Origin of the sequence: Ignatzschineria indica (assembly GCF_003121925.1) — a bacterium.
Lineage (GTDB): Bacteria > Pseudomonadota > Gammaproteobacteria > Cardiobacteriales > Wohlfahrtiimonadaceae > Ignatzschineria > Ignatzschineria indica.
Genome location: NZ_QEWR01000002.1, coordinates 173,015 through 230,685, shown reverse-complemented (window position 1 = coordinate 230,685; position 57,671 = coordinate 173,015). Strand labels below are relative to the sequence as shown.

51 protein-coding genes, 1 tRNA gene and 1 pseudogene (1 of these 53 cut by a window edge) are annotated in these 57,671 nt (G+C 40.7%); 16 read left to right on the top strand and 37 right to left on the bottom strand.

Annotated elements, in window-relative coordinates:
• Positions 1 to 75: the 3' portion of a class I SAM-dependent DNA methyltransferase gene (locus DC082_RS01260; protein ID WP_109235408.1), read on the top strand. Its footprint begins 576 nt before the window's first position; 75 of the gene's 651 nt are visible here — the last part of the coding sequence; the start codon falls outside the window, past its left edge; its stop codon occupies positions 73 to 75.
• Positions 76 to 151: 76 nt separating this feature from the next.
• Here the strand turns inward: DC082_RS01260 and DC082_RS01255 are convergent, their stop codons facing one another.
• The 11 genes and pseudogenes from DC082_RS01255 to DC082_RS01210 all read right to left on the bottom strand — a co-directional run bounded on the left by DC082_RS01255 (position 152) and on the right by DC082_RS01210 (position 9,946).
• Positions 152 to 499 (bottom strand): arsenate reductase, encoded by a 348-nt coding sequence (locus tag DC082_RS01255; protein ID WP_109235407.1) that lies wholly within the window; start codon positions 497 to 499, stop codon positions 152 to 154.
• A 110-nt stretch (positions 500 to 609) separates the two neighbouring features.
• Positions 610 to 686 (bottom strand) — tRNA-Met (locus DC082_RS01250).
• Between the two features lie 89 nt (positions 687 to 775).
• The gene (gene hisIE / locus DC082_RS11075; RefSeq protein WP_268245775.1) at positions 776 to 1,378 is read right to left on the bottom strand and encodes a bifunctional phosphoribosyl-AMP cyclohydrolase/phosphoribosyl-ATP diphosphatase HisIE; all 603 of its coding nucleotides are present in this window, start codon (positions 1,376 to 1,378) and stop codon (positions 776 to 778) included.
• 63 nt (positions 1,379 to 1,441) lie between these two features.
• Positions 1,442 to 2,206 (bottom strand): annotated as a pseudogene (gene hisF, locus DC082_RS11070) (imidazole glycerol phosphate synthase subunit HisF); the annotation flags it as partial.
• Positions 2,191 to 2,922 (bottom strand): 1-(5-phosphoribosyl)-5-[(5-phosphoribosylamino)methylideneamino]imidazole-4-carboxamide isomerase, encoded by a 732-nt coding sequence (gene hisA, locus DC082_RS01240; protein WP_109235405.1) that lies wholly within the window; start codon positions 2,920 to 2,922, stop codon positions 2,191 to 2,193. The pseudogene hisF and the gene hisA, both read right to left, overlap by 16 nt.
• A 198-nt stretch (positions 2,923 to 3,120) precedes the next feature.
• Entirely contained in the window at positions 3,121 to 4,215 is a 1,095-nt protein-coding gene (gene hisB, locus DC082_RS01235; RefSeq protein WP_189363308.1) for a bifunctional histidinol-phosphatase/imidazoleglycerol-phosphate dehydratase HisB, read from the bottom strand.
• Between the two features lie 115 nt (positions 4,216 to 4,330).
• Entirely contained in the window at positions 4,331 to 5,503 is a 1,173-nt protein-coding gene (hisC, locus tag DC082_RS01230; protein WP_157957380.1) for a histidinol-phosphate transaminase, read from the bottom strand.
• 63 nt (positions 5,504 to 5,566) lie between these two features.
• Entirely contained in the window at positions 5,567 to 6,859 is a 1,293-nt protein-coding gene (gene hisD / locus DC082_RS01225; protein ID WP_109235402.1) for a histidinol dehydrogenase, read from the bottom strand.
• A gap of 76 nt (positions 6,860 to 6,935) precedes the next feature.
• A complete protein-coding gene (gene hisG, locus DC082_RS01220; RefSeq protein ID WP_109235401.1) occupies positions 6,936 to 7,832 on the bottom strand; it encodes an ATP phosphoribosyltransferase in 897 nt (298 codons plus the stop codon).
• Positions 7,833 to 8,030: 198 nt separating this feature from the next.
• Positions 8,031 to 8,873, bottom strand: coding sequence for a MetQ/NlpA family ABC transporter substrate-binding protein (locus tag DC082_RS01215; protein ID WP_109235400.1), 843 nt, complete (start codon positions 8,871 to 8,873; stop codon positions 8,031 to 8,033).
• A 368-nt stretch (positions 8,874 to 9,241) separates the two neighbouring features.
• Positions 9,242 to 9,946: a TIGR04211 family SH3 domain-containing protein gene (locus tag DC082_RS01210; protein ID WP_109235399.1), complete on the bottom strand. Its 705-nt coding sequence runs from the start codon at positions 9,944 to 9,946 to the stop codon at positions 9,242 to 9,244.
• A gap of 264 nt (positions 9,947 to 10,210) precedes the next feature.
• Between DC082_RS01210 and DC082_RS01205 the strand changes: the two genes are divergently transcribed.
• On the top strand, positions 10,211 to 10,933 hold the full coding sequence (locus tag DC082_RS01205; protein ID WP_157957379.1) for an SDR family NAD(P)-dependent oxidoreductase: 723 nt from the start codon (positions 10,211 to 10,213) through the stop codon (positions 10,931 to 10,933).
• A gap of 158 nt (positions 10,934 to 11,091) precedes the next feature.
• Here the strand turns inward: DC082_RS01205 and htpG are convergent, their stop codons facing one another.
• The 4 genes from htpG to DC082_RS01185 form a co-directional block, all read right to left on the bottom strand.
• The gene (gene htpG / locus DC082_RS01200; protein ID WP_109235397.1) at positions 11,092 to 12,987 is read right to left on the bottom strand and encodes a molecular chaperone HtpG; all 1,896 of its coding nucleotides are present in this window, start codon (positions 12,985 to 12,987) and stop codon (positions 11,092 to 11,094) included.
• A gap of 649 nt (positions 12,988 to 13,636) precedes the next feature.
• Complete coding sequence (locus DC082_RS01195; RefSeq protein ID WP_094567979.1) at positions 13,637 to 13,915, bottom strand: hypothetical protein; 279 nt, start codon at positions 13,913 to 13,915, stop codon at positions 13,637 to 13,639.
• Between the two features lie 275 nt (positions 13,916 to 14,190).
• Positions 14,191 to 15,114, bottom strand: coding sequence for a pirin family protein (locus DC082_RS01190; protein WP_109235396.1), 924 nt, complete (start codon positions 15,112 to 15,114; stop codon positions 14,191 to 14,193).
• Positions 15,115 to 15,130: 16 nt separating this feature from the next.
• Positions 15,131 to 16,147 carry a lipoate--protein ligase gene (locus tag DC082_RS01185; RefSeq protein WP_109235395.1) on the bottom strand — a complete coding sequence of 339 codons (1,017 nt, stop codon included), beginning with the start codon at positions 16,145 to 16,147 and terminating at the stop codon, positions 15,131 to 15,133.
• Between the two features lie 423 nt (positions 16,148 to 16,570).
• On the opposite strand from DC082_RS01185, the gene DC082_RS01180 reads away from it, so the two are divergent.
• The 11 genes from DC082_RS01180 (at position 16,571) to DC082_RS01130 (ending at position 26,198) form a co-directional block, all read left to right on the top strand.
• Positions 16,571 to 17,119, top strand: a complete 549-nt coding sequence (locus tag DC082_RS01180) for a carboxymuconolactone decarboxylase family protein (protein WP_109235394.1) — start codon at positions 16,571 to 16,573, stop codon at positions 17,117 to 17,119.
• A 125-nt stretch (positions 17,120 to 17,244) separates the two neighbouring features.
• Complete coding sequence (locus DC082_RS01175) at positions 17,245 to 18,324, top strand: acyl-CoA dehydrogenase family protein (RefSeq protein ID WP_109235393.1); 1,080 nt, start codon at positions 17,245 to 17,247, stop codon at positions 18,322 to 18,324.
• Positions 18,325 to 18,406: 82 nt separating this feature from the next.
• The gene (locus tag DC082_RS01170; protein WP_109235392.1) at positions 18,407 to 18,571 is read left to right on the top strand and encodes a rubredoxin; all 165 of its coding nucleotides are present in this window, start codon (positions 18,407 to 18,409) and stop codon (positions 18,569 to 18,571) included.
• A gap of 94 nt (positions 18,572 to 18,665) precedes the next feature.
• On the top strand, positions 18,666 to 19,466 hold the full coding sequence (locus DC082_RS01165) for an ABC transporter ATP-binding protein (RefSeq protein ID WP_109235391.1): 801 nt from the start codon (positions 18,666 to 18,668) through the stop codon (positions 19,464 to 19,466).
• A 32-nt stretch (positions 19,467 to 19,498) separates the two neighbouring features.
• Positions 19,499 to 20,674: an ABC transporter substrate-binding protein gene (locus DC082_RS01160; RefSeq protein WP_109235390.1), complete on the top strand. Its 1,176-nt coding sequence runs from the start codon at positions 19,499 to 19,501 to the stop codon at positions 20,672 to 20,674.
• A 142-nt stretch (positions 20,675 to 20,816) separates the two neighbouring features.
• Complete coding sequence (locus DC082_RS01155) at positions 20,817 to 21,572, top strand: ABC transporter permease (RefSeq protein ID WP_109235389.1); 756 nt, start codon at positions 20,817 to 20,819, stop codon at positions 21,570 to 21,572.
• Positions 21,573 to 21,864: 292 nt separating this feature from the next.
• Positions 21,865 to 22,524: an ABC transporter permease subunit gene (locus tag DC082_RS01150; protein WP_109235388.1), complete on the top strand. Its 660-nt coding sequence runs from the start codon at positions 21,865 to 21,867 to the stop codon at positions 22,522 to 22,524.
• Positions 22,505 to 23,173 carry an amino acid ABC transporter permease gene (locus DC082_RS01145; RefSeq protein WP_109235387.1) on the top strand — a complete coding sequence of 223 codons (669 nt, stop codon included), beginning with the start codon at positions 22,505 to 22,507 and terminating at the stop codon, positions 23,171 to 23,173. Before DC082_RS01150 ends, DC082_RS01145 begins: the two co-directional genes overlap by 20 nt.
• A gap of 223 nt (positions 23,174 to 23,396) precedes the next feature.
• Positions 23,397 to 24,131, top strand: a complete 735-nt coding sequence (locus DC082_RS01140) for an amino acid ABC transporter ATP-binding protein (RefSeq protein WP_109235386.1) — start codon at positions 23,397 to 23,399, stop codon at positions 24,129 to 24,131.
• Between the two features lie 240 nt (positions 24,132 to 24,371).
• Entirely contained in the window at positions 24,372 to 25,211 is an 840-nt protein-coding gene (locus DC082_RS01135; RefSeq protein ID WP_109235385.1) for a cysteine ABC transporter substrate-binding protein, read from the top strand.
• A 396-nt stretch (positions 25,212 to 25,607) separates the two neighbouring features.
• Positions 25,608 to 26,198 (top strand): hypothetical protein, encoded by a 591-nt coding sequence (locus DC082_RS01130; protein ID WP_109235384.1) that lies wholly within the window; start codon positions 25,608 to 25,610, stop codon positions 26,196 to 26,198.
• Positions 26,199 to 26,212: 14 nt separating this feature from the next.
• Here the strand turns inward: DC082_RS01130 and DC082_RS01125 are convergent, their stop codons facing one another.
• A complete protein-coding gene (locus DC082_RS01125) occupies positions 26,213 to 26,608 on the bottom strand; it encodes a hypothetical protein (protein WP_133243669.1) in 396 nt (131 codons plus the stop codon).
• 476 nt (positions 26,609 to 27,084) lie between these two features.
• Here DC082_RS01125 and DC082_RS01120 point away from each other — a divergent pair, with 476 nt between their 5' ends.
• Positions 27,085 to 28,257, top strand: coding sequence for an RtcB family protein (locus DC082_RS01120; RefSeq protein WP_229821614.1), 1,173 nt, complete (start codon positions 27,085 to 27,087; stop codon positions 28,255 to 28,257).
• Between the two features lie 128 nt (positions 28,258 to 28,385).
• Here the strand turns inward: DC082_RS01120 and DC082_RS01115 are convergent, their stop codons facing one another.
• From DC082_RS01115 to benA, 6 genes are all read right to left on the bottom strand, one after another.
• Positions 28,386 to 29,756 (bottom strand): MFS transporter, encoded by a 1,371-nt coding sequence (locus DC082_RS01115; RefSeq protein ID WP_109235381.1) that lies wholly within the window; start codon positions 29,754 to 29,756, stop codon positions 28,386 to 28,388.
• Positions 29,757 to 30,075: 319 nt separating this feature from the next.
• A complete protein-coding gene (locus DC082_RS01110; protein ID WP_109235380.1) occupies positions 30,076 to 31,254 on the bottom strand; it encodes a benzoate/H(+) symporter BenE family transporter in 1,179 nt (392 codons plus the stop codon).
• 18 nt (positions 31,255 to 31,272) lie between these two features.
• Complete coding sequence (benD, locus tag DC082_RS01105; protein WP_109236155.1) at positions 31,273 to 32,058, bottom strand: benzoate diol dehydrogenase BenD; 786 nt, start codon at positions 32,056 to 32,058, stop codon at positions 31,273 to 31,275.
• 45 nt (positions 32,059 to 32,103) lie between these two features.
• Positions 32,104 to 33,123: a benzoate 1,2-dioxygenase electron transfer component BenC gene (gene benC, locus DC082_RS01100; protein WP_109235379.1), complete on the bottom strand. Its 1,020-nt coding sequence runs from the start codon at positions 33,121 to 33,123 to the stop codon at positions 32,104 to 32,106.
• Positions 33,124 to 33,400: 277 nt separating this feature from the next.
• Positions 33,401 to 33,901 carry a benzoate 1,2-dioxygenase small subunit gene (benB, locus tag DC082_RS01095; RefSeq protein ID WP_109235378.1) on the bottom strand — a complete coding sequence of 167 codons (501 nt, stop codon included), beginning with the start codon at positions 33,899 to 33,901 and terminating at the stop codon, positions 33,401 to 33,403.
• The gene (benA, locus tag DC082_RS01090) at positions 33,901 to 35,280 is read right to left on the bottom strand and encodes a benzoate 1,2-dioxygenase large subunit (protein ID WP_109235377.1); all 1,380 of its coding nucleotides are present in this window, start codon (positions 35,278 to 35,280) and stop codon (positions 33,901 to 33,903) included. The genes benB and benA overlap by 1 nt, the downstream gene beginning before the upstream one ends.
• Before the next feature lie 458 nt (positions 35,281 to 35,738).
• On the opposite strand from benA, the gene DC082_RS01085 reads away from it, so the two are divergent.
• Positions 35,739 to 36,704, top strand: coding sequence for a LysR family transcriptional regulator (locus DC082_RS01085; RefSeq protein WP_109235376.1), 966 nt, complete (start codon positions 35,739 to 35,741; stop codon positions 36,702 to 36,704).
• 178 nt (positions 36,705 to 36,882) lie between these two features.
• Here DC082_RS01085 and DC082_RS01080 read toward each other — a convergent pair whose 3' ends face one another.
• From DC082_RS01080 to hutU, 4 genes are all read right to left on the bottom strand, one after another.
• A complete protein-coding gene (locus tag DC082_RS01080) occupies positions 36,883 to 38,220 on the bottom strand; it encodes a YjiH family protein (RefSeq protein ID WP_109235375.1) in 1,338 nt (445 codons plus the stop codon).
• Between the two features lie 253 nt (positions 38,221 to 38,473).
• The gene (hutI, locus tag DC082_RS01075) at positions 38,474 to 39,706 is read right to left on the bottom strand and encodes an imidazolonepropionase (RefSeq protein ID WP_109235374.1); all 1,233 of its coding nucleotides are present in this window, start codon (positions 39,704 to 39,706) and stop codon (positions 38,474 to 38,476) included.
• A gap of 68 nt (positions 39,707 to 39,774) precedes the next feature.
• Complete coding sequence (hutG, locus tag DC082_RS01070; RefSeq protein ID WP_109235373.1) at positions 39,775 to 40,725, bottom strand: formimidoylglutamase; 951 nt, start codon at positions 40,723 to 40,725, stop codon at positions 39,775 to 39,777.
• A gap of 335 nt (positions 40,726 to 41,060) precedes the next feature.
• The gene (hutU, locus tag DC082_RS01065; protein ID WP_109235372.1) at positions 41,061 to 42,734 is read right to left on the bottom strand and encodes a urocanate hydratase; all 1,674 of its coding nucleotides are present in this window, start codon (positions 42,732 to 42,734) and stop codon (positions 41,061 to 41,063) included.
• A gap of 448 nt (positions 42,735 to 43,182) precedes the next feature.
• Here hutU and DC082_RS01060 point away from each other — a divergent pair, with 448 nt between their 5' ends.
• On the top strand, positions 43,183 to 43,923 hold the full coding sequence (locus DC082_RS01060; protein WP_109235371.1) for a UTRA domain-containing protein: 741 nt from the start codon (positions 43,183 to 43,185) through the stop codon (positions 43,921 to 43,923).
• 154 nt (positions 43,924 to 44,077) lie between these two features.
• Here DC082_RS01060 and dctM read toward each other — a convergent pair whose 3' ends face one another.
• The 11 genes from dctM to DC082_RS01005 all read right to left on the bottom strand — a co-directional run bounded on the left by dctM (position 44,078) and on the right by DC082_RS01005 (position 57,558).
• Positions 44,078 to 45,361 carry a C4-dicarboxylate TRAP transporter large permease protein DctM gene (dctM, locus tag DC082_RS01055; RefSeq protein WP_109235370.1) on the bottom strand — a complete coding sequence of 428 codons (1,284 nt, stop codon included), beginning with the start codon at positions 45,359 to 45,361 and terminating at the stop codon, positions 44,078 to 44,080.
• A complete protein-coding gene (locus tag DC082_RS01050; RefSeq protein WP_109235369.1) occupies positions 45,358 to 46,050 on the bottom strand; it encodes a TRAP transporter small permease in 693 nt (230 codons plus the stop codon). Before DC082_RS01050 ends, dctM begins: the two co-directional genes overlap by 4 nt.
• Before the next feature lie 171 nt (positions 46,051 to 46,221).
• Positions 46,222 to 47,166 (bottom strand): TRAP transporter substrate-binding protein, encoded by a 945-nt coding sequence (locus DC082_RS01045; RefSeq protein WP_373296265.1) that lies wholly within the window; start codon positions 47,164 to 47,166, stop codon positions 46,222 to 46,224.
• Between the two features lie 720 nt (positions 47,167 to 47,886).
• Entirely contained in the window at positions 47,887 to 48,492 is a 606-nt protein-coding gene (locus DC082_RS01040) for a Fe-S-containing hydro-lyase (RefSeq protein ID WP_109235367.1), read from the bottom strand.
• An 11-nt stretch (positions 48,493 to 48,503) separates the two neighbouring features.
• Positions 48,504 to 49,346: a fumarate hydratase gene (locus DC082_RS01035; protein WP_109235366.1), complete on the bottom strand. Its 843-nt coding sequence runs from the start codon at positions 49,344 to 49,346 to the stop codon at positions 48,504 to 48,506.
• Positions 49,339 to 49,767 carry a DUF4387 domain-containing protein gene (locus DC082_RS01030; RefSeq protein WP_275665677.1) on the bottom strand — a complete coding sequence of 143 codons (429 nt, stop codon included), beginning with the start codon at positions 49,765 to 49,767 and terminating at the stop codon, positions 49,339 to 49,341. Before DC082_RS01030 ends, DC082_RS01035 begins: the two co-directional genes overlap by 8 nt.
• Before the next feature lie 133 nt (positions 49,768 to 49,900).
• Positions 49,901 to 51,304 (bottom strand): acyclic terpene utilization AtuA family protein, encoded by a 1,404-nt coding sequence (locus DC082_RS01025; protein WP_109235365.1) that lies wholly within the window; start codon positions 51,302 to 51,304, stop codon positions 49,901 to 49,903.
• A gap of 177 nt (positions 51,305 to 51,481) precedes the next feature.
• Positions 51,482 to 52,408 carry a LysR family transcriptional regulator gene (locus DC082_RS01020; protein WP_109235364.1) on the bottom strand — a complete coding sequence of 309 codons (927 nt, stop codon included), beginning with the start codon at positions 52,406 to 52,408 and terminating at the stop codon, positions 51,482 to 51,484.
• Positions 52,409 to 52,417: 9 nt separating this feature from the next.
• Positions 52,418 to 54,217, bottom strand: coding sequence for a succinate dehydrogenase flavoprotein subunit (gene sdhA, locus DC082_RS01015; RefSeq protein WP_109235363.1), 1,800 nt, complete (start codon positions 54,215 to 54,217; stop codon positions 52,418 to 52,420).
• Positions 54,218 to 54,709: 492 nt separating this feature from the next.
• Positions 54,710 to 55,756 (bottom strand): TRAP transporter substrate-binding protein, encoded by a 1,047-nt coding sequence (locus DC082_RS01010; protein ID WP_229821519.1) that lies wholly within the window; start codon positions 55,754 to 55,756, stop codon positions 54,710 to 54,712.
• Positions 55,757 to 56,103: 347 nt separating this feature from the next.
• Positions 56,104 to 57,558 (bottom strand): MmgE/PrpD family protein, encoded by a 1,455-nt coding sequence (locus DC082_RS01005; RefSeq protein WP_109235362.1) that lies wholly within the window; start codon positions 57,556 to 57,558, stop codon positions 56,104 to 56,106.
• Between the last annotated feature and the right edge of the window lie 113 nt (positions 57,559 to 57,671).

Here is a 57,671-nt window from a genome sequence, read left to right as displayed (position 1 = left end):
TTTGGCCTGATTCAATATAAGATTGAGGACCAAAGCTGTGGCGGACGAACAATCTGGTTAGCTAAGAGACGCTAACCCGATTATTTTAACTCATCCATTTTTATCCATTTAGGATTTAACTTCTGACTATCTCTTTTTGACTGTCTCTTTTTTATTTTAAAAAAGTTTCACTATAGAGCGTATCGGAAAAACCAACAAATGCCTGATCAGCCGTTACCACGACAGGACGTTTAATCAATGTAGGATGTGCTTGTAAAATCGCTACAGCCTCTGATCGCTCCATCACTGACTTCTTCTCACTCTCTGAAAGTGCGCGCCAAGAAGTACTCCGTTTATTGACTAGTTGATCGAGCCCAATCTTATCGATCAACTTTAATAAGGTCTCTTGCGGCAATGGGGGATTACGATAATCCTGAAATTGATAATCGATTTTATGATTATCTAACCATCTAAAAGCTTTCTTCATCGTATCGCAATTTTTAATACCATAAACAATCATTAAGGTCTCCTTATATCATCAATACCCTAAAAACCTAAGAATCTAAAATAGAATTAGAAATAATAGAATAACAAAAAGCCTACTAACAATTGTTAGTAGGCTTCTCAATTTGGTTGCGGGGGCCGGATTTGAACCAACGACCTTCGGGTTATGAGCCCGACGAGCTACCAGACTGCTCCACCCCGCGCTAATTGATTTAGTAATTATAGAGCCTTTTCCAAAAAAGGCAAGCATTATGTTAAATATATGTTAACTATTTTCCATTATTCTCTATGCTTACCGATTACGCTCTTCCAATTTTGCTAAAACATCGCCCCAGGAGAGCTCCTGATCTTGCAATAGGACCGTTGCATGATAGAGCAGATCAGCCATCTCAGAGATCACCTCATCAGCATCGTGAACGGTTGCCGCTAATGCCACCTCAACGCCCTCTTCCCCCACTTTTTGAGCAATACGCTTAGTCCCTTTTGCATAGAGTGATGCCGTATAGGATTCCGCCGGATCTCCCCCTTTTCTAGAGGCTAATAGCGCTTCTAAACGGGAGAAAAAGACCCAAGGGACATTTTTTGAGCTAGATTCAAAACAGCTAATCTCCCCTAAGTGACATGTAGGGCCTTTCGGTTTAGCTAAGATTAACAAGGTATCTTGATCGCAATCGAGGGCATAATCAACAATCTGTAGATAATTTCCAGATGACTCCCCTTTGGTCCAGAGTCGCTCTTTAGTTCTAGAAAAGAAGGTCACGCGCCCTTGCGTTATACTCATCTCAAGCGCTTCGGCATCCATATATCCTAGCATCAAAACTTCAGCAGAATTATAATCTTGAACAATCACAGGAAGAAGATGCTCTACCTTCTCCCAATTGACCGCTCGTATCAATTTTTGAGATGCCTCTATAGAGAGTTTCCGTCTCTCCCTCTCTTTTAATGATTGGATGGGTAGAACCTCAATACCGGCAGCAACGAGATACTCCTTAAGTGCAGTGATATTTACTAACTGTTTATGAAAAGCGGAAGCCCCTAATGTTCCATCTACCCCTGCAACAAGATATGCATCGCGGAAATGCTCCATCTTACCGGCACCCCCTGAAGCAATTAGCTTTGCCCGTTGACAGACTGCTTTAACCGCTTTCAACTGCTCAAGATCATAACCATCACGAACACCATCTTGATTCATCATATTAAGGACAATCTCGCCAGCACCGCGACTCTCTACCTCTGCCACCCAATCTAATGTTCGCCACGCGGTCTTCTCTGTTGTTGCTTCATCCCCAGTTAAGGTATAGACAAAATAATCATCTAACGCTTTATCGTAGTAAGAGTCGATCCCCACTACAATTTTATCACTTCCAAACGCTGCTACTAATTCATTGATAAGATGAGGATTCGCTAATGCAGGAGAATTGATGGAGATCTTATCAGCACCATGCTCAAAGAGGGCTTCTGCATCCTCTAAAGAGCGAATCCCGCCGGCAACACAGAGCGGAATATCGATCAACGCCTTAATCTCTTTAACCCAAGACTTATCAACCACTGCCCCTTTACTCGATGCGGTAATATCATAAATAACCAATTCATCCGCACCCTCATCAGAGTATCGTTTCGCTAGAAGCGCTGCATCTCCCATCTCTTCATGATTTCGAAATTGGGTTCCTTTAACAACAACCCCCTCTTTAACATCTAAACATGCCACTATTTTTGCCAACATCTGATCGCCTCCTCAGCGGTAAATTTTCCTTCCAATAGTGCGCGTCCTACAATCACGCCAGCAACTTGGCTCTCTTTTAATGCCTCAATATCGGCAAGCGATCCAATACCCCCTGAAGATTGAAAGGCGATTTCGGGATAAGCCGTAGAGAGCTCTTGATAGAGAGGAACATTCGATCCTGATAACATACCATCACGCGAAATATCGGTGCAGAGAACATGCTTTAAACCATATGGCTTATAACGCGCAATAAGCTCTTCTAAGCTACTCTCGCTTGTTTCCAGCCAACCGCTTAATGCAACTTTTTTAATACCCCCTTCAATACGAATATCAAGCGCTAGAACGATATGATCTCCTCCAAACTTCTTAAACCAGCGAATGACTTCATCAGGATTGGTCACCGCAGTAGAACCTACTACAACGCGTGAGACACCGATATCGAGTAAATTTTGAATATCAACCTCTGTTCGAATACCACCACCGACTTGAATAGGCGCTTCAACCTCTTCAACAATCTTTGCAATTAGGGAGAGCTGTCTAGCCGCTGGATCTTTAGCACCATCTAAATCTACAAGATGGAGATATTGCGCTCCGGCATCTACATAATGTTGAAACTGCTCAATCGGTGAGTATGAGAAGGTGGTTTGGCGCTGATAGTCCCCCTGTTGGAGACGCACAACTTCGCCATTGATAAGATCTAAAGCGGGAATAATCATGGGCTACTCCTTGTAGCTATTGTTACTGTTGTAGTGACTGTTGTAGTTACTGTTACTATTATTGATATAGTGATAAGTGATAAGTGATAAGTGATATCGTTGATATAGTGATTGGTAGGGGTATATTCGTATAGATATATGGGTAGATCATATACGTGTAGATCTATCCTCGACCACTACACTAGAGATAGCGTCTGATTAGAGCAACCCTTTCGAGCTTGGAAGTAGATCCCCTTCAACCTTAATCGCCTGACGCAGAGTACGACCAAAGACCTTAAAGAGTGATTCGATCTTATGGTGAGTATTGACCCCTTCCGCTTTTAAGTGGAGAGTACAACCTAATGCATAAGCTAAAGAGCGGAAAAAGTGAGGCACCATCTCAGTACTAAAGGTACCGATCATATCGCGATTAAAAGTGGCTTCAAAGTCGATATGGGGGCGGCCTGACAAATCAAGCGTACAGAAAGCGCGACACTCATCCATTGGTAAGACAAATCCGAATCGAGCAATCCCCCGTTTATCACCTAAAGCGGCACGAAGTGCTTCACCTAATGCAATGCCGGTATCCTCTACAGTATGGTGATCATCAATCTCAAGATCCCCATCAACCGCGACATTCATTCTAAATCCTCCATGCGTTGCGATCTGATCGAGCATATGGTTAAAGAATGGAATTCCGGTCTCAATGGTACTGCTGCCTGTCTCATCTAAGAAGAGTTCGATCTCAATATCGGTCTCTTTTGTTTTGCGAGAGACCTTGGCACTACGAGGCTGATGCCCTTCTCTCACAATCCCTTTATCGATCAGGCGCTCAACAATTAAGGACCAGTCCATCTTCTCGCGATCATATAGAATTCCTTCAATTCCCATATTTTCTGCCAAACCAAGATCCGTCTCCCGATCGCCAATCACATAGCTATTTGCAGGATTGAAGAGCTTCTCTTCTAAGTAACGGGTCACCATACCTGTTTTCGGTTTCCGGCATTCACACTGATCTTCCGGAAAGTGTGGGCATAACAACACCTCATCAAATATAATTCCTTGTGAGGCAAAGGTCTCCATCATGCGCTCATGAACTAGGTCAAATTTATCCTGAGGGTTGCTCTCCGTCCCTAAACCATCTTGATTAGAGACAATCACAAAGCGATAGCCGGCATTTTGTAACTCTAAAAGCGCAGGAATTACCTTTGGTTCAAATAGTAGCTTCTCTAATGAATCTACCTGAAAATCGCTCTTGGGCTCATCAATTAAGGTGCCATCACGATCAATAAATAGAATATTTTGCATCCCAATCCTCTTCTTCCTAAAATATTTAATACTTAAAAATCACACTGATAAGTCGTACTTAAAATCATCATTAACTTGGTCATTCGAACTCATTGAGCTAGCTCGATGAGTTAGTTCAAAACTAGACCTCTAAACCTTTTGCGTAGCGCTTTATAGCAGCGATTAAGGCTTCATTCTCTTCGGGTAAACCGACAGAGATTCGTAACATATTTGCCAATGCCGGCGCGCTTTGGTAACGAACAAAAATCCCCTCATCAGAGAGATACTCAAAGAGGGCTTGAGAGTCCTCAACCTTTACCAATAGAAAGTTCGCATCTGATGGGTAGACCCGCTCAATGATTGAGATGCCGGCAAGCGCTTCTTCTAACTTCTGTCGGCTCTGTAAAATTTTAGTGCGGCTCTTTTTCATATGAGCGATCCCCTCTGGGGAGAGTGTCATCTCTGCGGCTGCAATTGCTGAAACAGGCAATGGATAAGGCGCAATCACTCGGCGAAGAATATCGATCAAGTAACGATCTGCCACAACAAATCCCATACGAATACCGGCAAGCGCAAATGCTTTCGAGAGCGTTCGCACTAAAGCTAAATGCGGATACTCCTCTACACGAGTGGCAAAAGAGGCTTGATCACTAAATTCAATATAAGCCTCATCTAATACAACAATAGTCTTATTGCGCGTTGCTTCTAAAATGGTCTCAATATCTTTGGTAGGAATCACATTACCGGTAGGATTATTGGGGCTACAGAGAAAGAGCATCTTAATGTTATCAGTGCCATCAAGATTTGAAAGAAGCGCCTCAAGATCGATCGAAAAATCTTCTCGCAATGGTACTGTCACTGTCTCTACATCATAAAGATCACAAGTGACCTGATACATCCCAAAGGTAGGTGGTAGATAGAGGAGTTTATCCTCTTTCGGCTCACAAAATGCTTTAATCAGAAGTTCAATGGCAGAGTCCCCTCCTAATGTTGCTAGGATCTCTTCTCGATCGATGCCGAGATATTCCGCATAGCGTGCAATCACCTGCTCCGGTTGTGAGTCGGGGTAACGATTCATCATGAGCTCCAGCGAGATCGGCATAGCATAGGGGTTTTCATTAGCATCAAGATAGATCTCACGACCACTATAATCTCTTACCGGCGCAATATAGGGCTGACACTTCTGGACAGATCGACGACTCAAACGCTGAACGATATCTGCAGTCTCTGCCTTATCATTCAAATTTTCCGGCATCGCCTTATCAAAATCACCCTCTTGTTGCCCTATCCCTACTTCAACCATCTTCTCATTCATAGATCCGCCTCCTCTTATCGGTTTTATCATCTTCTGATCAAATTAATTCATCTCTACCATCATCTACTCTCTTGCCAATGCTTGCAAGCGGACATCTACCGCTAATTTATGGGCATCCAGTTGCTCCTTTTCTGCAAGGAGTGCAACCGTCGGTCCTAAGCGAGAGAAGCCCTCTTTTGTTAAGCGTTGAACCGTCATTCGTTTACTAAAGTCTGCCAAACCTAAACTTGAGTAAGTTCTGGCATATCCATAAGTCGGTAACACATGATTGGTACCCGAAGCATAATCCCCCATCGATTCAGGAGAGTAAGCGCCTAAGAAGAGAGATCCCGCATGCATAATTTGCTCAACCCATTGCTCCGGCATTTCGGTCTGAATAATCAGATGTTCTGGCGCATAACGGTTACTCACCGCCACTGCTTCTGTTAAGTTTTCAACTAAGATAGAACGGCTATGCTCCAATGCTGCCCTCGCTGTCTCCGCTCGCCCTAATAGCTGAAGTTGAGCCGTGATCTCACCCTCTACCTCATCAATTAAGTTTGCTGAAGGCGTTACTAAAATGACCTGAGAGTCCGCGCCATGCTCTGCTTGAGAAAGAAGATCTGCTGCAACAAAAGTAGGATTAGCATATTGATCTGCAATGACCAATACTTCGGAAGGTCCTGCCGGCATATCGATCGCTGCGCCACCCGGCATTTGACTGATCTGTCGTTTCGCTTCTGTGACAAAACTATTCCCAGGACCAAAGATCTTATCCACTTTGATCACACTCTCACTTCCTAAACCGAGTGCAAAGATCGCCTGCGCACCGCCCATCTGATAGATCTTATCGATACCACAAAGTTGAGCCGCATAGAGAATCTCATCAGCAATCGGTGGCGGTGAAGCGAGAACAATCTCACGACATCCCGCAATTTGTGCTGGAATCGCCAACATCAATACGGTTGAAAAGAGCGGCGCTGTACCCCCAGGGATATAGAGTCCAACCGATTCTATCGCTCGCGTTAGAACCTCGCAAAAAACACCCTCTTCTGTCTCTACCGTCACTTTAGGGCTTTTTTGCGCTTCATGGAATTTTTTAATATTACGATAAGCGCGTCCAATTGCCTCTTTAAATTCAGAAGATAGGCGTGATTCTGCGGCGGCAAATGCCTCTTGCTCTACCTCCAATTGTGTGACCGAAACTTTATCAAACTCTTCTGTTAACGCAATGATTGCCTGATCACCTTCAGTTTTTACTCTTTCGCCAATCTTGGCAACAATCTCTTTAATCTCTTTCGCAGATCGCTCTGCAGGTCTCTCTAATGCTTTTTTTCGCTCTGCTTCTGTTAGAGAATTCCAGATAATTTTCTCCATTGATTTGCTCTCTTTTTCACTCAATCTGCCATTGATAATGCTCTACCACGCTAGAGCATCGACCCAATAATTTCGATTACTCCATCATCTTCTCAATAGGAAGCACTAAGATAGAGCTTGCCCCTTTTGCTTTCAGTGCTTCCATCGTCTCCCAAAAGAGAACTTCACTACTGACCACATGAACAGCAACGCGGGATTGATCTGTTGCTAATGGAAGAATTGTTGGATTTTCAGCTCCTGGAAGAAGCTCTGTAATCTCTTTTAGACGATCTTTAGGCGCATGGAGCATAATATACTTTGATTCATTTGCTTGAATAACACTCTGTATTCTCGGCATAATTTTAGCGATCAAGGCCTCTTTTTCTGGGCTCATCTCAACATTTGTCTCGATTAAACAAGCTTTAGAGCGGAATATGACCTCAACCTCTTTTAAGCCATTTGCCTCTAATGTCGCGCCTGAAGAGACTAGATCACATATTGCATCTGCTAATCCTGCTCTTGGTGCAACCTCCACAGATCCTGTTAAAAGAGAGCTCTTATAATCGATTCCCTTCTCTTGTAAATAGCGGTCTAAAAGATTAGGGAAAGAGGTCGCTACACGAAGCCCCTGAAAATCTTCAATCCCTTTATAATCACAACTCTTAGGAAGTGCTAAAGAGAGCCGGCATCCTCCAAAGGGGAGAACTTGCTTCACACGATAGAGCGAATCGATCGACTCTTGGCGCCCTAAAGCCACCTCTTCTAAAACATTTTGGCCTACAATTCCAAGATCAACAACACCATCAAAGACCAGTCCAGGAATATCATCATCACGCACTCGTAGAATATCGATCGGCATATTCTCCACATGGGCGATCAGCTTATCTTTGGTCATATTAATCTTAAGCCCACTCTTCTCAAGTAACTCTTGAGATTCCTCACTTAAACGTCCTGACTTCTGGATAGCGATTTTTAAGCGACTACTTTTCATCATTGTCGATGCCTCTTTTCTACGATTTTAATCCTGTTATAAAAATAAGAAGAGAGGCGTCTATTTTCTTAGTAACGCCCCTCCTCTGTATTAGCGTAGTAGTACAATAATACAATTTAATAGGGATTACAATTCTTTTTTCACTATATCTAAAAAAAAGCGGTCATATTGACCGCTCTCTTCTCTCTATTGTTGGGCTCTTTATTGTTGAGTCTTATCCTCACTCCACGCCGCGGGATATTTATATCCGGCAAAACGTTCTGCGGCATAAGCCTTAAATGCATCGGAGTTATAAGCTTCTTTAACATCTTTAAGCCAAGGCGCATCTACATCTTTGCTTTTTACAGCAGCCCAGTTGATAAAAGCAAATCCCGGGTCAGTAAAGAGTGCATCACTAAAAGGGATCTTTGAGCTTGCGGCATAATTTCCGGGGATAATGACATAATCGAGATCATCACGAACTCGAGGTAATTGCGGCGCTTCAATCATCACTAACTCAATATTGTGGGGATTCTCTGCAATATCTGCCGCAACGGCTTTAAGCGAATCGGTTCCCGGCTTAAGCGTAATCAAACCCGCATCTACTAAGAGTGCAAGTGAACGAGAGAAGTTGCTAGGATCGTTAGGCACCGCAAATTTAGAGCCTTCTCCTAACTGATCTAAACTCTTCTTCTTCCCGCTATAGATTCCTAATGGACCTGTTGGGATCTGAAAAACTTCAGTAATATCGAGCTTATGCAATGTCTTAAAAGAGTTTAGATAAGGTAGATGTTGGAAGGTATTGATCTCGATCGAACCATCTGCTAGTGCATGGTTAGGAAGGACATAATCGGTAAAGACCACCAGATCTACTTGATATCCCTTCGCTTCCAATTGAGGCTTAACAGAATCGGTGACCATATCAGCAAAATCACCCACCGTTGTGCCGATGCGAATTTTTTTACGATCACCACTATCGGCCTGATCATCGGAATTACAACCTGCTAAAACTAATGAGCCCCCAATTAGCGATATAAATGCTAATTTCTTTAAAACTGCTTTCATCGATTCTTTTCCTTCTCTCTGTAATGAATTTATAAATCTATCGTTTCTGTTAAACGTGTTGAATATATTGAATGTGTTGAATGTGTTAGGCTGAATCTATTTTAAATTTCTTCAAAAATAAAAAAGCCCGTAACCTAAAAGGTACGGGCTATTTGGCTAATTCTGGTATAGAGGCTTAGAGTCTACTTAGATCTAACTCATCTTCTATATCACGCTTTAGCTGTTTATTGCCCGCAAGCTGTGTCAAATCGGCATTCTTTATTAAAACGGGTATTAGCAATAGTGTCAATACCCTCGATTAAAAAAGTCTTAAAAGTCTTAAAAAGAGCTACATCTCTCAAAAGTAACTCAAGAAAGAATTAAACTCTCTAAAAATCCCAAGTTCTCTTACGGCGTGTTTTCGCAAAGAGTCGCGGTAAGATAGAGGTTCCTAAAATAATCCCTCCGAGAAGAATCAATGCTCCTGCTGTCCATTCACTACTTCGATTGACCGACTGAAGACGCGCATTTTCCTGCTTTAATGTTGTAATCTCCACTTTTTGAACATGATCACGGCGATTTAGCGCATCATTCTCTTGTGCTAATTCGATCTCTCTTGCATTGAGTGTACGTAACTCCACAATCTCCGATTGTAGTGCCTGATTTTCTGCTGTTAAGACCTCCAACTCATTTAAGAGTGCTTCTTTATCTTGATTAGCACGATTAAGGGCTTGAGCCTGCGCCTCTTTTAATCGCTCAATCTCCTCTTCTAATGCCCTGTTCTCTTGTAATAGTGGCTCATAGCGATTCTTAGCCTCTTCAATATAGTTACGCGCACTCGGCTCATTCATCAAAAAAGTATTATAGATCCAACCGGTCTTATTACCATCGTAACGAATCTGATAGTAGCCATTCCGCTCTGCTAATTTAACAACGGGTTCACCGGCATTAATCATCTTTGTAATTCGGTAATTATCGCCGGCACCGGCTCTAATAGGGGCTTGTAGTTTATCGCTAATATAGAGCTGTTCTGCCATTGCAAAAGATGCAAGCCAGAAGAGTGCTGTCGTTAGTAAGCGCTTCGATCTTTTCATAACTCATCCCACCTATTGTTGATTGTGACCCCAAGAGATCTTCTATAATTTTCGATTGATATTTCGATTGATATCTTTAGTTGATATCTTTAATTGATATTTTCAGTTGACATAAAAAATCTTATTATACATGAAAGCCGCTATGCAAAAATGGAGTGCTTTAAATAACTTCAGCCGATATAAGGTATAAAAATAGTCTGAAGTTCCCTACAATGATAGGAACAGAAAACTACTAACCCTCAACAAATGAGAAGGAGTCTATTGATGAAAATCTATATTGTTACCGGTGGATCACGAGGTATTGGCCATGCATTAGCCACACTTCTAGAGGCAGAAGGCTATAAAGTGCTACGTGTCTCTCGCAACAATCCTGAGCAGCTCCCTAATCATCTTGCTCTCGATCTTACCCAGCCCGAGGCAGCAGATCGTGTTATTGAGTGGTTAAAGCCCTATCTCTCCCTTGCTACAGAGATCACTCTTATTAATAATGCCGGCGTAGTGCAACCTATAGAACAAGTTGGAAAATTGGAAAGCAAGGAGATCACAAAAGCGATCGATATCAATATTAAAGCGCCCATTGAGTTGAGCAATCAATTTGTAGCGGCAACACAAGACCTTCCTATTATGAAGCGTATCGTTAATATTTCATCTGGTGCAGGACGACATGTCTACTCTGGTTGGTCAATCTATTGTGCTACAAAGGCAGCCATCGATCACTTTAGCCGAGCACTCCATTTAGAGCAGAAACAACAAGCGCACCCCATCTACGTTACAGCTCTTGCTCCCGGCGTTATCGATACCGACATGCAGGTGGAGATTCGAGCAAGTTCTCCTGAAGCCTTTCCCCATATTGACCGCTTCTTACAACTTAAAGCGCAGAATCAATTACTCTCCCCCCATCAGGCGGCAGAAGCAATTATTCGTTACTTTAACTCGCCACTCATGACCGGTGATGAACCGATTGCTGATATTCGGGATTTGAGATAAAAACAGATTGATCGTCAACCACAAAAAAGTCCTTTATAGCAGCAATAGATCACCGCTATAAAGGACTTTATCTATAACTATTCGCTAAAAACTATTGGCTAAAACCTAGTTAAGATTAACCAATCTTAATCAGTTTCAGGCTCAACTACTGCCGGCGCTTATGCATTCATAAGACGATTGAGTCGTGCGACAAATTCAGAAGGATTATCGAGCTGCGCACCCTCTAATAGTTGCGCCTCTTCATAGACTAACATTGCGATATCTTCCTCCATCTTCGCATCATTCGTCTCACTCAATTTCACTAAGAGAGGATGCTTTGGATTGATCTCTAACCATGGTTTAATTGAAGGAACCTCATGGCCTGCCTCTTTCAGCATCTTCTCAAAATGCCCACTCAGTGCATGCTCATTACGAACTAAAACGGAAGCAGAATCGGTTAAACGCTTCGAGATCTTAACGCTCTCAACACGATCACCTAAGACTTTTTTCACACGATCGATCAGTTTTACTTCATCTTCACTTGCCGCAGGCTTCTCTTCTGCTTCCTTCTCCTTATCAAGTTCAATATCACCTTTAGCCACATTCACCATCGGTGTGCCATCAAACTCATGGAGGAATCCTGTCATCCAATCATCAATAACATCCGTCATCAGGAGAACTTCAATTCCTTTCGACTTAAAGATCTCTAAGTGAGGGCTATTTTTCGCGGTATTGAGAGAGTCTGCAGTAATGTAGTAGATCTTCTCTTGCCCCTCCTGCATACGTTCTTTATAGGCGTTGAGCGAAACAGTCTCTTCATCTGTTGTCGTCGAGGCAAAGCGTAGAAGATTGGCAATTTTTTCACGATTAGAGAAATCTTCCCCTAATCCCTCTTTCAAGACACGACCAAATTGACCCCAGAATTTTTGATACTTCTCTTCATCTTGACTCAAGGTCTCTAACATCGAGAGGCTTCGACGAGTCAAGCCTTGGCGAATAGTATCAATCGTTCTTGAGTTTTGCAGGATTTCACGTGAGATATTGAGCGGAAGATCTTGGGTATCGACCACACCTTGAATAAAGCGGAGATAACGTGGAATCAACTTATCAGAGCCTTCCATAATAAAGACGCGCTGAACATAGAGATCAATACCATACTTTACCTCTTGATCCCATAAACCACGTGGCGCAACCGCAGGGACATAGAGAAGTGATGTGTAGGTAGTATTTCCCTCAACACGATTATGGCTCCAAGTAAGCGGATCGGTATAATCATGCGTTAACTCTTTATAGAAAGCGATATACTCCTCATCACTAATTTCAGAACGCTCTCTCTGCCAGAGTGATTCTGCGGAGTTGATCTGTTCGATCACAACTTCATGCTTAATCTCACTCTCTTCTTCTCCCTCTTTAGGTGGGATCGGTTTTTCAACCCCCATCATAATGGGGTAAGCGATATGATCTGAATATTTCTTCACAATATCACGGATTGACCACTCATTGAGGAGATCAAGATCATCTTCGCGCATATGCAGAATAACGGTTGTTCCCGCTTTATCGCGTGTTGTCTTTGTTAGGGTAAATTCTCCCTCCCCTTTTGACTGCCAATGAGTTGCTTCATTCTCATCTGTGCCGGCTTTACGCGTGATCAATTCAATCTCATGCGCTACGATAAATGCAGAATAGAAACCAACCCCAAATTGTCCAATCAATTGTGAAGCGTTTTTCTGATCAGCCTCTAAACGTTCTAAGAACGCTTTTGTCCCCGATTTAGCGATGGTACCGATATTTTCAATCACCTCTTCCCGGGTCATGCCAATACCATTATCGGTGATTGTTAAGGTTTTCGCCTCTTTATCGAAGGCCAGATCGATCTGTGGCGTTCCTTGCCCATCAATCAATTTGGTATCAGTAAGCCCTTCAAAACGACGCTTATCTAAAGCATCTGAAGCATTTGAGATCAATTCACGAAGGAAGATTTCACGATTAGAGTAGAGAGAGTGGATCATTAAATTTAAAAGCTGATTCACTTCAGTCTGAAACTGCATTGTTTCTGCATGTGTCTCTTTTGTCATAACTATTTTGACTCCATTAAACAATGATTTATTAACCAATGATTTATTGAATTAAGTAGGTATTAGTTAGGTACGTATTAAGTATCTCTTGTTAAGTATCTCTTGCATACCCACTTCTTACATACTATTTATTGAATAGTTAATAGATGGAGTCCGAATAGAATAATTCAAGATTAAAGCACCTTATGTCTGAAAAACAGTCACTCCTCAATGATACCAGCAGGAGAAATCAATAAGCGTGTCAATAGGAGAATTTAAAATAAAAAAAGCTCTTTCAAAAGTACTGAAAGAGCTATTAAAGGTGTGAATATGATAAATTATCAACTTATCATGAGGGTGATCTTAACAAGAGATCCTGATAAATACTAGCTCACTAAATAAGGTCAGAGTGTTGGAAAAAACAATTAGGTACAACCTTAAAAGATAACTCTTTCATTTTTATAGAGTATACCATGATGGATGATCTCACTTATCATCCATAAAAAAGAGCTATTGAGAAAATAATCCCAATAACTCTTCTATCTATACTTCTATCTCTTCTTATAAATCCATATCCCCAAGACACACTCCCTTTAGAGGGAATTTAAGTATCTACAGAAATATTTGAAATATTTATAGAAGATAATTACATAAATAATTACATAAATAATTACATTTTTTGAATCTTATCATTTGCCACTTTTGATAACTCTTTCGCTTTCTCTTTTAAAGCTTCAATCTTCTCATCTAATGTCTTTTTAGCATCATCAGCATTATCTGAGAGAGAGTCACGCTTTGCTTTCAAAGCAACAATCTGATCATCAATAGCACGTTTTGCTTCATGGGTTTTAACAACCGTCTCATCTGTTAATTTAGCAGCAACATTACCCAACTTTTCAGCTGCTTTTGTGATGCTCTCTTTAACGATATCACCTTTTGTTTTACTCATTTTTTATCTCCTATTTTATAGAATCACTGACAAAATTATTGATAATTTCAACTTTTACTTTAAATCTCAATCTAGCGAACCAAAATGACTCAACAATAGTATTTGAGTTCCAGCTCCAAGCTACTCTCACAACTCATTCTAACGAATTATTGCAATTACTTATCACTTACTTATAGTCACTAACTGACTGACTATTAATTACAAAAATAAAATATTTCTATAATTTATTATACCTTATTTACAAAATGAAATAGCGTTAATAATGGCGTAGGGTTCTATAGTTCGCCAAATTTCCCACTCATAAAATCGAGAGATGCTTGCTTAATCTCTTCTCTCGTATTCATCACAAAAGGGCCATGTCCGACAACGGGTTCATCAATTATCTCGCCACTCAAAATTAGGATACTCGATTCGTTGATCGCCTCTAATGTTGTCTTATTGCCCTCTCTTTCTAATATTGCAAGATCAGTCTCTTTGAAAACTTGCCCATTGCAGCGAACTTCCCCCTTCAGTACAACGATACCAACATAACGATTTTCAGGTAAGAAGATCTCTGCCTTTACCCCTTTTTGCAATATAAGATCCCATAGGTCAACCGGCGTGGCCGTATTAGCTGGACCTTGATAATATTGTGGCTCTTGCTCCCTATTCTCAATAGAATCATCGAATAGATTAGGTGGGTATTGGCCGGCAATAATCCGCATCAACCCCCCTTCCACAACTGAAAATTGAGGGATATCTGTAGCGATAATCTGCTGATATCGGGGAGAATCCATCTTTTTTTCCGCAGGCAGATTGACCCAAAGCTGCACCATATCGAGTACGCCTCCTTTCTGAGAGAAGGACTCTGAAAGCATCTCTTCATGGAGGATACCTCGTGCTGCCGTCATCCACTGAACATCACCGGCACCTATCGTTCCGCCCTCTCCAGTAGAATCACGATGAGCAACCTCTCCTTCATAGACGAGTGTCACTGTCTCAAAGCCCCGATGGGGATGGGAGCCGACACCACGGATCTTATCGCTAGCTTCAAATTTTGTTGGCCCCGCACGATCTAAGAGTAAAAAGGGATTAAGATAACGCCCATGATTGTTATAGGTAAAGAGAGAGCGAACATGAAATGCATCTCCCACCCAATGAGCTGCTGGCGCATGATAAATCCCTAATAATGCCTTATTACGCTTATTAACCTCTTTCATATTCTCTCCTCTCTCTTTATCTAATTGCGGCAATCAACCAGTTACTAAACTGCTGCCATTCCTCTCTAAAATGGGGATATTGCTCTCCAAGATTGGTCAATTGGGCAGCAATCTCATCTCCATGATAGCGCACTCCCACCAATGCTGTTGCTAAGCGCTCAAATGGCTCGACAAAGAGACTATCTGTGAAAATTTTCGCCTGTTCGATTCGCCCGCCTCTAGGAATATCGAGATGAATCTCGACACCACCCCACGGAAAACGCTCATCAAGAAGATGGGAGAAATGAAGTGCTTGACCAAAGTTCCAATCCCAACTCTTCTGCTTCTCATAGATCGCTTCAAACCCGGGGATCTGGGGGGGATTCTCCTCTGAGATATATTCAATCGTCTCGATCTCCCCAAATTTTTTCCTAAATTGTGCCTCGATCGCACGGCAGATCACTTCATGATTCAATTCGGGCTTAAATTCTACTAAATTGGCAACGCGTGAACGCACAGAGCTGATCCCTTTCGCCTGTAGCTTTTTAGGATCAGGATTGAGATAACGGCTCAATCGACCAAAATCGACATCGATCAGGAGTGTCCCGTGATGAAACCCACGATCTTTCGTCTCCCGGTAAGCCGATCCAGAAATCTTTCTTATCTCGCCATCTTGCTCAACAATAATATCATTACGCCCAGAGCTCTGAGCTTCAATTCCAAGCGTATGGAGCGCCTCTAAAATCAGAGCCGTTGAACTCTCCTTATCATAGCCAGGCTTGCCGGCCATAAAGGTGAAATTGGTATTTCCTAAATCATGATAGACAGCACCTCCGCCACTGCTTCTTCGCGCTAATGTGATACCATCTTCCTCCATTTTTTGGGTGTTACACTCTTTCCAAGGATTTTGTCCACGACCAATCACAACGGTCTGATCATTACGCCATAAAAAGAGAACCTGTTGCGAAGCATCCATCGTCTGAAAGATCGCATCTTCAACCGCTAAATTAAAGAGTGGATTGACGCTTTCAGATATCAAAAGACGTGGTTTCATGTTCTATATTCCTTCTGTTTGTGCTCTGACTTAATCTCTCATTTAATGGGGTTTAAGAATGAGATTACAACCCTCTAAAAATATTTAAAAGAGATTCGGTACCAATCACCAATCAATACCCCCCCCATACAAATCCATATCGATCACGCTACTAATAGAGAGTGAGAAATAGATAGTGAGTAATAGAAGATCGACCATAAATTTACAGGATAACTGAAACAAAAAGTCAAAAAATTGAAAGAATTAAATGAATTCTCAATACAGATCGATATCTCAATATACCTATAAATAGAGCGTTTTCGCAGAAAAATAACCTTGACGGACTCACAAATAAACTATACGATCGATTTAACATATAAAAAATACATGTTTAGTATTAATTATTCTAACAACCTAACAACTAATCACTCAAAGGAGAATTCAATGTCCCGTTTAACCCTTCATACACTAGAAACAACCCCAAAAGATGCAGTATTTCGTGTTCAAAATGTACTCAAAAATAGTGGATTTATTCCTAACCTTATCGCCGTACTAGCAAACGCTCCTACAGCATTAGAGATGTATCAAGAGGTGGGGAAAATCAATGCAAGAACAAGTCTCTCATCCGCTGAAATTGAAGTTGTACAGATTACTGCAGCAAAAGTTAATGAATGTGCTTTTTGTGTTGCAGGTCATACCAAAATTGCAGTCGCAAAAAAACTCTTTAGCGATGAGATTCTTGCCGCAATACGATCCCTTACCCCCTTTCAAGAAGAAGATCAAAAATTAGATACACTTGCGCGTTTCACTATTGCCGTCATGATCAATAAAGGAGCTGTGAGTGATGAAGCGTTACAAGACTTCTTTGCTATAGGTTATAACGAACAACAGGCCGTTGAGGTTATCTTAGGAATTGCCCTAGCTACACTCTGCAACTACACCAATAATCTTGCTCAAAATAGTATCAATCAAGAGCTACTCCCTTTTGCCTAAAGATCTGCTGAGATATCGAAGATCTCAGAGATCCCTGGTTTTAAAAGATTGATAGCAATAGGTCAATATTCCCTTAAATACCCCATAAATATACTCCTTGAAAAGTAGATAGCAGAGGTTAAATCATGAGTACCCCTTTTCTAGAAACAATTAAGCTTCATGCCCAGCAAAACTTGCGTCCTCTTGTAACCAAAATCGATCAAGAGGGCTTATATCCCAAAGATTATTTAATGGAGCTTGGCAAATTAGGTGGATTTTCAGCATTATCAGATCAAAAAGATGAAAATTCAGGATTGGCTAATCAGATCGCAGTTATTCAAGCTGTCGGGAGAGAGTGTGGTGCAACAGCTTTCTCTGTATGGTGCCAAAGTGCATGTGCTTGGTATCTTTACAATACCTCTCGCCCAGCTGTACGAGAAAAATATCTACAGAAGGTCTTAGAAGGAAAAGTATTAGCAGGAACAGGTATGTCTAATACTATTAAGCATCTTTCAAAAATTGAAAAACATCTACTACAAGCAGAAAAAGTTGCCGGTGGCTACCGTGTTAATGGCATTCTCCCCTGGGTATCCAATATTGGTGAGGATCATCTTTGGGCAGCGACAGCACAAGTTAGCGAAGATCAATTTGTAATGTTTATTGTTTCTGGCAATCAGAAAGGGGTGATTTTAAATCCCTGTCCACAATTTAGCGCATTAGAAGGAACAAATACTTTTGCCGTACGCTTTAACGATCTATTTGTTCCCGAATCTGATCTACTCGCTGATATAGAGGAATTTGATGATTATATAGCGACAATAAAGCCCGGATTTATCCTGCTACAGATCGGTATTGGTGCCGGCATTATTGAAGGATGTATTCAAATTATGCAAGAGAGCAATACTTTAACTGCCCATGTTAATCAATATCTCGATTTAACTCTTCCTGTTGCTACTGAAAAGCTCTCCTCACTCAAGCAAGAAACCTCTCAATTAGCCCAACAGGTGAAAGAAGGAAGAGCAACTCTCTTACCAATATTAAAGACCCGTTTAGATGCGGCAGAAACCACTTTAGCTGTGGCTCAATCTGCTGCACTACATGCCGGTGCTAAAGGTTATCTCATGCGCCATAGCGCCCAACGACGCAGTCGAGAAGCGATTTTTGTTGCTATCGTTACTCCAGCGATTAAGCATCTACGCCAAGATATTGCAAGATTATCCGCGTAATAAAAACTTCAAGCCTTTATCAAGCCTTTATTAAAAGGCTTATTAAATATTTGTAATATTTCTATAACAACGAGGAGGAGCAGTGGCACGTTATATCTGTGATATTTGTGGATGGATTTATGATGAAGCTTTAGGGGATGAAGAACATGGTTTCCCACCCGGCACCCGCTTTGAAGATATCCCTGATGATTGGGAATGCCCTGATTGTGGTATTCGCAAAGATTCTTTTACACGATTGCCCGACTAATCTCCCTTCTATCATCTCTCTTTCAGAGAGTAGGAAGAGATCTGAATGGTAGAGATCTAAGCAGTAGAGATATGTCATTAAAGGAGCTTCAATTATGATTCTACAAGCCCAGAATATCAATCTCGGGTATCAACAGGCCTCGGGAACATATAAACGCATTCTAGAGAGATTTAACTTCTCCTTATCAGCAGGAGAGATTGTCACAATTTTAGGCCCTAGCGGTATAGGAAAATCTTCTCTATTACGGGTTTTAGCTGGGCTGCAAGCTCCCGAAAGTGGTGAGATAAAACTTTTTAAACAGGTGATTACAGAACCCCACCCAAGATTAGCTTTTGTTTTTCAAAACCCTGCCCTTCTCCCCTGGCTGAATGTAAAAGACAATATTGGATTTGGTTTACATTTTAAAAAACAGATTAAAATCAGCAAAAAAGAGGCGAAAGATCGCATTATATCTCTAATTTCGGAGATCAATCTAAGCAGTGTTGCTCACCAATATCCTCATCAATTATCAGGGGGGATGGCTCAAAGAGTCTCTCTTGCTAGAGCCTTAGTAAGAAAACCTGAAATTATCCTTCTCGATGAACCTTTTAGTGCTCTAGATAAAGTTACGCGAGCCGAGATGCAAAAACTCCTGATAAGAGTCATTCAAAAGTATCGATCGGCTGCGGTTTTAGTGACCCATGATATCGATGAGGCACTCCTTATCTCTCACCGAATCATTTTAATCGGAAACATGCCCGGAAAAATCTTAGGGGAATGGCAAATACCGCGACTTGCAAGATCTGAAGAGCAAGCGCTCCATTATTTACAACCACAAAAAGAGGAAATTATCGCTACGCTTCATGAAGCTCAACTTTGGGAGAAGAGTGTAGAGACAATTGACTATTTTATATAGTGATATCTATATCGTGATACCAAGGAATTTTTATGTCTGCGAATCGTAGAGATTTTCTTAAACTAGCGAGTCTCTTTGCTCTGTCGGGAAGTTTACCCCTACTACAAGCTTGTCAAAAGAACTTTGCTAAACAGCCCAATGCCCCACTTCGTATTGGTTATCTTCCCATTACTGATGCTACCCCTCTGCTTGTCGCAATAGATCAGCAACTATTTACTAAACGGGGTATTGAAGTTGAAAAGCCGGTTCTCTTTCGTAGTTGGGCTCAACTGGTAGAGGCATTTATTAGTGGTCAAGTAAATGTGATTCATCTTCTCTCTCCTATGGCGATTTGGCTCCGTTATGGAAGTAGTTCTCCGGCTAAAATTGTTATGTGGAATCATATGGCGGGTTCTGCTTTAACGGTCGCCCATAAAGTGAATGCTATTACAGATCTCGGTGGTCAGACAGTTGCAATTCCTTTTTGGTACTCCATTCATAATGTAGTTCTACAACATCTATTGCGTGAAAATGGTTTAAGCGTCACAGAAAAAATGCCTAAAAATCGAAGTGAGGTTCGTCTTGTTGTGATGGCACCTTCCGATATGGTTGCCGCACTTGCGGCAGAGAGAATCTCTGGCTTTATTGTTGCAGAACCATTTAATGCTTTAGCTGAAACGAAAGGAATTGGCAAAATACTCCGCTTCAGTGCAGATATCTGGAAAGATCATGCTTGTTGTGTCACCTTGATGCATGATCATGATTTAGAAAATCGCCCCGAATGGAGTGAAAAGGTGGTTGATGCTCTCGTTGAAGCACAAATTTGGAGTAATAACCATCGAGATGAGACGGCTCTACTTCTCTCTAATCAAGGTCGACATCAATTAACACCGCATCATCCCGAGATCCTCCGACATGTTTTAGCACCCTCTTCTCAGGATTGGCAACACTATATCGATCTTGGCATTATTAAGCACCCTCAATGGTATCAGGAACGTACTGCCTTCCAGCCCTATCCTTTTCCTAGTTATTTAGAAACTTTGCTCTCTATGTTGCAAAAAACTCATATTGCCGGCGTTAACCAATTTCTATATCAATTAAAACCTCAACAGGTTATAGAGGATCTGATGGCACCAAAATTTGTAAAAAGTGCTTTAGAAAATCAAGATGCTTTTACTAAGTTTAATTTACCAAGATCTTTAATGAGAGAAGAGGTAATTGCTGTGTAATCAATTGCTATGTAATCAGCCTGTTAAATCGACAAATTAAGGTATCAGAGATATCGACCTTAAAGATTCATGCAAGTTGCTACATCCAAGCTCTATCAAAACTCTCTTTTAGCTCAACTTATCTCATTGTGAGACGATTGCCATGAAATATTTTTCGACAAAAACCGCTCCTTTTTTTTATACATTGATAGGATTGACCCTACTGCTTCTTTTTTGGTCATTGGGGATCTCTCTACTTGCGCAAAATATCCCCTTAGCCAAACTATTAGCCCCCACTCCTACCTTCACCCATCTCTATGAGCTTTTAACACAAAATCTTCTTACCGAACATATTATCGCTAGTTTAATACGGGTGATGGTTAGCCTCTTCTTTGCTCTTTTAATAGGAATACCTATCGGAATTATTTTAGGACACTCTCGATTATTGGAATCACTTAGTAGTGCGCCCTTTCAATTACTGCGTATGATTTCTCCCCTATCCTGGATGCCGATCGTTGTGATGCTTCTTGGTATTGGTAATGCCCCTATCTATTTTCTTTTAACCTTTTCTGCTATTTGGCCCATTATTTTCAGCACAATATCTGGGGTCAAAAGCATTGATCCCTCTTGGTTACAATTGGGTAATTCTCTCGCAGCTACAAAGTATGAGATGTTAAAAAACATCGTCTTTCCTGCTATTTTTCAATCTATCGGAAATGGCTTACGCTTGGCAATAGGAGTTGTTTGGATTGTTCTTGTTCCCTGTGAAATGTTAGGTGTCAATGAAGGTCTTGGCTACTTTATTTTAGATACCCGTGATCGCTTAGCCTACTCAGAGCTGATGGCCGCTATTGTACTAATCGGCATTATCGGTTGGTCATTAGATGCATTTGCAAGAGCATTTATCAGCAGAAAATAGGAGCCATCTCTCCTAAAAGAGATCTTTAATAGAAGTACTATTCAATATTATCGGTAAATAGATTGACGAAGTGAAAATTTTACTCTAATCTCAACATATATTAAAACAAAGCATATATGACTAGTTTTTTGCGGGTAGGTTGGTACTGAAAAATAATAAAGTCATCTATAAAATTTTTCAGCTAGAAACTATTTTCATTCAAAAATCCCCCTATCTATATCACTCACTCTAGTCAAGATATGCTCAATACCTATTTAATATCTACCTAAGGGAGTAACCAGAATTTATCACCATGTTGCAATACTTACAAGAAGTCTTTCCGCTTTTGGAGTCCGCTTTCTGGTTGACCCTAAAAATCTCCTTTTTAGGGATTTTGAACGCATTAATATTGGGATTAATAATAAGCTTAACAATCTTTTTCAAGATCCCTCTATTAGCACCTATTAGTAATGGATTTGTGGCATTTTTCCGCAATACCCCACTCCTTTTGCATCTCTTTTTTCTCTATTTTGGATTACCAAGAATGTTTGGCATCTTATTAAGTTTTGAAACAACAGCTCTCATCGGTCTTTCACTCTTAGGAGCGGCCTATATGGCAGAGGCTTTCAAAAGTGGGATTACACAAATAGCTGCCTCACAACTTGAAAGTGGTAAAGCTATTGGTCTCAATCGTCTTCAAATAACCCGTTATATCATTATTCCTCAAGCGCTCTCCTACTCTATTCCGGCGCTAGGAGCGAATGCTATTTTTCTCTTCAAAGAGACATCAGTTTTTACTGCAATTGCAGGTACAGATATTACAACTGTGATTATCAATTTAATCAGTAATATAGGGCATACCAATGAAAATCTACTCCTTTTAGTCGCCGCTTATGCCATTGTTATTATCCCTTTTACCCTCTTACTTTCACTACTTGAGCGGAGATTGCGCTATGCAGAATTTGGGGCTTGATATCTTAGATTGGATTACGATAAAACGCTTAGCGACCGGCCTCTATTTCACATTAGAGGTGGCTTTTATCTCTATTGCTCTTACGCTTATATTAGGGGTTTTAGCAGGTATCATTAGAACTTCACAACATATCGTTATACGTCTCCCTTTTAAGATCTATTTAGAGATTGTCAGAGTATTGCCCACATTAGTACTCCTCTATCTGCTCTACTATATTTTGCCAACACTGATAAATATCGATATCACAGGACGTACAGTGGGGGTTATCGCTTTTACTTTTTGGGGTACAGCAGAGATGAGCGATATTATTAGAAGTGCAATTCTCTCGCTCCCCAAACATCAACGGGAATCAGCAACTGCAATCGGCTTAAATACTCGACAAATATTCTATTATGTCCTACTACCACAAGCATTAAGAAATGCTATTGGCCCAGCATTAAACCTCTCTTCAAGAATTATTATGACAACATCTCTATTAGTTCTTATTGGCGTACAGGATGTCACTAAAGTAGGTAAAGAAATTATTGAATACGCCGCTATGATGAATAACTCATTAGCTCCATTTTGGATCTATGGCCTGCTCCTATTACTCTTTTTTGCCATCTGTTACCCCATATCAAAACTTGCTACCTATTTCAGCCGCCGTTAATGCAATACGTAATGACAAATGGATAGTCACAATTTAGTCAGTCAGTTATTAAAAGTCATTAAAAATATGAGCCATTAAATAATCAGGATTACTCGTGCAATCAGGACTATTCAAACGATTAAGACGACGAAGAGAACCATAACCACTGAAACAACACCATTAAATCATTGAACCATCGAATATTATTTAAATAATACCTTTCAATAAAGAGATAACGTTATCTATGACAGCTCTATTAAAAATTTCACATCTTTATAAATCCTACTCTCAAAAACAGGTTCTCAAAGAGATCAATCTAGAGGTTAAAAAAGGTGAAGTAGTTGTGATTCTAGGCCCTTCAGGATGTGGAAAATCAACATTATTGCGAACGATTAATGGGTTAGAAAAGATCGACTCCGGCTCTATTCTCTTTAAAGGGAAGGAGCTCAATCAGCCTAAAACAGACTGGACGAAAGTAAGAGGTGAAATAGGGATGGTCTTTCAAAGTTATGACCTATTCCCCAATATGACACTCCTTGACAATATCTTACTAGGTCCATTAAAAGTCCAAAAAAGAGCACGCAAAGAAGCGTTACAACAGATAGAGCTACTTTTAACGCGAGTTGGATTACTCGATCGTAAAGATGCTTATCCAAGAGAATTATCAGGTGGGCAGAAACAACGAATCGCTATTGTTAGAGCCTTGGCAATGAATCCTCAACTTATGCTTTTTGATGAAGTAACCGCTTCTCTCGACCCTGAAATGGTCAGAGAGGTTTTAGAAACAATCTTAGAATTAGCCGCAAGCGGAATGACAATGCTCATTGTTACTCACGAGTTAAATTTCGCACGTAAAGTTGCCGACAAAATTATTTTTATGGAGGAGGGAGAGATCTTAGAAATTACAGACCCTAAAACATTTTTTACACAACCGCAGAGTGAACGAGCTCAACAATTTTTAACCATCTTTGATTTTTAAAAATAATCACTGACTTAAGATTTCATTGAGTTTTAGCGCCTTATCTCTAAAAACGGAACAATTTTATAGGTTCTCACTGATCAATTTAACTCATCATCAGCTCATATTATCCTTTAAATATTGTCCCCTAAATGATAAGGAATTCGATTAACCCTCTTATTTTTAACTAAAAATAAGTCATTACCGTTAGATACAACTATAAAAGTTACAATTCACAACCAATCTACCAAGGAGTTAAATATGAATAAATTATCTAAAACACTCAGCATCGCCTTACTTAGCGTCACTACCCTACTATCAGGCTTCTCCTTTGCAGCAACAGAAGATGGGAGCTTAGAGCAAATTAAGAAAAATGGAAAACTACGTGTTGCAGTATTTAGTGATAAACCCCCTTTTGGATATGTTGACCGAGAAGGTCAAAGCCAAGGTTATGATATTGAGTTAGCAAAGGCCTTAGGAAAGAACCTTTTTGGCACTGAAGAGAGCGTCACCTTTGTATTAACAGAAGCTCAAAATCGTATTAATGTGTTAGATGCCAACAAAGTAGATATTACGCTCGCAAATTTTACTGTAACGCCTGAACGTAGCAAACAGGTAGATTTTGCTGAACCTTATATGAAAGTCGCTATTGGTCTGGTAACGCCTGAAGGAGCCCCTATTACAGATCTTGCTCAATTAGATGGCAAAACTGTGATTGTTAATAAGGGGACAACAGCAGAAACTTACTTTGAGAAAAATCATCCTCAAGTAAAACTGCAAAAATATGATCATAACTCAGAAGCTTTTGCCGCATTAAGAGATGGTAGAGCTGTAGGGTTAGCGCATGATAATGCCCTACTCTATGCCTGGGCCAATAATAATCCCGACTTTGTTGTCTCCATTCAAAAAATTGGCCCCGATGATGTGATTGCACCAGCTGTTAAAAAAGGGAATGATTCACTATTAAATTGGGTGAATGCTCAAATAGAAGCCCTTCAGGCGGAAGAGTTTTTTCATCAAGCTTATGACAAAGCTGTACGTCCATTTTATGGTGACAAAATAGATCCTGATAATATTGTGATTGACCAAAGTAACAAATAGCAACAATACAATAACAGTAAGATAAAGAGGATAATGGAGAGGATTGTGATCGCTGAAATCTGAATTATTACTTGTGATTTGTGATTTATTAATTAACTTAATAAATAATTATTGCAAGCGACATTATTGCTAATAACTTTTCACGATGCTTTAACAACAGTTTTTTAATTATTATAAATGGTCTTTAATGATTAATAACCATTATGAGAGCACCATGATCTTTTGATCAAATCCTTTTATGTAACCCTCTATATTAGCCACTAAGATCTACCGTTTCTTAGTGGTTTTTTATTAATCCTCATAAGTGGATTCTGGCATAAATCCCTTGCTCTCCCCCATCGCTATTATGATAAAATCTACCTAGATAACAACCATATTCTCTTAGGAGTAAAATCGATGAAAAAAATCCTTCTCACAATCTCCGTCGCACTTATTTTAGGCTCAAACCAGTTCGCTGTCGCAAAGATGCCGGCATTAACAACACCTTCAATGAGCGATCAAGAGTATGCTGAAACACTCGGATTTGAACTCAAAAAAGAGAATCCTGATGCCGATAATAAGAGCGCTTCAGAAGAAGACAATAGAGAAAAAACAACCGATGAAGCTCAAGTAGCAACAGAAGAGAGCGAAAAGAGTGCCGCAAAGCCACAGATTGAACTCAAAAAGCTTGTTTATCGCTGTGATATCTCGCTTTCACAACCTTTTCCACTCAAAAACCCTGAAAAAGTGGAGCTTGCTTTAGGTAATCTCTCTAATGATGATGAGATGGTGATTAAACTTAAAAATACCCCGATTAAATTGAAAAAAAGCCATTTTGAACCTGAGCATCTACATATCTGGAGTAATACCGATAACAACATCTTAATGACATTAGAGGTGGATGAGGTTTATGAAGATAACTTTGTTAGAGCGCAATCGGGAACCTTAACCATCTTAACGCCTAAGTTAAAAGAGGAATATAAAGCGGTTCATAGCTGTCGCCGTTAAACGGATAAAAACATCTAGAGATATCGAATCATCTCTAACGATTCAAATGAAGGGGTGCTGATCATCGGTATCCCTTCCCTCTCTCTGATTGTCCCGAAGATACAGGCTTCTGCACCTAGGTGTTGCTGAAGAGCTTCAATATCTTCAACAGCAATCTCTTTTTTTAAGTTTTGTACTTCAACGATAAATTGCGGTCGCTGATTCTGCTGTTCAAAAAGAATCTCTAATTGATTATTTTCACTTTGACTCTTAAAGCCTGTAATCAAACCACAAACGCGCTTCTCATCACCAATATAGTATAGAGCATCTTGCACAAAGAGATAATTTGAGGCGAATGCTGGTAGCTGAATTAATCCCAATAATGTGCTTACCATTAAGAGTCTTCCCAAAATACCTCTCTTCTTGCTCACATCTTCCACCCTCATGCTAATCTCCTTCTCAATTTTTGCACTATATCTAAATGATAAGATAGATAACTCCCTCTCATGCATCGTCTCTCGGTGCGATTTTGATTATCTCATCATTACCACTCCATAATGCTATCACACAACCTTCATATCGGGAGAATCCTATTGAGAGCAGATATTACGATATAATGAATATCACAAGAATACTACAAAGGAACACCACAGCCTACTAAAGCAGAAATATCCCCAAAAGATTAAAACAGATCAACAGAGATCACTCTGAGTAGGCGCTTCAAAATGATTAATCAGGATTAATTCAAATAGATTAATTCAAATAATTAAATATTTAAAATAGATACATAGATAAAGAGATGAGAGAAGAGAATCAGAAAAATATTGCTCCCCAAAAAAATCACCAAGAGTCAAAGTGCGATCGTACCTATATTCAAAAAGAGATTCCCAATGGAGTCCCCATTAAGATGTGGGCCCGAGGTGTCCCTTTTGATGAGCAGACAAAAAAGCAACTTTCTGATACGGCTCAAGTGCCGGTGATCTTTCGCCATATTGCAGCAATGCCAGATGCACATATGGGAATGGGATCTACTGTTGGATCTGTTATTCCTACTAAAAAAGCGATTATCCCGGCAGCAGTCGGCGTTGATATTGGCTGTGGAATGATCGCGCTTTTAACTTCATTAACGGCTGCCGATATGCCGGACAATCTTCATCCTATCCGTCTTGCTATTGAAGAAGCGGTTCCCCATGGGAGAACTGTTGGAAAGGGACGAAGAGATATTGGCAGTTGGCAGGAACCCCCTAAAATAGTTGATCACTACTGGCAACAACTTCTCCCTGATTTCCAGAAGATCACTGAGAAATATCCCAAGTTAGAAAAGAGCAATCATTACCATCACTTAGGGACTTTAGGCACGGGAAATCACTTTATAGAGCTCTGTACCGATGAATTAGATCGTATCTGGGTCATGCTTCATAGTGGCTCTCGCGGCGTTGGTAATGCGATAGGCACCTTCTTTATCGCACAGGCTAAAAAAGATATGGAGAGCCATCTTGCCAACCTTCCCCATAAAGATCTTGCTTACTTAAAAGAGGGAACAAAACATTTTGAAGATTATGTTGAAGCCGTTGAATGGGCACAAAATTATGCACGACTTAATCGAGAAGTGATGATGCAAAATACAATTACCGCATTACGAAGAGTGATTAAAAAACCTTTTACAACGACCTCTGTAGCTGTCAATTGTCATCACAATTATGTCCAAAAAGAGCAACATTTTGGAGAAGAGATCTATGTTACACGCAAAGGAGCGGTATCTGCACAAAAAGGAGAGTTGGGAATTATCCCCGGATCGATGGGGGCTAAAAGCTATATTGTTCGAGGCTTAGGAAATCCCGATAGTTTCCAATCCTGCTCTCATGGCGCCGGAAGAGTGATGAGCCGAACTGAGGCTAAAAAACGTTTTACAATAGAGGATCAAAAGAGAGCAACTCAAGGGGTTGAATGCAGAAAAGATCAAGCCGTAATCGATGAGATACCGATGGCTTATAAAGATATTGATGCCGTCATGGCTGCGCAAAAAGATCTCGTTGAGATTGTGCATACCTTAAAACAGATCGTTTGTGTGAAGGGGTAAAATCTTTAATATTTTAGATAAAAAACAAGAGCCCCATTTTAATAATGGCGGCTCTTAAATATTTCTATCGACTCAACATCTAAATAGCTATCATCTATTATTTCGCTACCTTTTCCCTCCTAACCTCTCTAGCTATTGAGAGAAGGAGTTATGGATGGCTCTTTCGCTAAACTTTGCTCAACACCATCAACCGAAACTCTCAAATTAATAACACCAATCGCTATAGCAGCAATCACCCCCGGAATAGCTATGACTAAAAAGTTCATCTGATGACTTAATTCAAAACTTAATAATGCACCGGTTAAAACAGGACCGATAATTGCACCTAATCGCCCAATTCCAGAGGCCCATCCCATTCCTGTTGAACGAACAAAGGCCGGATAATATTGTGCAACAAAGGTATAGAGTAATATTTGAGAGCCGATTGTCGCTGCCCCGGCAATAGCAATTAAAGTATACAGCACAAAAGTGGGCGTATTAAAACCTAGCAGAACTAAAGAGACCGCTCCGGAGAAAAACATAATACTTAGGACCGGCTTTAAGTGATAACGATCAGCCCATGCACCACCCCCAATTGCACCAATCATTCCCCCAATATTCAGTGCAAAAAGGAAGATCATACTTGTTCCTAGACTATAACCTGCTTGAATCATCAGTTTGGGTAACCAACTTCCTAACGCATATACCATCAAAAGGCACATAAAAAAAGCGACCCAAAACATCAGCGTACTAAATGCTCGCCCACTTTGAAAAAGCTCTTTCAAAGGCGCTGACTGTACATTTTTCTCCTCTTCTTGAGCATATCCCTCTGCATCTATTTCGATATTTTTACCAGCGACTAACGAAGCAATTTTTTGAAAAAGTGTCAACTCTCGCTTCTTCGCTAAAAAAAGGAGAGATTCCGGCAAATAACGCCAAATAACAGGAAGTAGAATCAGAGGAATTCCTGCAATATAGAACATAATTCTCCATCCATGATCGGCAACCAGCCAACTTCCTAATAATGCAGAGCTCATTCCTCCGATGGCATAACCACTAAACATAACAGCCACTACAGTACTCCTGATTCTTTTAGGGGCATATTCGGTCATTAAAGCGACTACGTTAGGCATTACACCACCAATTCCTAATCCTGCTATAAAGCGAGTTATTCCAAAATGGAGCGGAGAATCGACTAATCCCCCTAAGACGGTGAACCCACTAAAAATAAAAACACAGATCATAATTGTCTTTTTACGACCAATTTTATCTGAAATAGTCCCCAGCAACATCGCTCCAAACATCATGCCGAAAAGTGCTGTAGAGGCTAACATCCCCGCTTCAACCGCTGTTAACCCCCACTCATTCATTAAAAGTGGCAATGCAACGCCATAAATTACTAAATCATAACCATCAAAAATAATAATTAGCAAACACCAAAACAATATTTTCCAGTGAAAACTTCCAAAACGCGCATGATCAATCAACTGGCTGATTTCTGCCTCATTTTTAATCCTCATTTTTAACTCCTTAGTAGTTCAATCTACCTTTTATATTTATATTTATATTTATATTTATATTTATATTTATATTTATATTTATATTTTACTAATAGTGTATTTTACTTTTACTGTGTTTATTTTTGTTTTTATACTTATTTTAGATCTATCTAAATCTAAAGTTTGTAAAAGTAAACATTATAATTATTGATTGTGAGTCTTAGGCCACAACTAAATCAATGCTCTAGTTCTATACCCAAATTTCCTAATATTTTTAAGGTCTATAGCTATCTTTTTATCCCCCCTTTTTTATTAAAAACAGATTCAAAATGGATCAAACTCACCATTTTCTCAATGCCCAATAGGTCACCAGACCAAATACAGACCCCCATAATACTGAAGAGATCCCCCCAAAACTTACACCTGAAACAGTAACTAAAAAAGCAACTAATGCCGCTTCCTTCTCCTCTTCATTTTTCATTGCTAAAGAGAGATTTCCGCCAATGGCGCCCAATAGAGCTAAACCAGCAAGTGCCGCAATCATCTCTTGTGGGAAAATTGTAAAAATAGTGACAATACTTCCAGCAAAAATAGCCCCTAAAAGATAAAAAACACCATTAAATACTCCAGCAACATATCTCTTTTCTGAATTAATATGTGCCTCTTTTCCTAGACATAAAGCAGCGGTGATTGATGCTAGAGCTATCGTAATTCCACCAAAAAAAGCAACAAAAACAGAGACAATCCCGGTAATTATTAACACTGGCTTTGCTGACATAGAGGAGAAGCCACTAACTCTAATCATCATCATTCCCGGCAAAAATTGACCTGATAACGTTACAATAATTAGAGGAATTGTTAAGTTAAAAAAAGAAAAGAGAGAAAATTCAGGCCATGTAAATGAGGGGGTACCTAAGTTAAAAGAGAGCGCACCAATATCTGTTTTTCCCAACATTAGACTAATCATTAAGCCACCTAACATAACCCAAATAATGCTATATCGAGGGGCGAATCTTTTAGTTATTAAAAAAATAACCATCATAGAAAAGACCAAAATAGGTGCTATTTCAGATACTTGAAAAAGTCTCAATCCAAACTGAAATAAGACACCTGCCATTAATCCCGCCGCTAACGATTGAGGAATAAGCCGTAGCAACTTGTCAAAATAACCACTCCAGCCAATCCCTATCATCACTAATCCGGTCAATATATAGGCTCCTACAACCTCACCTAAAGAGATATCTGGGAATAATGAAACTAATAATACAGTACCCGGTGCAGACCATGCGGTAATGATGGGTATTTTATACAACATCGACAGAATTATGCCTGCGATAGCCGATCCGATCGATACTGCCCATACCCAAGAGGTAGTCAACTCATACGATACCCCCGCAACATTAGCTGCCTGAAAATAGATTACTAATGGCCCAGAGTAAGAGATAATAACCGCTAAAAATCCGGCAACCGTCGCAGATAAAGACCAATCTAACAATAAATTATGGAGCCGTTTTATCATAAAGCCCCTCCTTTGTAGTTATAGACCTTGATCGCCTCCGGCGACAGGGATCACAGTAGCAGTAATATAAGAGGATTCTTCAGATGCTAAAAAAAGCGCTACTCTTACCTGCTCTTCAATGACGCCATAACGTTTGAAGTAAGTTGAATCAATAGTTTGATCTACAACCTCTTGCATCCATCCTTCTTCATCCGCTGTCAAAGGATTTTCATTTCTTGGAATGACGCGTGGTGGCGCTTCTGTCCCACCGGTTGCAATGGCATTAACACGAATTCCCCTATCGGCATATTCAAAGGCAAGGGATGCAGTCAGAGCGTTAACACCCCCCTTAGCTGCAGAGTAAGGACCGCGTAATATCCCCCGAGTCGCTACAGAGGAGATATTGACAATAGTTCCATTTTTTTGTTTAACCATTTCAGGAATAACGGCACGACAACTCCATAAAGTGGGGAAAAGGGAGCGATAGATTTCCCGCGTAATCTCCCCCTCTGTAAATTGATCAAATGGTTTCATCCAAATAGCCCCGCCAATATTATTAATGAGAATATCAATCTTCTGATAGCGCCCTAACGCAAAGCGAACCATCTCTTCAGCTCCATAATAACTCTCTAAATCAGCAATGAAAGCGCTCGCAATCCCCCCTGATTCATTGATTTTTTGGGCAACCTCTTCAACTAGAGGTGATTTATCTACTAAAATCACTATTGCCCCTTCAGATGCCAATCCCTCAGCAATTCCCTTCCCGATTCCTTGAGCCGCCCCCGTTACTAAAGCGCTCTTATCTTTAAACCTCGTTGATACCATTTTTGTCGATGTCATAAAAAGCTCCTTATCCTTATACATTGATCCTTAGACATTGGGCGTAAAACGCTCATAGTAGAAATTAACAGGCTCAACGTCCTTCTCTTTTAACCACTTTTGAACGGAGTCAACCATCGGTATTGGCCCACAAAGATAGAGATCAAATGTAGGATCATTAACCCACTCCATCTCAATATGTTCCATCACATATCCTTGTCGTACACCTTTACTTGTCGCATTAAAAACCACGATACGATAATCAAACCACTGATGATTTGCTCTAATCTCTTCTAGTCTCTCGACACCAACAAGATCTGCTTCATTAGTTACACCATAAACAAGATTAACCGGTTGCTCATTATCACTTAGCGCTAAAGTTTCTAACATTGAGAGAAAAGGAGCGATGCCTGTTCCACCCGCTAAAAATAGAGCTGGCTTTGTCAATGATCTAAGATAAAAGCTGCCATATGGACCTGTAAATTCAAATGGGGTTCCTCTCTCCGGATGATTCTCTAAATAGGAGCTCATTAGACCTTCCGGAACATTGCGAATCACAAACTCAACAAGGTTACTCCCTGGTATCGAACTAAATGAATAGGATCGAGTCTCTTCGGTTCCCGGAACTTTTAAATTAATATATTGCCCAGGTAAAAATGAGAGATTTTCCTGCTCAGGTTTTAACTCAAGCTGTAGAACAAAAGTGGAATCAGAGACTTTATCTAAAGAGCTGACCATTGCCTCATAAGTATGAACAGTAGTCTTACAGATTTCCGAGGTACTTTGGATCTGGTAAACGCCATTAGACTGAGGGATACATTGACACGCTAAGATATATCCTGCCTGAGCTTCCTCATCCGTTAAGGCATCTTCGATGTAATTATCCTCATCCATCTCATAACGGCCCTCTTCACAAAAGGCTCGGCAAGTACCACAAGCGCCATCTCGACAATCGAGTGGGATATTGATCTTTTGACGGTAAGCAGCATCTGATAAGGCTTCTCCTTCCATCACTTTAATAAATTTTGTAACTCCATCTTCAAACTGCAAAGCAACTTCATAAGTTGACATATTATTTCCCCCTAATAGTGATCAGAAGTAGTGCTTCATCGCACCTTTTTTCTTTGAATTATTTTTATTGATCTATTGTTCAACTCTGGATTTTGATTTTTGATTCGTTTTTATTATTTTTTACGACTATGGCTCAGCAAAATAGCTACCTCCCAATAATGTTCTCTCTCTTTTGAAGAGCTTCTATTTACAAGATCACAAGATCACAAGATCAGTTTTATAAAATCTACTCTAAAGAGAAAACAATCCTTATAAGGAGATAGCCATCACAAATCACCTAAATATGATAGATATCGATAACCTGATTAATATAATCATTTTTTAAAACAACATATTTACTGAGGATAAGAGGCTTCTCTCCACTAAAATCAATCTCATATTGAGACATACCGAAATAGGTCTGAACTTTTTTATAACGAAAGCTGAGAGTATGCCAATTAAATCTTACAGTGCAGATTTGATTGTTCTCTTCCAAAATCTCAATATTAGTGATGTTGTGCGAGGTTCTAGTATCAGGCATGGTTGCGGAAGATCTTTCTGTTTTAATCCGGAATACCCTATCTTCCAACCCTTGCTTATCGGGATAGTAGATTAATGAAATCTCTGATTGAGGATCTTCGGTCAGTTGATCTCTATCATCCCAAGCAGGCATCCAAAAAGTTGCCGTTTCTGCATAACAGGTCAACCACTCATCCCATTGCTCATCATCTAAATAACGCGCCTCTTGATATAGAAACTTAGCAACATCTTCAATTTTTATCTCTCTATTATTGGACATTACGCTTCCCCCTCTATCTCTTTTTGTAACTCTGCTTCAATACCTTTCTTAATACTCGCTAGCCAATATTCATGTTGTGCTAAATAGAGCCCTTCATCCTCTGTTTTAATACAACTTAACTTAGGATTAAGTCCAATTTCATTAGCAACATCGTCGGGACCTTGCACCCAGTGAGCCGCGCCTCTTGACATATCATTCCACTCAAGAGTGATACCATCATATCCAGCTTGACAAGCTCTAAACTCTTCTAAATCATCTGGCGTTGCCATCCCTGAAGCGTTAAAGAAATCTTCATATTGTCTAATACGTCTCGCTCTTGCTTCAGGCTCTTCACCGACAGGAGCAATACAGTAAATTGTCACTTCAGATTGATTTACAGAAATAGGTCTAACGACTCGGATTTGAGACCCAAACTGATCCATTAGATAGACATTTGGATAGAGACAGAGATTTCGTGAGCGCTCTACCATCCATTTCGCCATAGGTTCACCATATTTCTCCTTATACTCTTCAAACTTAGAGTAATTAGGGCGATCTTCAGGATTTTCCCATTGTGTCCATAGCAACATATGCCCATTTTCAAAACCATAAGAGCCACCGCCCTGCTTACCCCATGCACCAGCACTCATTGCTCGAATATTATCTTCGGCAGCTTGTTTCTCTTTACGATGTTGAGTCGTTGCAGCATAGTTCCAGTGAACAACTGAGACATGGTAACCATCTGCACCATTTTCAGCAGTTAACTTCCAGTTCCCATCAAAGGTATAGGTAGAAGAGCCACGTAAAACCTCTAAACCTTGATCTGACTGATCGACTATCATATCGATAATTTTAGTGGTCTCCCCTAAGAAACTCTCTAGAGGTGCTACATCTGGATTTAAACTTCCAAAAAGAAAGCCTTTATAGCTCTCAAAGCGCGGAACTTTTTTAAGATCATGAGAACCATCTTTATCGAAAGAGTCCGGGTATCCGCCCCCTTTTGGATCTTTTACTCGCAAAAGCTTTCCAGAGTTATTAAAAGTCCATCCATGAAATGGGCAGGTATAGGTTGAACGATTTCCACTTTTATAGCGGCATAATTGCGCTCCTCGATGGGAACAGGCATTAATTAATGCATTAAGCTCTCCATCACGATTTCGCGCGATAATAATTGGCTGTCTACCAATATAGGTTGTGTAGTAATCATTATTATTTTTGATCTGGCTCTCATGCGCTAAAAAGACCCAATTCCCCTCAAAAATATATTTCATCTCTAGCTCAAAAAGCTCTTCATCAGTAAAAACTGAGCGATGTAATTTAAATTCTCCTGTCTCATAATTTTCCACCAATAAATTATCCAATTTATCTAGATAACCTTGTGATATAACTCTCTCATTCATGAGCTTCCTCCCTTTTATTGTTATTAATGTCTTACAGCTTATTTTGCTAGGCAACAGGCAGGACTAAAATGATAAATGAAGACCAATCATTAAGATTTAATATGTAGCAAATCAAGATCAATGAATGTTAATGAGTATCGATAAATTTCGATGAGTGTCGATCCGCCAAACTTTCCTTGGCGACATACAACATTAGTATCAGCAATAGTGGTGCAGGTATATTTACCACCAGGAATCTCTATATGACTCTTCTTTAGATGCTTCTTTATTTATCCCATCAATTTTAAATCTACTTTTCTGCTTTAATTATTTATCTTTCGATTACCTATCTTCGATTACTTATCTTCAATTTATTATCTTAGTTTTAAATCCTCACCTTGATATTTATACCCTAATGTAATAATTATGGAGTGTCTAAGACTAAATTTATCTAAAATAAGACTTTTGAGGTATAGTTTATGGAGTTACGTCATTTAAGATATTTTATAGCGGTTATTGAAGAGCAGAGTTTTACAAAAGCAGCTGAGAAACTTTGCATGGCTCAACCCCCATTAAGTAAGCAGATCAAAAATTTAGAAGAGTCTCTCGGAGTGGAGTTGATTGATCGATCAAGTCGCCCTCTTAAGCCCACAAAATCTGGGGAGATATTTTATGCTAATGCTTTGATAATATTAAATAAGGTTACTGAAACAAAAGCACTGACTCAAAATTTACAAAATAGCGAGGATACGATCAAAATTGGATTTGTGGTCTCTCTACTCTATGGTCTATTGCCAAAAATTATCTACAGTTATCGAATGCTTCACCCTAATACTAAGATAGAGCTAATCGAAATTGGAACGGTAAAACAGATTGATGCTTTAAAAAGAGGAGAGATCGATATCGGTTTTGGTCGTATACGTACCTCTGACCCCGAGATTCATCGCTCTCTTTTAAGAGAAGAACCTCTCTCTGTTGTTGTTAGTAATCAGCATCCGTTTATAAATCATCCTCATAAAATCACTTTGGCAGAGATTGCCTCAGAAAATGTTCTTCTCTACCCTAATCATTCATTTCCCAATCTCTCTACCCAGATCTCTAATATATTTACAAACCATGGTTTACAATTAGATCGCTCTGAACTTGTTAGAGATATCCAATTAGCGTTAGGATTAGTTGCCGCTAATGAGGGGATCTGTATTGTTCCTGCCAGCGCCGCTAAAGTATCTGTTGATAATGTTAGTTATTTGCCTATCGCTGATCACTTTGCAACCTCTCCTATTATCTCTTCTATACGCGAAACAGAGAATAGAGAAAAAGTTTTAGATCTCTTTTCAAGTATTAAACATGTTTACAATAGTGAAGGGATGTTGAGTGATGAAAAGACGATTGATAATATTCTTAAAGAGTTCAAAATTAATCATAAAAAGATTAAATCTCAATAGAGAAATCATTAAGAGGCAAAAAGATAAAAACTATACAATAATAAAACCATAAAAAACCGACACTACATTACATTAGTGTCAGTCCTCTATTAACCGATAAAACTTAGATACTAAAACAGTATATTAGAGCCTGTCTAAATAATACCTATCTAGATAATATCTTAATCTCTCCCTCTAATTACCCCAACCAGCCTGTGGCGATTCCTATTCTAAAGGCGATACTTGCAAAAATTAAGCAGAGAACTGTTCGAATAAACCAAATCACTAAAATTTGCCAAAATTTTACAGGGATCTTTGTTGCTAAAATACAAGGGACACTTCCCGAGAGAAAGAGCACACTACCGATTGATGTCACAGCAGCAATATAACGAATAGAGAGATCTGCCTCATTGAGTAAAATTGCTGGCAAGAACATCTCTGCTAATCCTGATGCAATTGCACCACTATGTTCAGAGGCTCCCTCTAATCCTGTTATTAAGAGTGCCGGCTTTAAAACAACGCCGATCCAATCAAATAGCGGTGTATATTTTGAGAGAATAAGCCCGGTAAATCCGATAGCTAAAATTGAAGGCGCAACAACCGATGACATCTTTAAACCATCTTTGAAGTTTCTCCAAAGGGAGATAAAGAGCCCTGGATTTGCTTCATATTGCGCAATTGCGAGATCTTTTGCATGCGCTAGACGACTCTGATTTCCATCATTATCTGGTAATGGATTGTCAGCTCTATTATCGAGACGTGATATCGGTGGGATATAAGCTGTGATCGTTGTTGTTAAAAAAGTAATCAGAAAGGTACTCCAGAAGAAGAAGTTCCAAGCACCCATGAGATTCATCGTTTTAGCTACAATAATCATAAATGTCGCCGAGACTGTTGAAAACCCTGTTGCAACAATCATGGCCTCTCTTAGAGAGTATTTTCCCTGACGATAGACACGATCTGTAATCAATAAACCAATGGAATAACTCCCTACAAACGATGCAACAGCATCAATAGCAGATCCTCCCGGCGTTCTAAATAGAGGACGCATTAAACGCTCCATAAAGACAGCAACAAATTCTAAAAAACCAAAACCTAATAGAAATGTTAATGCTACTGCTCCAACTGGAATTAAGAGCCCCACCGATAATGCTAGCTTTTCAAACAGAAAAGGTAACATATCGGGCGTCATCGCCCAAGCAGGAGCCCATCCTGTTAAGTAGAGAATAGCTAAAATAAACCCTAATACTTTAAATGCAGAGAATATTTTCTCGCTTATAGAGTTTTTATAATTTCCTGAAATATAGGGATAGAATGCTCCAAATGCCATAATCAGCATAATCGCAGTTAAAGCAAAGGGACGCATTTGATGGATCACAAAGCCAGCGATATGATCCAACATAATTGTCTCTTTTCCCCCAATATCGATTGAGATAAAAAAGAGCGCAACTCCCACCAAACTGTAGAGAAAAACTCGGGTTAACATCAAGCTCTCCGAACCTTTCTTCTTTCTATTCTCTCTTAAAACATCATCCATATCATCTTCCTCCGATTAAATTCTATCGTTATACTTATCGCCATTTTTTCGTCACTTTTATCATTATATTTATTGTTATATTGTCTTGTATGTTGACTTTTGTTGACTATTGTTGACGCTTGCTATTTTGATAACTGTTTTTGATAGCTATTTTTGATAGCTACTTTATGACTACTACTGCCACTCATCTCTAACCAGTGTTTTCTATCTCTAAAAGTAGCTATCGTGATCCCTTATAATCACGCTTAATCCTCTAACAGAGATCCGTGATTTCAGAACCTTGATAGATCACTCTATTATTTAATGTACCGCCTAACCAATAACTCAGTTCTGCAGGGTGAGTGACATCCCAAGCAACAAAGTTGGCTAATTTACCAACCTCTAAAGAACCCTCATTTTCTTCTATACCTAGTGCAAAAGCTGCATTATAGGTCACGCCTGCTAATGTCTCTTCTGGGGTAAGTTTAAATAGTGTGCATCCCATATTGAGTGCTAAACGGAGTGAAAGAAGTGGAGATGTTCCGGGATTGAGATCCGTTGAAAGTGCGATCTTAACGCCCTCTCGCTTAAATGCATCAATGGGAGGATATTGGGTTTCCCTTAACATATAAAATGCTCCCGGAAGAAGAACCGCTACCGTTCCTGATTTCGCCATCGCTTTTGCATCAGAATCATCTGCATACTCCATATGATCTGCTGATAATGCACCATATTTTGCAGCTAATGTCGAACCGTGCAGAGATGAGAGTTGTTCCGCATGCAATTTAATCGGAATATTATAGTTTTGAGCGGCGATAAAAAGTCTCTCCACTTGCGCAGGGGAGAAAGCGATATGTTCACAAAAGGCATCGAGCGCATCAATGTCACACTGCTCAACAACTTTCGGAAGAACCTCTTCAATCACATAATCGATATAACGATCTGAATCATCCCCAAACTCTTTAGGAAGTGCATGAGCGGCTAAAAAAGTAGTATGGATAGAGATCGGCATCGTCTCTTTTAAGCGCGCAATCACCGAGAGCATCTTTAATTCAGATTCTAAATCTAAACCATAACCAGACTTAATCTCAACGGTTGTTACACCATCTGCCATCAGATGCTCTATCCGCTTTTTAGCTGTCAGAAAAAGTTCCTCTTCAGATGCTTGACGTGTTGCATTAACAGTACTCTGAATACCACCACCGCGCTTTGCAATCTCCGTATAGCTCACCCCTTCTAAACGCGCCTCAAATTCCTCACTACGATTTCCACCAAATACTAGATGGGTATGACAATCGATCAAGCCGGGGGTGACCAATCGACCTTCAAGATCTATTTTTTCATAATCGCCATCCACATCAGTCAATTGAGCCTCAGGGCCAATCCATTGAATTTTTTGATCATTAGTCACAATAACCCCTTTTTCGATCAGATTATAGTGCCCATCAGCCATAGTGACGATCTGACAGTTATGCCAAATTTTTTGATTCTTATCTCGATTCTCCATTCTCTACTCTCCTCTTTTTTCTTTCTTCTCTCTTCATCTTCTCTGCTCTTTCTCTTCTTTTAGAGCCGTTACAACCCTCGTGTAAACTCCCAAATAAAACGAGCCGCAACCCGCGCGCATAGATCATCATGATCACGTGATGGAAGATACTCTACAAAATCGAGAGCTTGTAATTTGCCACTCTCTTTAATCTTCTTCCCCAAATGGAGATAGAGTTGAGGGTCAACACCTAAAGATGCAGGTGCCGATACCGCAAACATACTACTTGGCGATAGTGCATCTAGATCAAAACTGAGATAGATTAGATCGACTTTTTCTAAAAACGCTACTAATCGAGCTTCAAGTACTGGAAGATTTCCCAAGTGGCACTCATAATCCCAAATGATCTCTGCTCCACTACTATGTGCTGTCTCTAGAAGAGAGCCTGTATTTCCAACTTCACTTGCACCAATACAGAGATAATGAAAGGGGCGATTCTCTCTTTGACAATACTCTTGTAACTCTCTAAAAGGTGTCCCCGAGGTTGATTCTGCCGCTAGGCGCATATCGAGATGAGCATCAAAATTGATAATCCCTATCTTTGCATCACGATCACTCTTATAGAGTCCTAATCCATGGGCATAGGCTGTTTCATGTCCACCCCCTAACACCACTGTTTTATTGTGACTTCTCTGTAGTAAGACAACGAGATCTGTTAAGGCATTTTGAGTCGCTTCAAGAGATTCTCGATAATGAATCGTGCCGCAATCTATCAACTTTTCATGCCCTTGATGCGCAGCAAAATTAGCAAAAACTCTTCGTAGCTGATCTGGTGCTTCTGCCGCCCCCACCCTTCCACGATTTCGCTTAACGCCTTCATCACAAGCAAAGCCAATGAGAGCATTTCGCTCACTAAAGTTAAATTGAGGCTCCTCTACAATAGGAACAACTTGGAACATTCGCTTTGCAGACTGACTCTCATGGCTATCATCACGTCCTGTCCAGATCTCATTCGCTGTTTTTTGCCAAAAATTTATCATCTTTCCCTCACTTATAGATCTCTATCCATCTCTTTACATCTTTATAGCGCTTAAACAGAAAAATGATATTCCCCAATGACTCTCCTCCCCTTTTCTTCATCAGCATAATCAATAGATATCGCCTTTAATAGCAATCTATAACAATCCATAACAATCCATAGCAATCTTTAGATGGGATAATCTTTACATAAAACTTTGTATGAAAACCTTATATGGAAGACTTATATGAAAGCTTTGGATAAAGACTCATGCTATTAGAAGATCAGTAGAAAGAGGAGACTCATTAGAGAATATCGATCAGCTCTATGATAAGCGCTATCAATGATCCGATAGGTCTATTTCACCATCGGTAGATTTAAGCCTTGCTCTTTTGCACACTCAATAGCAATCTCATAGCCTGCATCTGCATGACGCATCACACCGGTAGCAGGATCGTTTGTCAATACGCGCGCAATTCTCTCTGCCGCTTCATCTGTACCATCACAAACAATCACGACTCCAGAATGTTGAGAGAAGCCCATACCAACACCACCACCATGATGGAGAGATACCCATGTTGCACCGCCTGCAGTATTGAGTAACGCATTGAGTAGTGGCCAATCTGAAACGGTATCTGAACCATCCTTCATCGCTTCAGTTTCACGGTGCGGACTAGATACAGATCCTGAGTCGAGGTGGTCACGACCAATCACTATCGGTGCCGAAAGCTCACCACTACGAACCATCTCATTAAATGCAAGACCGAGTTTCGCACGATCGCCTAAACCAACCCAGCAGATACGTGCCGGCAATCCCTGGAAATGGATACGCTCTTTTGCCATATCTAACCAACGATGGAGAGACTCATTATCGGGAAGTAACTCTTTCACTTTCGCATCGGTCTTATAGATATCTTCTGGATCTCCCGAAAGCGCAACCCATCTAAATGGACCGATACCACGGCAGAAGAGTGGGCGAATATAAGCCGGTACAAATCCTGGGAAATCGAAAGCATTCTCAACGCCGACATCTTTCGCCATTTGACGAATATTATTACCATAGTCAAAGGTCGGCACGCCCATTTTTTGGAAGGCTAACATCGCTTCAACATGTTTACCCATCGACTCTTTTGCTTTCTGTACAGTTCCTGCAGGATCTTTTTTCGCAGCCTCTTTATACTCTTCCCATGTCATGCCAATCGGGAGATAACCGTGAAGTGGATCGTGTGCGCTCGTCTGGTCAGTCACCATATCAGGACGAACACCGCGACGAACAAGCTCCGGTAAAATCTCTGCAGCATTCCCATGAAGTGCAATCGAGATCGCTTTACCTTCTTGAGTATATTTTTCAAGACGCGCTAATGCATCATCGAGATCATCTGCTTGCTCATCAACATATCCCGTACGAAGACGGAAATCGATACTCGATTGTTGACACTCAATATTGAGAGAAGACGCTCCAGCTAGCGTTGCTGCAAGCGGTTGAGCGCCACCCATACCGCCTAAACCGGCAGTTAAAATCCATTTTCCTTCTAAAGAACCACCATAATGTTGGCGCCCAGCTTCCACAAAGGTCTCATATGTTCCTTGAACAATTCCCTGGCTACCGATATAGATCCAGCTACCTGCTGTCATCTGTCCATACATCATTAAGCCCTTCTTATCGAGCTCATTGAAATGCTCCCAATTTGCCCAATGGGGGACAATATTGGAGTTTGCGATTAAGACTCGCGGCGCATCCTTATGGGTCTTAAAGACACCTACAGGTTTACCTGATTGTACAAGGAGTGTTTCATCTGCTTCAAGCGCTTTTAATGTCTCAACAATCTTATCAAAACACTCCCAATCACGAGCTGCTCGGCCAATTCCCCCATAAACAACAAGCTCTTTAGGATTCTCTGCTACATCAGGGTCAAGATTATTCATCAACATTCGAAGCGCGGCTTCTGTTAGCCAACTCTTAGCATTTAATTCTGTTCCTCTCGGTGCGCGAATCTCGACATCTCTATAACGATCATTATTATTAGACATAACTCTTATCCTCCAAACTAAGATTGTGTGATGTGATCTCTCTTTATGGAGATCACCTCTATTCGATCGAAGCTTTATATATTTAAAGCATGGGATTTAGAGATTTGAATAGTGGTCTTGAGTATTGATCTACTCTCGCCCCGAGCCTCCTCCCTAAACCCGACACCTAAAGCTTCAAATTTTTAATCAATTTCTTTCTTTTCATTTTTAGCTCTGAAGCTAATTTCATTATATACATAGCTATTTCTAAATGTCTATACATTTAATTATTGTATAGACATTCCAAGATCTAATCACACGAAACGCTTTGATAATAGAGAGATACCATCATCCTTAATGTCAGAGAAACTCCCATAACAGATCGATTTTCGCATGAGATAATAATGAATTACCCTAAGTTGTGGGCTATAATTTGCCTACTCATTCATTCAGTGCCGGAAAAATATGCATGTCGATCCCAATATATAAAAAAGTCCAGAACTATATTCTTGAAAAGATAGAAAATAATGAATATAGCGAAGGCGAACAGATCCCTACGGAACAGGAGTTGTCACAGCTCTTTAATGCTAGCCGTATGACTATTAATCGTGCCATTACTGAACTGAGCAGACAAAATATCCTAAAGCGCATCCAAGGAAGTGGTACATTTGTGATGCCTAAAAAAGCTAGCTCTCAACCATTAACTGTTGTAGATATTGTCGGTGAGATCGAAAATCGGGGTAATCGTCATCGTGCTGAAATTATTGCGCAAAAGCTATTGCCGGCAAGTGGCTTAGTCGCTAAAAAGTTGGAAGTGCCAATCGAATCGACACTCTATTTCTGCCATATTATCCACTTTGAAAATGATCTCCCACTAGCAATTGAGAAGCGCTATATCCCTCATCAATTGGTCCCTAATTTTTTTGAGCAAGATTTTTTAAAGATATCGCCGAGTGGATTTCTTCTCAAAAATTATGATTTAACGGAGATGGAGCATTCAATAGAAGCAACGGTCGCAGATGAGACCTTAAGTCGCTACCTCAAAGTAGAATTAGGTTCTGCTTGCCTCGATATTAAGCGAAGAACTTGGAGTTCTATCGGTCTCATCAGTTATGCTGAATTTATCTACCCTGCTTCTCGCTATCGCCTGCACTCTCGCATGCGAGTCGATGAATATATGCGCTTAGGCATCCCGATGGATTCAATCTAGATAGAGATCTTCTCCCGCCACAGACCAGAGCACTTAAAACTTTTAAACTTCTTCATAAAAAATGCCATATACCCTAGAATCTGAGTATATGGCATTTTGTTATGCTTTTATGCTTTATTTTTATATTTCAATACGTTAGATAAATATAGTATCTCTACATCATCCCTAAGAAAGTCGGTAACCCGAGAGAGATAAAGGGAATATATGTAATCAATAGCAGGAAGACAATTAAGATCATCAACCATGGAAGTGCTGCTCTAATCGTACTTGTGATCGGCATACCTGTTACAGCAGAGGAGACAAAGAGGTTAAGGCCAATAGGTGGTGTAATTAACCCAATCTCCATATTCACAACCATGATGATCCCTAGGTGAATCGGATCAATACCAAGCTCCATCGCAATGGGGAAGAAGATCGGCGCCAAGATCAGAATCACCGCTGATGGCTCCATAAAACTACCCGCAATTAGTAACACAATATTAACAATCACCAAGAACATCCACGGTGAGAAGCCCATATCGATCACCCAACTTGCGATCGACTGCGGAATCTGCTCAGTGGTTAAAACATGTGCAAAAAGCATGGCGTTCGCAATGATAAACATCAGCATCACCGTCATCTTGCCTGACTCTAACATCACCTTAGAAAAATCACGGATGCGCATATCTTTATAGACGAAAAGTGCTACAAACATTGAATAGACAGCTGCAACAGCTGCCGCTTCAGTGGGCGTATACATTCCGCTATAGATACCACCTAAAATGATCACCATAAGGAGCAATCCCCAAAGTGCGCGTCTAAAAGCAACAAACCACTCTTTTACACTAACGCGAGGTTGGGCCGGCAGTTTTTTAATACGCGCAACAATATAGATCGCTGCCATTAATGCTACGCCTAAGAGTACGCCGGGGACAACACCTGCCATAAACATCTTACCAACCGATTGCTCTGTAGCTGCCGCATAGACAACCATAACGATAGAGGGCGGAATTAAGATCCCCAACGTTCCGGCATTACAGATAATGCCTGCACCAAACTCTTTGGTATAACCTGATTTAACCATGCCGGCAATTGCAATTGAACCTACTGCGGCCACTGTTGCCGGACTCGATCCTGAAAGTGCAGCAAAGAGCATACAAGCAAGCACTGAGCCGATTGCAAGCCCCCCTCGAATATGACCAACGCAAGCATTTGCAAAGTCGATCAGACGCTGCGCAACGCCTCCGGTTGTCATAAAAGCACCGGCAATGAGGAAAAAGGGGATTGCTAAGAGCGTGGAGTGTTCGGAAGTCTCAAACATCTTAATCGCTAAACTACGCGGAGAGTCGGGACTAAAAAAGATAATGGTTAATGCGCTCGACAGACCAAGTGAGATGGCAACGGGAACACCAATCAGCATCAAGGCAAAGAGCAACACAAATAAGAATAATATGGTCATTTTTTCGCTCCTTCTTGATCATCTGCTAACTGAACATGCTCTGCATGTGCAATCTCTTCTAAGGCATCTTTAGCTTCATCAGCTAAGCCCAAGCCATCTTGTTGATGAGTTATAATTTTATATCCGATCTCAAGATAACGCAGAATCAATAGGAAGAAACCAACAGGAACAATCATCGTAATATGCCAGCGTCTAATACCAAAACGATCGAGATCTTCCGCTAATGTTCCAAGCTTATAGAAGTTAAGCACCCAATCTAAGCTGGCAAATAGCATAATACCGCCATAAAGAAGGCAAGCACCAAGGCCAATATAGGCTAATAATCGTTTAATCGGTTTATGAAATAATTTAACTAAGGCATCAACGCCGATATGCCCACCAATACGCACACCATACGACATACAGAAGAAGATTAACCAAGCAAAACAGGCCGCTGTAAAACGGTTAGACCAATTCATCGAAGTCGCCAGATCCATCATTGAATCGCCCACATCGAGGAGAAAGTCTTCCAGTTTTGAGGGTTCATCTCCCGCCACCCAATCTGCTAAGCTGTAAAAGGGGGTATAGAGATTATTGAGCATCGTGTAGATAAAAGTCACGAAGGTCATCGCGCTTAAAATGAGAACTGTGACAAATTTTTCAATCTGCTGCCAGCCTCTATCAAGTTTTTGATATGTACTGATAAACATTAGAAATCCTCTCTTTTTTACATACAGGGATCTACACCCTTAACTCTGCTTATTTATGATCAGATTCAATAATCAGATTAAGTAATCAAATTAAGTAATCAAATTAAATGATCAAATTTAGAGGGTAAGTTAAGGGCATAGATTAAATTTTGATGAGCTTAAGAAAGTTTTCTACTGTGGATTATTCGATTGAAGTGCTGCTTCAATAAGATCTGCACCCACTTGACCTTGGAATTTCTCCCATACAGGACGAACCGCATCACGCCATGCTTCACGCTGCTCTGGAGTTAGGTAGATAATCTCTGTTGTACCAGCATCAATAATACTCTGCTTATCACGCTCGTTAAGTGCTGCTGCTTGATTATTCACCTCTACCGTTACTTCAGCAATAATATCGGTCAATTCATTACGAACATTCTCTGGTAATCCATTCCAGAAATCGGTATTTGTGATCAACATATAATCGAGAACACCATGATTTGATTCAGTAATGTGAGATTGTACTTCATGAATTTTTTGTGAGTAGATATTGGTGTATGGGTTCTCTGCACCATTTACAACCCCTGTTTGTAACCCTTGATACATCTCGGCAAAAGCCATTTTACGAGGATTGGCACGAAGTGCTTTAAACTGCTCATCTAATACCGCAGAGTTCTGTACACGGAATTTAAGACCGCGCGCATCTCTTGGAACATGAAGCGCTTTATTAGCAGAGAGCTGTTTCAAGCCATTATGCCAATAGCCAAGACCGGTAATTCCTTTATCTTCCATACTTGTTAGAAGTGATTGCCCTGCTTCAGATTGCTGGAATCGATCTAATGCTTCCATATTGTCGAAGAGGAAAGGAAGATCAAAGAGTTGAATCTTCTTCTGGAAATGCTCAAACTTTGCAAGAGAAGGCGCCAAAATATGAACATCTCCTACAAGCAATGCATCCATCTCTTGTCCATCACCATAGAGAGATGAGTTCGGATAGACCTCTACTTGAACCTGACCTGGGAGACGCTCTTCTGCTAATTTCTTAAAGAGCAATGCTCCTTGCCCTTTAGGGGTGGTGTCTGCAACAACATGTGAGAATTTAATCACGATCGGCTCATCCGCATGTGAAAAACCCATGATTAAACCACCAACTAAAACTGAAGTGGCGATTAGCCGCTGAATTAAACGATTCATAACTCCTCCTAAGATATTATGATTACTTTTATCAAAAATATTATCGAAAATACTCTAATGAAAAGATCTGCAATATTTAAAATCATCTGCACTTGGCTGATAATCTCTCCTATTTGTCAGATCAAATAAAAAATAGTTCAAATAACAATCAATCGTTAATGAACTAAAAATGAGACCTTATGAAAAAACCTCATAAAGAAGTATTGTAGAGAGATCTGAAAAATCACAAATGGGGGAAGATCATTAGAAGAAGTCCCGAAAATGAACTCCCGGGAATGATGGTTCTACCAATATGACTACAGAGCGTATCGATCGCTCTGCTCTATCCTCATTTGATTTTTCGACATCTTAACGTGTCTTAATCTTTGTCTCTTACTTTTTATACGCTTGTTAGATCCCGTCTAAAACGGGTATGAGCCATTTAAGGCTCATCTTATTACTCATATTACTCTCGTATTGCTCGTATTATTGCTCATGTTATTGAGTATGTTATAGGGCGCATTTAGGTCGTACTATAGGTCTACTATGCATCCACTATGCATCTCTTAAAGAGATTCTCTCTAACACTTAAATTGAACATAGCATAAAAAAGGCGCCCTATAGAAAATATTTTATGGGTAAAATTAACCTAGATCACCTCCTAAACGGCTTATACCCTCTAATTCAAGGATATAGACTTTTCCCGGTTGAGTCGATTGCAACAATAAGAGGCAACTTTTTAACCTCTAAGCGTCGAATCGCTTCAGGGCCTAGATCCTCAAAGGCAACCACTTCAGCAGCAATAACACACTTCCCCATCAAGGCCGCAACACCACCAATAGCAGCAAAATAGATCCCATTATGGCGCTTTATCGCCTCGATTACCTCTTGACTGCGACTCCCCTTTCCAATCATTGCAACTAATCCCGCAGCAATCAGCTGTGGGGAGTACGCATCCATTCTACTTGCAGTTGTCGGGCCGACAGAACCAATCGCTTCTCCAGGTTTCGGAGGACAGGGGCCGGCATAATAGATCACCTCTCCCTCAACTTCAATCGGTAGCTTCTCTCCTCGAGATAACATCTCACTCATTCTTTTATGCGCCGCATCGCGACCTGTATAGAGTGAACCTGTCAAATAGATAAGATCCCCTGCCTTTAAAGAGTTGATCACCTCTTTTGTCAGTGGCAATTTCAGCTCTCTTCCTGTTGTAACTGCTCCTGACTGATCTCCTGATTGAGCCACGGACAACGAATCTCTTGACTGCTCTCTTTGCTCTCTTTGCTTCATTGCCTCCCCTCCTACAAAATTCCTTCCGCATGCCGATTAGCATGACAGCCAATATTAACAGCAACAGGAAGACCCGCAATATGGGTAGGATAGAGATTAATATTGACAGCTAATGCCGTTGTCTTACCACCAAAACCGGCAGGACCAATCTCTAACTCATTAATTTTCTCTAACAATTCCGCTTCAAGCGAAGCTAAAAAGGGATCTTCATTGACAATATCGATCGGCTTTAAGAGTGCTTTTTTACTCAAAAGCGCTGCTTTTTCCATCGTTCCCCCCACACCAACCCCCACAATAATAGGCGGACATGGATTAGAACCGGCATCTTTAACCACTTGAAGGATAAATTCCTTTACTCCTTCAAGACCATCACTCGGTTTTAACATCTTCAGCTGACTCATATTTTCACTCCCAAATCCTTTGGGCGACACCGTTATTTTCAATTGATCACCGGCAACAATCTCATAATGGATCACCCCCGGTGTATTATCTCCTGTATTGATGCGATCAAACGGTGTTTTTACAACGGAATTACGTAGATATCCGCGGCGATACCCTTCTCGAATACCGGCATTAATGGCATCTTCTAGGAGTCCACCTTCAATATGTAGATCTTGCCCTAGCTCCACAAAAACAACGGTCTGCCCCGTATCTTGACACATCGGCCGGCGCTCCCTCTTCGCTAGATCAGCATTGTCGATAATGGTCTGCAAAATATTACGTCCTAAAGGGGAGCTCTCATTTTGCATACAGCTTCCAAGACAACTATAGATATCATCACTCAATGAGGTATTTGCCTCAATAGAGAGCTCTGCCACCAAATCGGTAATAGCGGCGACATTAATTTTACGCATTACTCCTCTCCTCTGTTAAGTTGACTGAAGAAGCTAATTGAAACTGAAAATTGACAAGTGGGCGATGTTGCTGTGCGCCGTAAACATCCTTCTCCCCTAAAGCACCTGAAGAGATTGGCCGAATGATTGTGATCTTCAATGCTTTTGCCGGATCAAAATAGACAACATTGAGAACCTTGTCGGGCGTGATTCCATAGAGATCTGCAAAAGATTCAGCAGTGATAATCTTCGCTGCCTTACATCGCTGATAAAATGCCTCTTCAATAAAGATAATATCGAAGCAGAGTTCAAAGGGGCCGGCATTCTTACTCCGTATTACCGATGCAACCTCACGTAGAGTGTAAGTGGTCATCGCTTGCGATGCACCTTGATTATCTTGATTATCTTGATGACCTTGGCTACCTTGTTTTCGAGTTAACATCCTACTCCTCCCCCAATAGTTCTTTGAGTACTGCATTGAATACTGCAGTGAATGGCGTCTTGAATAATTTCTATAGAGCATATAGAGCAGTTAAAGAACTGCTCTTTTTCTAAATTATGGCGTCGATTCATCCCTATTTACCCCCATCAATTTCAAGATATTCAATAGGGAAAAGCTGACTCTCCGACTCAATCTCTAATAGATGATAGAGCGAAAATTGGTAGACCTCTCCCATCTCCGCATCTGAAGGAGAGAATGGAAAAGCAAGATTTCCCGCTGTTGAGATCCGCCCCTCATACCCAAAATGAAGCGCTGTACTACGTGCAAAACCACAGATCGCATTCGCCTCCTCTTGTGTCGGTGCGCATGCTTCAATCACAATACCTAACTCTTTAGGTGGCTCGCTCTCCTCCTCTTTTTCTGGCAGTAGAGAGATTCCCCCTTTCCCATAAATATTGAAATTGAGATCAAACTCCCCAAAATCACTTCCGGAGAAATTATCAATCACACGTTCTTTTACCGCATCTAAGATCTCATCGATCTTCTCAATCATCACAGGATCAGAAACGCCGGCAATGGAGATGGTGCGATACCCTCTCTTTTTAGCCCCTTCTAACTTAATAAAATACTTTTCAGTAGGATCAAATGTTGTTCCACTGACTGCTACACGGCGATCATCAATCTGTGTAAATTTTGAGTTCGTTAGATTGAGTGCCCCTCCAGGTCCTGGTAGATGGTAAGGATCTGATTTTTCATAGAGGGTATGGGCGGCGACAGAGAGCGTTGTACAGCGTCGATTATCTGCCAAAGGCTCCACAATAAAATGATCTTGTCGCAATGTTCCTAACATACTATCACTACCACTTCCCGGTAATGCTGCAATTGCCGCACACTCTAAAATTTTCCCTAAATGGAGCGATAAGGCGCGATCAAACCCCTCTCGAATTGCAAATGCCGCAAAGAGTGAGGGATCATATGCTCTACCGGCAAGAATCAGATCGACACCCTGATCAAGTGCCTCGATAAAAGGCGCTTCCCCCATCTGCCCGACAATGGCACTACTTGCCAATAATTCCGCTTCGGTTAACTCTTCTGCCGGCGCTAAGGGAGTAATCTTTCCCGCGTGTAATGCCGTTAAGAGTACTTCTTTCGGTAATTCACTATTGATAAGAGCTATCTTCAATTTCAGATGCTCCTCTACTAAGATCTCTTTGATAATATCAAGCGTAAGTCGCAGATGTGATTCTGCACCAGCACCTCCAGCTGATCCGATAATAATAGGGATTCCCGCACGCTTTGCCGCCGGGATCATAATCTTCAGATCTCGCTTTACAGCAGCCCTATCGGTAAATGATTGCCCACTTCCTAAGTAGAAAGGTCCTGGATCTGTTGAGCCGGCATCTACAGCGATCACGTGGGGATCACGCGCCATCCCCTTCTCAAAAGAACTTAAAGGGAAACCATATCCTAAAATTGCTGTAGGAGACAAGATTCGTAATTCCTCTAATCTCCCTTCTCTTTGCTGATTATCTACCATTATTCCTCCTCACATCTCTCATCCATCTCTCAATCCATCTCTTTTTATCTGCGACTAGATTATGATCGATATCCGTTCTCTTAATTGATGAATGTATTGAATTATTTTTAACTTCTATTTTCTAAAACCTACAAATATTGAGTCACTAAAACCTCCTGCCAAAGCGCTTCAAGCACCCTACTCTCCTACTGCAAAATACTCTAAACAGAGAGAGGCTATGATTTTACTGAGCGTCTCCTCTGTATTGGTCATTACCCGTTTATTTGATGTGGCAATATAGAGATTAGTAATAAGTGAGGGAGTATGAATCCGATGCATCTGAATATTCTTCTGCTCCTCTTTTGGCAATAGATCGATCCCTTTACTTGAAAAGATCGTACATCCCATCTCTTTTGCCACTAATTCAAAAGTTGTTCGAACACTATTGACCTCTAAAATAAGATTGGGCTTAGAAGCTATTTTGATCATCTCGGTCTCAATTAACCGGCGATGCCCATTGGGATATGCTGGCAATATAAGGGGCAATGTGGCTGCTTTCGCCAATGAAATCCCCTGTGATGTTGCACCGACCTCCATTGTGCAAGGTGCTATCAGATAGAGACTCTCTTTTAAGAGAAAAACAGCATCAAGATCCTGCATATGAACGGGATTATAGATCAGCCCCATATCGATTATGCCAGTGATAATCCCCTCTTCAATGGAGACTGTCGATTCCTCAATGACGCGTAATTTTGCCTTAGGCATTAACTCATGGAAAGTACGAATAATTGGTACAGAGAAGTATCGCGCTAAAGTCGGCGGAAAACCGAGTGATACATTCCCGGCAAGTTCTGCCCCCGAGACAGATTCGACCGCTTTTTCTAACTGCGTTAAGATCTTACGGCAATGCTCTAAAAAGAGATAACCTGATTCCGTTAATGTCACACCACGACCATCTCGAATAAGGAGATTCTTCCCCAAATCAACCTCTAACTGTCGAATCTGTCGACTCAAAACAGAAGAGGAGATATCGAGATGATTCGCAGCTCGAGTAAAACTCCCAAATTCTGCCACATGGGTAAAGTAACGTAACTGCTTTAGCTCGATCTGATCACTCTTTCTCATCCTACACTCCTAATATGAACGCTCTTCTGGTGGTATGTAGGAGACTTCATCTGTCAATGTAAAGTTTCTGACGGGACGATAATCGATTGTCACCTCTCCTGCTTCATCGACCCAAGCTAATGTATGCTTCATCCATCTCTGATCATCTCGCTTTGGAAAATCTTCCCGCGCATGCGCTCCGCGTGACTCTTGACGATTATAAGCGGAAGCTACGGTCGTTAATGAGCATGCTAAAAGATTGGCAAGCTCCAAGGTTTCAACAAGATCTGAGTTCCAAATAAGGCTACGATCATAAACTTTGATCTCTTTAAATTGGCGATAGGCTTCTAAAATTGAATCATACCCCTCTTTAAGAGTCTCTTCTGTTCTAAAGACAGCAACATCTTTCTGCATCGCTCGCTGCATCTTATCGCGAAGCTGCGCCGTTGCGATAGTGCCATCTGCAAAACGAATCTGATCAAACCTTTCTAAAAGATTGATAACCACCGCTTCAGGAACTTCAGGCGTCGCACTATTAGGATCGATAATCTCCGCGCAACGCTTTGCAGCAGCACGGCCAAAAACGATCAGATCTAAGAGTGAATTTGAACCTAAGCGATTCGCGCCATGAACAGAGACACATCCCGCTTCACCAAGTGCCATCAATCCTTTCACCACAGAGTCAGGGTTGTGATCTTTAAGCGTCACTACCTCACCATGATAATTGGTCGGAATCCCCCCCATATTGTAGTGAACTGTTGGAATCACAGGGATTGGCTCACGCGTTACATCTACGCCGGCAAAGGTCATTGCGCTTTCAGCGATGGTCGGAAGTCGATCAAAAATAATCTCAGGACCAAGATGCTCTAAATGGAGATAGACATGATCCTTTAAGGGGCCAACCCCTCTGCCTTCACGAATCTCTAACAACATCGAACGAGAGACAACATCACGCGAAGCTAAATCCTTGGCATTAGGCGCATATCGCTCCATAAATCGCTCCCCTTTGGAGTTAGTTAAAAATCCACCCTCACCGCGTACCCCCTCTGTGATCAGACAGCCGGCACCATAGATGCCGGTAGGATGAAATTGAACAAACTCCATATCTTGTAATGGTAATCCTGCGCGCGCCACCATGCCGTTACCATCACCGGTGCAGGTATGTGCTGATGTTGCCGAGAAATAAGCCCGTCCATATCCTCCTGTTGCCAATACTGTCATCTTGGCTCGAAAAACATGAATCTTACCCTCTGTTAGATCCCATGCTAAAACACCACAACACTCACCATCGATCATCAAAAGATCGAGGGCAAAATATTCAATAAAGAACTCCGCTTGATGCTTTAAACATTGCTGGTAGAGCGTATGGAGCATTGCATGCCCTGTTCTATCAGCGGCAGCACATGCTCGTTGTGCCGGCGCTTTTCCATATCGTGCCGTCATTCCCCCTAATGATCGCTGATAGATTTTGCCATCTTCTGTTCGAGAGAAAGGCATACCATAATGCTCTAGCTCTAAAATCGCAGGAATCGCCTCCCGGCAGAGATATTCGATAGCATCCTGATCTCCTAACCAATCGGAGCCTTTAACCGTATCATACATATGGTAACGCCAATCATCTTCGCCCATATTTCCTAAAGCGGCAGAAACACCTCCTTGTGCGGCAACAGTATGAGATCGCGTCGGAAAGACCTTTGTGACACAGGCGGTCTTCAATCCTTTCTCTGCCATACCTAGTGTCGCGCGTAAACCCGCTCCACCGGCGCCGACAACGACAACATCATATTGGTGCTCAACAATTTGGTAATCTTTATAGCTATACCGCCCCATCTTCTCTCTCCCTCTGCTCTTTCCAATTCATGTTTTTAGTTCACGTATTCAATCTTGTTTGTACGAAATTGATAGATTCAAACCTGACCTATCTACTCTTGATTAATCATTACAATAACTATCCCCATCTACTCCCTTTATCCTCTAAAAACTCGCTCAATCAAAGTAATAGAAGGGCTATAAGAGAAACTCACGATGCCATTATCAGCTACCCCCTTCTTCCGCACCCATAACAGAATCTTATAGAAAAGATTGAGTTAAAAAGCTAAGAAGCATTGATCATTCAACTGATAATAGATCTTTAATAATCAATACTTAGGTTTAACCATCTTTTTGATCTCTTATAGCCCTTATTCATTTCCCCCGTTATCTCCTTTAGGTACTCAAAAAAGATTAGAGGCATTATTGAGGAGATTACCTCTTATGTCGCTGCACTGATAATCCTTATAACCCTTATAGTCCTTATAGCCCTGTAAATAGAGTGACTTACTATCAATCTGACGCACTACTACTATTACTATTAATATTGAGTGCCGCCTCAATAAGGTGCGGACCAATCACCTTCTCATGTTTCTTCCATACGGGCTCCATTGCCGTACGCCATTTCACTTTCTGATCAGGTGTTAAGGTGATCACTTCTGTACTTCCTTCGGCAATAATATTGGCCTTGTCACGCATATTGAGATCATATGCTTGGCGATTTACCTCAGCTGAGACATCATCTAAAATTTCACTTAGAGTCCGCTGAATCTCTGCCGGCAAGCTATCCCAAAATTTCGTATTTGTAATAACCATATAGACAACGGGTCCGTGATCACTCTCGGTGATATATTTCTGTACTTCATGTACCTTCTGGGAGTAGTAGTTGGAGTAGGTATTCTCTGTACCATTAACAACACCTGTTTGCAGTCCTTGATAAACTTCAGCAAAAGACATCTTACGAGGATTCGCTCGTACTGCTTTATATTGATCTTCTAATACATTAGATGCTTGCACTCTAAACTTTAATCCCCTCGCATCCCGCGGTTTTTTTAACGGCTTATTGGCAGACATCTGCTTCATTCCATTATTCCAATAAGCAAGGCCGGTAATACCGGAGTTCTCCATACTCATCAAAATTGATTTGCCAGCATCGCTCTTTGCAAATTTTTCAACGGCATCAAAGTCATCAAAGAGAAATGGAAGATCAAAAAGCTGTGTCTGCTTTGAGTAATACTCCAATTTTGAAGTTGAGGGCGCTAACATATGGACATCTCCAATCAAGAGTGCATCTAGCTCCTGCCCATCACCAAAGAGGGATGAGTTAGGATAGACCTCCACCGATACCTTTCCGGGGAGTGCTCTCTCGACAGCCTCTTTAAATAGAAGTGCCCCTTGCCCTTTAGGGGTCTGTTCAGCAACTACATGAGAAAATTTAATAACGATCGGCTCATCTGCCCATGCACTATTGATACTACTGATGCCGGCAAATAGTAGTGCGCTACTCAATAATGTCGTTGAAATAGATCTCTTAATCGATTGTGTCATTACTTCTATCATTCCATTCTCCTTTAATAAACTACATACAAGCTTTTAAATCTTCTTTAAAGTTTCTTTAAAGTTTTTTAAACGTTCTGTAAACGCTTGATGTAGAATGTGATTATTCACTTCATTATTTTTTAATTATTATTAATTACTTATTGTTATTATTTTTTTAATTATTTGTTTTAGTTATTTTTTTAATTGTCTATTTTTACTACCTATTATTTGTTACTTAGCTACTGCTTGTTTTACGGCCGTTGTTTACTACCTAATGCGCATGATGCTATTGACCTCCTCTTTCCCCCAATATTTTTAACATTTGCAATATTTCCCTAATAACCTTCTTACTCGTTTTATCGATTAGTCTATTCTTCACTGAGATCGATCAACTCTGTTAACCTCCTCATTGTCTCGAGCTCTTCCAAATTCCAAACCATTGCCATTAATGCCTTTGATTGCCTTAAAAGATGCTGATCTCCTGAAAAATGGAGAAGTCTTTGAAATTTCTCTTCTAATTCAAGCTGGGTTAATGGGTTTTCTGGATCACCTTTAGGGTAACGCAACATAGATTGATAGCGTCGACCCTCCTTCGTCTCTACTTCCACCCTTCCACGCCACTCTTTGGGATAGGCAGCATCAATATCAGGATCTAGCACCATTGAGACCTTTTGACGAAAAGCGATAACATCTCGATCTGTTAAACTATATTGATCAAACTCAAAGAGCCCTGCTCGCCCATGTACCGCTAATAATCCTAGTACACTCCCCATAGAAAATTTAGCTTGATGGATACTTTGTGGTTCAGTCACTGCCCCTAAAACATCAATTGCAGCTTGATGAACAAAGGCCTCAACTTTAACGATATCGTGATAAGAGAGCCCTTCATCATTTAAGAGTTGTAGCAAGGCATCTCCGGCAGGATGGGTATGGCGACATGAAGCGTGATATTTAAATGAAGTTTCAATGGCAGCCCACCTTACTCCTAATCCGTCACTTAATGCGCTAGGATTACTCTCTTCTGACATTCCAGCAGCAAGCCCTTGCACCCCTTCTAAACTATTCTTTGCCCCTTTGAGTCCCATCTTTGTCATATAGGCTGCCAGCAATCCATTAGCATTCGCCTTTGCTGTATGCAGCTGCTTTGAGTCAGCGGCATCTTCAAGAAAGGCCCAAATGCCGGCAGATTGAGTCGCAGCATTACCTATTAGATTGAGCATCTCTTCAAGATTAAAATTCATCAACTTACCCACCGCGATCGCTGCAGAAATCGACCCGACCGTTGATGTTGTATGAAAAACACGATAGTGAGATCTTCCTAAAAACTCCCCTATTCGAATGCCTGCCTCATACCCCATTGTGGCGGCTAATAAAAATGCCTCACCCGATGCATTAAGATCTTCACTTGCAGCAAGAAGTGCCGGAAAAACGACAGTGGCGGGATGAAAAACAGAGCTATTATGCAGATCATCTTGCTCTAAAAGATGACCACAAGCGCCATTAACAAGTGCCGCAAAATAGGGGCTACTTCCCGCGCTTAACTGATTATCTGAAGTATCTTTTGAATTGAAAATAGTACTCGATCCTTGAGAGGGGCCCATCATTGCTGCATATTGCCGAAAAAGATCACTGGGATAAAACTCTTTTCCTGCCAATGCCGATCCTAACCAATCTAATGTTAAAGCTTTCATCCCCTCGATAACGTAACTTGGGAGATCTTGATACTCTGTTTCTACCAGATATTTTGCTAAACGTAGCGTATGTTGTGATACCTCTGGATAATCGGGCGCTATTGTCTGTTTCTGCTCTTCACTTCTCTCCATCATCACTTATCCTTTGATACTTCTATCTTATTGTTATATCGATCTATATCGGTCTATATCGATGCATATCGTTACATATGGTTGTATGTAGTTGCATATGGTTACTTATTGCC

Coding starts and splice junctions, on each gene's coding strand:
- DC082_RS01050 (WP_109235369.1), bottom strand. CDS start 46,050: ATGTTTATCAGTACATATCAAAAACTTGATAGAGGCTGGCAGCAGATT.
- hisD (WP_109235402.1), bottom strand. CDS start 6,859: ATGGAGAAAATTATCTGGAATTCTCTAACAGAAGCAGAGCGAAAAAAA.
- hisC (WP_157957380.1), bottom strand. CDS start 5,503: ATGAATGAGAAGATGGTTGAAGTAGGGATAGGGCAACAAGAGGGTGAT.
- DC082_RS01035 (WP_109235366.1), bottom strand. CDS start 49,346: ATGCGTAAAATTAATGTCGCCGCTATTACCGATTTGGTGGCAGAGCTC.
- DC082_RS01025 (WP_109235365.1), bottom strand. CDS start 51,304: ATGGTAGATAATCAGCAAAGAGAAGGGAGATTAGAGGAATTACGAATC.
- dctM (WP_109235370.1), bottom strand. CDS start 45,361: ATGACCATATTATTCTTATTTGTGTTGCTCTTTGCCTTGATGCTGATT.
- benA (WP_109235377.1), bottom strand. CDS start 35,280: ATGAATGAGAGAGTTATATCACAAGGTTATCTAGATAAATTGGATAAT.
- DC082_RS01175 (WP_109235393.1), top strand. CDS start 17,245: ATGAGTACCCCTTTTCTAGAAACAATTAAGCTTCATGCCCAGCAAAAC.
- hisG (WP_109235401.1), bottom strand. CDS start 7,832: ATGATGAAAAGTAGTCGCTTAAAAATCGCTATCCAGAAGTCAGGACGT.
- DC082_RS01115 (WP_109235381.1), bottom strand. CDS start 29,756: ATGAGGATTAAAAATGAGGCAGAAATCAGCCAGTTGATTGATCATGCG.
- DC082_RS01080 (WP_109235375.1), bottom strand. CDS start 38,220: ATGGATGATGTTTTAAGAGAGAATAGAAAGAAGAAAGGTTCGGAGAGC.
- DC082_RS01045 (WP_373296265.1), bottom strand. CDS start 47,166: ATGGGTTTTTCACATGCGGATGAGCCGATCGTGATTAAATTCTCACAT.
- DC082_RS01255 (WP_109235407.1), bottom strand. CDS start 499: ATGATTGTTTATGGTATTAAAAATTGCGATACGATGAAGAAAGCTTTT.
- DC082_RS01165 (WP_109235391.1), top strand. CDS start 18,666: ATGATTCTACAAGCCCAGAATATCAATCTCGGGTATCAACAGGCCTCG.
- DC082_RS01190 (WP_109235396.1), bottom strand. CDS start 15,114: ATGAAAGAGGTTAATAAGCGTAATAAGGCATTATTAGGGATTTATCAT.
- DC082_RS01040 (WP_109235367.1), bottom strand. CDS start 48,492: ATGAAGCAAAGAGAGCAAAGAGAGCAGTCAAGAGATTCGTTGTCCGTG.
- sdhA (WP_109235363.1), bottom strand. CDS start 54,217: ATGGGGCGGTATAGCTATAAAGATTACCAAATTGTTGAGCACCAATAT.
- DC082_RS01185 (WP_109235395.1), bottom strand. CDS start 16,147: ATGAAACCACGTCTTTTGATATCTGAAAGCGTCAATCCACTCTTTAAT.
- DC082_RS01140 (WP_109235386.1), top strand. CDS start 23,397: ATGACAGCTCTATTAAAAATTTCACATCTTTATAAATCCTACTCTCAA.
- hutU (WP_109235372.1), bottom strand. CDS start 42,734: ATGTCTAATAATAATGATCGTTATAGAGATGTCGAGATTCGCGCACCG.
- hutI (WP_109235374.1), bottom strand. CDS start 39,706: ATGGAGAATCGAGATAAGAATCAAAAAATTTGGCATAACTGTCAGATC.
- DC082_RS01195 (WP_094567979.1), bottom strand. CDS start 13,915: ATGAGTAAAACAAAAGGTGATATCGTTAAAGAGAGCATCACAAAAGCA.
- DC082_RS01020 (WP_109235364.1), bottom strand. CDS start 52,408: ATGAGAAAGAGTGATCAGATCGAGCTAAAGCAGTTACGTTACTTTACC.
- DC082_RS01205 (WP_157957379.1), top strand. CDS start 10,211: ATGAAAATCTATATTGTTACCGGTGGATCACGAGGTATTGGCCATGCA.
- DC082_RS01005 (WP_109235362.1), bottom strand. CDS start 57,558: ATGGAGAGAAGTGAAGAGCAGAAACAGACAATAGCGCCCGATTATCCA.
- DC082_RS01130 (WP_109235384.1), top strand. CDS start 25,608: ATGAAAAAAATCCTTCTCACAATCTCCGTCGCACTTATTTTAGGCTCA.
- DC082_RS01145 (WP_109235387.1), top strand. CDS start 22,505: ATGCAGAATTTGGGGCTTGATATCTTAGATTGGATTACGATAAAACGC.
- DC082_RS01135 (WP_109235385.1), top strand. CDS start 24,372: ATGAATAAATTATCTAAAACACTCAGCATCGCCTTACTTAGCGTCACT.
- DC082_RS01110 (WP_109235380.1), bottom strand. CDS start 31,254: ATGATAAAACGGCTCCATAATTTATTGTTAGATTGGTCTTTATCTGCG.
- DC082_RS01010 (WP_229821519.1), bottom strand. CDS start 55,756: ATGATAGAAGTAATGACACAATCGATTAAGAGATCTATTTCAACGACA.
- benB (WP_109235378.1), bottom strand. CDS start 33,901: ATGTCCAATAATAGAGAGATAAAAATTGAAGATGTTGCTAAGTTTCTA.
- htpG (WP_109235397.1), bottom strand. CDS start 12,987: ATGACAAAAGAGACACATGCAGAAACAATGCAGTTTCAGACTGAAGTG.
- DC082_RS01030 (WP_275665677.1), bottom strand. CDS start 49,767: ATGTTAACTCGAAAACAAGGTAGCCAAGGTCATCAAGATAATCAAGAT.
- DC082_RS01060 (WP_109235371.1), top strand. CDS start 43,183: ATGTCGATCCCAATATATAAAAAAGTCCAGAACTATATTCTTGAAAAG.
- DC082_RS01085 (WP_109235376.1), top strand. CDS start 35,739: ATGGAGTTACGTCATTTAAGATATTTTATAGCGGTTATTGAAGAGCAG.
- DC082_RS01160 (WP_109235390.1), top strand. CDS start 19,499: ATGTCTGCGAATCGTAGAGATTTTCTTAAACTAGCGAGTCTCTTTGCT.
- DC082_RS01120 (WP_229821614.1), top strand. CDS start 27,085: ATGTGGGCCCGAGGTGTCCCTTTTGATGAGCAGACAAAAAAGCAACTT.
- DC082_RS01155 (WP_109235389.1), top strand. CDS start 20,817: ATGAAATATTTTTCGACAAAAACCGCTCCTTTTTTTTATACATTGATA.
- hisA (WP_109235405.1), bottom strand. CDS start 2,922: ATGATTATTCCCGCTTTAGATCTTATCAATGGCGAAGTTGTGCGTCTC.
- DC082_RS01180 (WP_109235394.1), top strand. CDS start 16,571: ATGTCCCGTTTAACCCTTCATACACTAGAAACAACCCCAAAAGATGCA.
- benC (WP_109235379.1), bottom strand. CDS start 33,123: ATGTCAACTTATGAAGTTGCTTTGCAGTTTGAAGATGGAGTTACAAAA.
- hutG (WP_109235373.1), bottom strand. CDS start 40,725: ATGATAAATTTTTGGCAAAAAACAGCGAATGAGATCTGGACAGGACGT.
- benD (WP_109236155.1), bottom strand. CDS start 32,058: ATGGTATCAACGAGGTTTAAAGATAAGAGCGCTTTAGTAACGGGGGCG.
- DC082_RS01150 (WP_109235388.1), top strand. CDS start 21,865: ATGTTGCAATACTTACAAGAAGTCTTTCCGCTTTTGGAGTCCGCTTTC.
- DC082_RS01210 (WP_109235399.1), bottom strand. CDS start 9,946: ATGAAAAGATCGAAGCGCTTACTAACGACAGCACTCTTCTGGCTTGCA.
- DC082_RS01215 (WP_109235400.1), bottom strand. CDS start 8,873: ATGAAAGCAGTTTTAAAGAAATTAGCATTTATATCGCTAATTGGGGGC.